Raw genomic sequence first — 47,634 nt, forward strand, 5'->3', positions numbered from 1 at the left:
GACTGAGACCGGGGCCCCGGCCCGGGAGTGCCGGACGCCGGGAGGGGGGACCCGGCGCCCGGGGCACTCACCCGCCGTGCGGCTGCCCCGCCGCACGATCCGGCTGCCCCCGAACCGCCGGCTCACACACCCGGCGGCGGCGTTTTCGCGGTGACCGACCGGGCAGCCGCCCCGTATGACGCGATTCGGCTACACGATGCTGACCGAGCAGGCCGGCCCGAAGGACCTGGTGGCCCATGTGGTCCGGGCGGAGGAGGCCGGTTTTGACTTCTCGGTGATGTCCGACCACTACTTCCCCTGGCTGGACGAGCAGGGCCACGCGCCGTATGCCTGGAGCGTTCTCGGCGCGGCAGCCCAGGCCACCACGCGGATCCCGCTGATGACGTACGTGACCTGCCCGACCATGCGTTACCACCCCGCCGTCGTCGCGCAGAAGGCAGCGACGCTGCAACTGCTGTCCGACGGCCGGTTCCGCCTCGGGCTCGGCTCGGGCGAGAACCTCAACGAGCACGTGGTGGGCGGCGGATGGCCCTCCGTCGATGTACGCCACGAGATGCTCGCCGAGGCTGTCGAGATCATCCGGGCCCTCTTCGAGGGCGGCTACGTCAACCGCCGCGGCGGGCACTTCGGCGTGGAGTCGGCCAAGCTGTGGGATCTGCCCGACCGGCCGCCGCCGATCGGGATCGCGGCGTCCGGTGCGCGGTCCTGCGAACTGGCGGGCCGCCTCGCCGACCTGCTGATCGCCACGGACCCGGACGCCGGCCTGCTGGGCGCCTTCGACGAGCACGGCGGCGCGGGGAAACCCCGGGTCGGGCAGCTGCCCGTCTGCTACGACACCGACCGGGACGCCGCGGTGCGCCGGGCACACGAGCAGTTCCGCTGGTTCGGTGGCGGCTGGAAGGTCAACTCCGAACTGCCCGGGACCGCGGCCTTCGCCGCGGCGAGCGCCCCGGTACGACCCGAGGACGTCGCGCGGGCCATCCCCTGCGGGGACGACCCGGATGCCTTCGTGGCGGCGGTCCGCCCGTACGCGGAAGCGGGTTTCACCGAGATCGCCCTGGTACAGGTCGGCGGCGATACCCAGGCGGCCTTCCTGGACTGGGCCGAGAAGACGCTGCTGCCCGCTCTGCGCGAACTCTGACGCACGGCCCGCACCCGAGGCCAGGCAGGTCCTGGCCCGCTCGGGCGGCGTCCCGCCCGAGCGGCCCGGCGCTACCCACCGTGGTCGACCGCGTCAGGACTTCCCGCGGCCGGTGACGAAGTCGCGGGCCCGGTCCACCAGCCCGGTCCCAGGTGCCAGCAGCTTGTTGAGGGGCGGGGTGTCGGGGGCACCGGGGTGGGGCCGGGTGGGGGCGACCTTCTTCGCCGCGCGCACCTTCTCGCCCAGCTCCAGGAGCCGCTCGGGCGAGCAGGCCTGCGCCAGGGCCGGGAAGAGCTGCTGCTCCTCGTCCCGGACGTGCGCGGTGACGTCCGTGATCAGCTTGCCCACCAGCTGGTCGAAACGGGCGTCGTCGATGGGGACGTCCTCCAGGTCCTTGAGGGCCTGCTCGACCTCGGCGTGCTCCTGGATCTCCTTGTCCGCCAGGGCGTCCCCTCCGGGCAGGTGCTCGCGGACCGCCGGGTAGAGGTACATCTCCTCGGCCACCGCGTGCCGGACCAGTTCGATGGTGACCTCGTCCAGCACGGTCCTGCGTTCCTTGTCGGTCGCGGGCAGTGCCCGCAGGCGTGCGAAGTGCTCCTCCACCTCCCGGTGGTCGGCCGTGAGCTCCGCGATGACATTTCCACCGTGTCCCATAACAGGCCTCCTTCTGTCGCGGTATGTGGTGGACGTCTCCCTTCGAGGCGGCTTCCCCTCACCGCGCGGGACACGCCCCCGGGCCTTCCCGTCGTCCCCCGGCTGCCCCTCGCCTACCCGCCGTCGCGATGGGCATCGCGCTACGCATGAGCCGGTGACACCGGGGCACGCGCCCTCAAGGATGGAAAAAGCATGAAAGATCCGCATCAAAGGGGAAGCACGATGACGAAGAAGCAGCACCCGTCGCACGGCGAGGGTCCCAGCCGGCACAAGGGCGAGGACCAGCACGGCTGGGCCACGGACGTGGACGCCGAGACGCAGCAGGACAACCCCAGCGGCCACCGCTCCTTCCACCCGGACGCCTACGCACCCGGCGGGAAGAACCGCGAGCCGTCCGCCGAGGACATCGAGGCGTCGAAGGCCGGCACACCGGTGCAGGACGTGTCGCGCAGCGGCGAGGAGCGGGCCGGCGCCTCCGGCAAGAGGCAGATCGAGGACACCGGCGAGCGCGGTCCCTCCGGCCGGCCCAGCGGCGCCAAGGACACGTCCGAGTTCAGCGGAGTCGACCCGCAGGAACCGCCGACCGAGCATCGCGGCCGCTGACCCCCGTGGCCGCCCCCGGCGTTTCCCCGAGGAAGGCGCGGGCAGCCGCAGTTCATGGACCATTCGCACGCGCCGGTCCTGGAGGCACTCGCCGCCTACCACGCCACCGGGCAGACACCGTTCACCCCGCCGGGCCACAAACAGGGCCGCGGCGCCGACCCCCGCGTCCTGGAGGCGCTCGGGGAGTCGGTGTTCCGCTCCGACATCCTGGCCACCAGCGGACTGGACGACCGCACGTCCTCGCACGAAGTGCTGGAGAAGGCCCAGGAGCTCATGGCGGACGCCGTGGGAGCGGAGCGCACGTTCTTCTCCACCTGCGGCAGTTCGCTGTCGGTCAAGTCGGCCATGCTCTCGGTCGCGGGGCCGCACGAACAGCTCGTCGTCGGCCGGGACGCCCACAAGTCCGTCATCTCCGGGCTGATCCTTGCGGGGCAGGAGCCGATCTGGGTGCGCCCCCAGTGGGACCCGGACCTCCACCTCGCCCACCCGCCCTCGCCCCGGGCGGTCGCCGCGGCCCTGCGCGCCCACCCCGAAGCCAAGGGCGCCCTGGTCACCAGCCCCACCCCGTACGGCACCTGCGCGGATTTGCACGCGATCACCCAGGAGTGCCACCGGCAGGGCCGACCCCTCGTCGTGGACGAGGCATGGGGAGCGCACCTGCCCTTCCACCCCGCGCTGCCGACCTGGGCCATGGACGCCGGGGCGGACGTGTGCGTCACCTCCGTGCACAAGATGGGCTCCGCGCTCGAACAGACCTCGGTCTTCCACCTCCAGGGCGACCTGGTCGACCCCGCGGTGCTCAAGGCCCGCGAGGACCTGCTGGGCACCACCAGCCCGTCGGTGCTGCTGTACGCGGCGCTGGACGGCTGGCGCCGGCAGATGGTGGAGCAGGGGCATGCGCTGTACGACCGGGCCCTCGCCCTGGCCGCGGATCTGCGCCGCGAGATCGGGCAGCTCGACGGCTACCACGTGCACGGCCGCGACGACTTCTGCGGCCCGAACCGCGCCGCGGACCTGGACCCCCTCCAGGTGATCGTCGACATCACGGCCCTGGGGATCACGGGATACCGCGCCGCGGACTGGCTGCGGGCCCACCACGGTGTGAACCTGCACGTCAGCGACCATCGCCGGATCAGCGCCCAGCTCACCCACGCCGACAACGACGACACCGCCAAGGTGCTCGTCGCCGCCCTGGCCGACCTCGCCGACCACGCCGACGACCTGCGGCCGGCGCCGGCCGTGGACATCCCGAGCCCGCGGGAACTCGTCCTGGAGCAGGTCGTCCTGCCCCGTGACGCCTTCTTCGGCCCGACCGAGCAGGTGCCCTTCGCCGAGGCCGAAGGGAGGGTCGCCGCGGAGATGCTGACGCCGTACCCGCCGGGGATCCCCGCCGCGCTGCCCGGTGAACGCCTCGACCAGGAGGTACTGGACTATCTGCGCACCGGGGTCGAGGCCGGAATGGTCGTTCCCGACGCCACCGACCAGCAGGTGCGCTCCCTACGCGTCGCCATCGAGAAGTGACGGAGGAACAGCTGCCATGACCCCCCGCGACGAGAACCCGGCCACCCGGCACCCGCAGCCGGACTTCCCCGCCCAGGAGCAGCCCCACCCGGGATGGACCGGCCCGATGGACCCGCCGCCCGACCACGGCGAGACCTCGTACGAGGGCACGGGCCAGCTGGCGGGCAGGGCCGCGGTGATCACCGGCGGCGACTCCGGGATCGGCCGCGCCGTCGCGCTCGCCTTCGCCCGCGAGGGCGCGGACGTGCTCATCACCCATCTCCCGGAGGAGCGGGAGGACGCGGACACCACCGTGGGGCTCGTGGTGGACGCCGGACGCAAGGGAGTCGCCCTCTCCTGCGACCTCCGTGAGGAGGACCAGTGCCGCGAGGTGATCGATCTGGCGCTGGCCCAGTTCGGGCGGCTCGACATCCTCGTCAACAACGCCGCGTACCAGATGTCCCAGCCGGACGGGATCGCCGCCGTCACCACGGAGCAGTTCGACCGGGTGCTCAAGACGAACCTGTACGCGATGTTCTGGCTGTCGAAGCTGGCGCTGGAGCACCTGCCGGCCGGCGGCTCCATCATCAACACCAGCTCCGTCCAGGCCTACAAGCCCAGTCCGCACCTGCTGGACTACGCGATGACCAAGGCGGCCATCGTGAACTTCACCCAGTCGCTGGCGCAGATGGTCGCCGCCAAGGGTATCCGCGTCAACGCGGTGGCGCCGGGCCCGGTGTGGACGCCGCTCATCCCCGCGACCATGCCCGACACCACGGAGTTCGGCAAGCAGTCCCCGCTCGGGCGCCCCGCCCAGCCGGCCGAGATGGCCCCGGCCTACGTGTTCCTCGCCTCCCAGCGTGCCAGTTACATCACGGCGGAGGTCGTCAACGCCACGGGCGGCACGCCCCTGCCGTGAGAGGCACTGGGCCCGGCCACAGGGCCGTCGCCAACGGCATATGAGGCGGCGGGCCCGCGGCGCCGGCGTCCGGCGCCAGGCGTCCGGGCCGCTGAGGCCCGCGATGTGAGGCCGGGTACGCGGCCGTCCCCGCTGCCGCGCGGCCCGGGTCCGGGGCGGGCCGGGACGGCACACTGTCCAGCGCCGCCTGGAGCCAGGGCGCGCAGCGAGCGGGGCCGCCGCCGCGCGATTGCCACGGCGGCAGCGCCCGTGGGCACGCAAGAGCGTCGTCAACCCATAGGTTAGGTGTCGTTGTGGTCGACGTAGCGGTCGCTGCCGATCCGGAAGAAACCGAGGTCGAGCAGGCGCACGGCCGTCGCCAGCACACGGTCCCTGGCCGCAGGCAGTCCGGGTGCGTCGATGCCGGCTGTGCCGCGAGGGCGCCACAGGACGGACGCGCCGCCGATGACAGCGCACTCCTCCGGCGGACCGGACCGGGCGGAGGAGTGCCCCGTCGTCGGCGGCGCGTGCCGCCGTCAGTCCTCCGGCGGCGGTAGGAGGCGCAGCCGGCAGCGCACCTTTCCGCCCGGCAACTCCATCAGCATGCTGCTGCCGCTCGCCGCACGGCTCTCGATCCAGGCCCGGACGCGTGAGACCTGCTCCAAAGGCCCGTCCAGGGTCACGTCCACCACGCCGGCGGGCGCCGGCGTGCGGAAGTCCCTGCGCACCCGTCCCGAGGCGGGCTTCGCCGGGCCGCCGTGACCGCAGCGCCATACCGTCGGCCCGGCGCCGCGCCACTCGACGAGGTCGGGATCGGTCACGCTGACCTTGTGAGGGTCGATACCGGCCCGCCGCAGGAACTTGATGAAGTCCCGCATGCCGTAGGCGACGCCGAGGATCTCCCCGTCCACGCGCAGGCGGCGGCCGCCGGTCTGCGTCGGCGGGTAGACGATCACCCGGCAGCCGGCCGGCACGGGACGTTCACTCCCCTGCGGCGCGCTGGGCCCGCGAGCGGGCGAAGTGCAGCAGGTCGGAGACAGTGAGCGCGGTGAGGGTGCCGGCCGCTAGCCGGGTCGCGGCGGGGGCGAAGACCAGCCCCGCCGCGAATCCGGTGGCGAACCACAGGCTCGTGCAGAACGGGCAGGTGAGGAGTTCACCCACCGCCTTGCGGGCACCGCTTCCGCGCACCTCCTCCTCCAGCTCGGCAGGACCCGTCGTGCCTTTGAAGCGGCTGAAGGGCGCGCGCAGCGGGCTGGTGACCGCGTCCTTGGTGACCAGACGCGACAGGCGGTGCGTCGCGCCCGCGCAGAGAGCCACATCCCACGGCGTGGGTTCGGCCACCTTCCTGCCGGTGAGCCGGGCCGCGCCCGCGATGGCGCACACCGCGCCGCCGTAGCCCGCCATCAGCCCGCCGAAGGCGCCGAGCGGCCGGTCGGCGCCACCCGCGTACTCCTGCGCGGTCTCGGTCGCGGCCGTCGTGACCTCCTCGCGAACGGGCATGGTGGCACCTGCCTTCCTCGCGGTGTTCAGCCGCGGTCGAGAGCGCGTTGCAGCTCGGCCTTGTTCATGTGGGAGCGGCCGTCGACGTTGCGGCGCTTGGCCTCGGCGTAGAGCTGGTCGTAGGTGGGGCCTCGGGAGCCCTTTCCGGAGCGCTGGCCGCCCCTCCTGCCCGAGGACATGTCCTCGAGGGAGCTGCGGCTGGCGGTCTTGGACTCGCCCGCGCGGGCGCGTTCCTTGTTGACCGTACGGGCGGCGATCTCCTTGGCCCGCCTCTCGCTCTCGCCCCGGTCCTCGGCGCTCTCCTTGATGTGCTCGTACTGCCGCTCACGCTTGCGGTTCGACCCAGCGGGCACGGTGATCACTCCCTTGAAGTCCTTCGCGTCTGCGCCATCACTCCCCGGGACTGCCGCCACCGACCGCCGTCGCCGCGGAAACTTTCCGGCCGACGACGGCCGGCGGAACTCCCCAGTGGCACCCCACGCCTTGCCCCTCCGGCGGCGGCAAAACATTTCCCCGCCGATCGCGGCCGTTCCAGCGCTCGAACGACATGCGGTCAGTTCTTATCATTTCTTCCAAGTGCCGATGAAGCTCCCAGGAGGCACGACATGGGACAGCCTCAGGAACGCAAGCCCTTCGAAGCGTGTCACCCGGCTTCACATCCCGCGCCGCGGCGGGCGGCGCCGAGAGGGCTGCTCCCGTATGGGGCCGGTGCCATACCGGGGGAAGCGCTCTTCGCGCCGCTGCCGGTCGGCCGTACCTCTCCGTTCGTCCCGCATGTGGTGAGGGATGCGCACCGGCGGTGAGATGGTGCTGAGCGTTTCGCCGTACCTGCCCCGGGCAGGCGCGCCCTGTCCGATCGAGCCACGGCAGCGAGGAGTGGAGCCATGGCCAGGAAGCGGGAGAAGGAAACCGGGGAATCCGCAGCCAAGGCACCGGGCGCGGGAAGCGGCAAGGAGGACCGCGCGCACGAGCGGGTGGTCCGCGGCACCGCCGCGGGAGCCGAAGGCTATTCCGCCGAACACGGCACGCTGGCGGGCAATCCCATCGAGGGACTGGAGACCCACCGACCCGAGCGGCACGAGGACGAGCCCTGACGCGCAGCGGGATGCGGCACCGGCCGCGAACGGTGACGGAGCAGCAGCCGCCCGCGCCCGTGTGCGGGTCGCGTCCCTGGCGCGGCCCCGCCGGGGTCAGGGCGGGAGATGTCGCCCCCTGCCGCCTGACACGGTGAAGGCGCACGGGACTGGAGTCCATGCATCGGGGTAACCGACGCTCAGGAGCCGCCCGGCACCCGTCACCGCACTGATCGGCACGGGCGGGACGCGACACAACGGCACTTCGGGAACGCACGTGCGCCTTCACCACAGCAGGCCCACCGACCCGGGCTACGCCCGCCAACCCCACTGGGATTCCGGTATCTCGACACCCAGGGGACGCCTTTGCGTGACCGTGCGGAACTCGACCGGATCAAGGCACTGGTGATACCGCCCGCCTGGAGCGACGTATGGATCTGCACGCGGGCCAACGGACACCTCCAAGCGGTCGGGACCGACGCCGCGGGCCGCCGTCAGTACCTCTACCCCCCGCAGTTCCGCGCCGAGCAGGAGCAGGCGAAGCACGACCACGTCCTCGACGTCGCGGAGCGCCTCCCCCTGGTCCGGGAAGCCGTGGAAGCCCATCTGTGCGACCGGGGACTCACCAGGGACCGTGTGCTGGCGACGGCCGTGCGCCTGCTCGACCTCGGCTTCTTCCGGATCGGCAGCGACCGCTACGTCGACCTCAACGACACCTATGGGTTGACGACCCTCTTGCGTGCCCACGGGCGCTGCCGCCGTGGCGAAGTGGTGTTCACCTACCCCGCGAAGCATGGCAAGGAGCGGGTCCAGGGGGTGGTGGACTCGCCGACGTACCGCAGCCTGGCCGCGCTCTTGCGACGGCGCGGAGGCGGCGACCGGCTGCTCGCCTACTGGGAGCGTCCCGCGTGGCGGGAGGTGAGCGGCGCGGACGTCAACGCGTACCTGAAGGAGCTGGCGGGGACGGAGGCGACCGCCAAGGACTTCCGCACCTGGCACGCGACCGTCATGGCGGCGGTCGCCCTCGCGGTGTCCCATGGTGTGGTGCGCAGCGAGTCGGGCCGCCGCCGCGCGATAGCCAGGGCGGCCAGAGAGGTGTCCGGATACCTCGGCAACACCCCTGCCGTGTGCCGCGCCTCGTACATCAACCCCCGGGTCGTCGAGCTCTACGAGGAGGGGGTGACCATCGTTTCGGCCCTGCCCGAGCTGGGCGACCAGGGCGTGTACGGGATCCCCGCCACGCACGGACCCGCGGAGCGGGCCGTCCTGCGCATGCTGCGTACCGGACGCCCACCGAACGAATGACCCGGCGCCCGCATGCGCTCGAGTGGGATCCGCCGACTCCCGTCGTCCGCCACCACCCGGCGAAAGGGAGGGGCCGGCGGCGGCCGGTGAACGGACGGTCCGGGGCTGAGGCTGATCGAGGCAGCGAGGTCGCCTTGCCGTCGCTCACCGGCCCTCGGCACCCCCCGCGACAGGAGGGGGCGGGGAGGACATCGCGCCCCCCACCACGACTCGCCCGCACACGGCAGCGCCGCACGCCGCCCGGGGCGGGCCCGGACGGCGTGCGGCGCGGTCAGGGAACCGCCTCGGTCTCAGGAGTGCTTCCCGATCTCCCGGCTGACCTCGGCGGGGGAGTCGAACTCCTGGTCCGGAAGGGTCTCCAGGGCGTCGATGATGTCGCGGTCCGCCTTGTTGCTGCTCGCGCGGTCGATGATGTCCTGCTTCGAGGCGGGGTAGTCCACGCCACCCAGGGCCTTCTGCATCTCGATGGGGTTCACGTTCATGGAACCATGGGTATCCGGGGGCTCCCGGCGGGGCCGTCGCTCGTCGCGGAGTTCATCCCATTGGGCCAACGTAGCGCTTGCCCCGCCCTCCGCGGGCGTGCCGGGGACGCGGGCGGGTACGCGCCCGGACGAGTGAGTCCCGCTCCGCCGCCCCGGTGCGGCGCCGCGGGGGATGCCAGGACGGAGGGCCGTTCATGAACGACGCCGACGTCGCGCCCGAGGCCGCCGCTGACACTGCCGGTCCCGCCGCCGAAGCCGCCGCCATGGAGACGGGGACGACCGGGAGCCGTGCGTCCGCAGGGACGGGGGGCTCGTCGCGCCTGCCCACCGACCACACACAGGCCATCCTGCAGACCACCAAGCGCGTGGCGGCCGTGCTGAAGGCGGCCGGGCTGCCGTTCGCGCTGACCGGAAGCGTCGCCGCCTACGCGCACGGCGTTCCCGGCAGCCTGCAGCACGACACGGACTTCTGCGTCCGCCGTCAAGACGCCGGGGCGGTGCTGCGGGCCCTGGCCGACGACGGCGTCCAGGCCGTTCCGGCACCGGAGGACTGGCTGGTCAAGGCCCGAGCCGACGGTGAGGACATCGACCTGATCTTCGAACTCGGGCGCCGCCCGGTGACCACCGAACTTCTGGCGAACGCACCGGTGCTGGCCGTGGACTCCGTGCGGATGCCCGTGCTCCCGCCGACCGATCTGCTGAGCAGCCTCCTCGGCGCCCTCACCGAGCAGCACTGCGACTTCGCCGCGCTGCTGCCCCTGGCCAGGACGCTGCGCGAGCGCATCGACTGGGACGGCGTCCGCTGCCGGTACCAGACGGAGCCGATGCCTGACGCCTTCCTCTACCTGCTCGAGCGACTCGGCGTCATCGCGCCGCGCGGAGCGCCGTCATGACCGCCGCCGACGACTACCTCGTCGAGCGGCTGCGCCGCCGCCTCGCCGGCGACGAGGTGGCCGAACTCGGTATTCGCGTCGAGGAGCGGGGCGGGGGCGTGGTGCTGTCCGGCGCGGTGCCCGACGCGCCGGCGCGTGACGCCGTCGTGCGGATCGCCGAGGAGGAATCCGGCGGCTCCTTTGTCGTCTGCGACCTGCGGATCACCAGTGCCGCCGCCCCGGACCACGCCGAGGAACTGCCGTGATCCGCGTGGCGGCGGTCGGTGACATCCACCTGGGCCGGGAGAGCGGCGGCACGCTCCGGCCGGCCTTCGACACGCTGCCCGGCTGTGCCGACGTCCTGCTGCTCGCCGGTGACCTCACCCGCCACGGCACCGTGGAGGAGGCCGAGGTCGTCGCGTGCGAGGTCGCAGGGCTGCCCGTGCCCGTGGTGGCCGTGCTGGGCAACCACGACTACCACAGCGGACAGCAGGGCGAGATCGCGGCCGCGTTGGCCGGGGCGGGGGTCACCGTCCTGGAGGGCGAGGGGACCCTCGTCGACTGCGGTGGCGCGCGACTGGCGGTCGCGGGCACCAAGGGCTTCGGCGGTGGCTTCGCCGGGCGGAGCGCCGGTGAGTTCGGGGAACCCGAGATGAAGGCGTTCGTGGCCCTGACGCGCCGCAGCGCGACGGGGCTGCGGGCCGCGCTGGAGCGACTGCCGCGGGACGAGCGCACCGTACGGGTGGCGCTCACGCACTTCTCGCCCGTGGCCGACACCCTCGCCGGGGAACCCCCGGAGATCCATCCGTTCCTCGGCAGCTACCTCCTGGCCGAGGCGATCGACGGCGGCGGAGCCGACCTGGCCGTGCACGGCCACGCGCACCGGGGCGTCGAGCGTGGCATGACGGCGGGCGGCGTACGGGTCCGCAACGTCGCCCAGCCCGTGATCGACCGTGCCTTCGCCGTGTACCGGTTGCACGCCGGGTAGCAGACCCGAGGAGGGACCCCGCGCATCGCGAGAAGGTGACGTGAGATGACCGGAACGACCCGGGAGCGGGACACCGCCAAGGACAAGGCCACGGTCGAGGCCCTGCTCGACCACGAGGGCCGCACCTACGCCGAGGACGCCGGCATCAGGTTGCGGAACACCCCTCAGCCCCTTTACCAGGTGCTGGTCGCGGCGTGCCTGCTCGGCGCCCGCATCAAGGCGTCCGTGGCCACGGCGGCGGCACACGAGTTGTTCGCCGCCGGGATGCGCGACCCCCGCAGGATGCGCGACGCCACCTGGCAGCAGCGGGTCGACGCCCTCGGCAGGGGTCACTACCGGCGCTATGACGAGCGCACGGCGACGCAGCTCGGGGACGGCGCGCAGCTGATCCTGGACCGCTACGGAGGCGACCTGCGCCGCCTGCGCGACCAGGCGGACGGCGACCCGGACGCGATACGCCGCGCCCTGCGCGAGGTGCCCGGACTCGGGCCCGTCGGAGTGGAGATCTTCCTGCGGGAGGTGCAGGCGGTCTGGCCGGAGACGCGTCCGGTCTTCGACGGGAAGGCACTCAAGGGCGCGGAACGGCTCGGGCTGCCGACGCGGCCCGAGGAACTGGCCGACCTGGTGCCGGAGGCCGCCTACGCGGTCCTCGCGGACGCTCTGGTGCGTGCCGCGCTGGACCGCCACGTGGCCGACGAGGTCGCCGGAGCGCGCGCCTGAGGGCATGTGTGCGGGGGGACGGCGGAGCGTGAACCGCGGGGTTCGGCACGTCTGAAGCCCGTGCCTCGTCCAGCGGCCGGATTGTTCAGCTCCATATTTCTGGGAAGCACCTATATGAGGTGAAAAAAATGGCTGAAACTGGTCGTCATTCATCCTCGGCCGTGATGGAAGCCGTGGCGCACCCCCTGGACACGATGAAGTCCACGGCGCAGCGGCTGCCCGGGGCCGGGGTGGTCAAAGAGACGTTCGACAGTGTGCTGGACACGGTGGGCGTGGTCTCGCCGCGCAAGCGGCGGGTGGCAGCCTACGCGGGCGCCGGACTCCTGGGTGCCGCCGGAGTCGTCGAGTGGCCGGTGGCGGCGGCGGGAGCCGCCGCGGTCTGGTTGACGCAGCAGCGGTCCGGTGCGCGGCGCGAGCAGGCGTCGGCCCGGGAAGCGACCGGGGAGAAGCCGGTCCTTGAGGCGCCGGAGGGCGCGGAGAGCGAGGACACGGCGGTCCCGCCGGAGACCCGGATCCCGGCCGCGCCGCACGCGCAGGGGCACATGGCGGCGGCCCCGACCCGGGAGGCGCCCATGGCCGAGAAGGGGCCGGACGCGATGACGAGGCCCGACGAACTGCCGGTTCCCGAGGGCGGACCGAGCAAGGCCAAGATCAAGGCCAAGGAACACAAGAAGGCGAAGGCCTCCGCCACATGAGGCCGGCGCACGGACTGGGGCTGCTGATCGGACTGCCCGCGGCAGGGCTGCGGCTCGCCGCCTCCGCGCCCACCGGCGTGGCGCGGCAGGCGGCGTCCTTGGCGGACGCCGGTGTGCGCGCCGCGGACGCCGGTGCGCGCTCGGCGTGGCGCGGCGCCGCCGCCGCCTCACGAGGGGCGTTGCGGCTGGGTCGGGTCACGCAGCACGCGGTCGGGTCCGGGGCCTGCTGGGTGGGCGGACGCCGCATGCACCTCCCGCTGCGGCCGCGCTCCGGCGCCGCCCTCGACCGGCGCCAGGTGGAGGCAGCCGCCCGCAAGGTGGCCGCGGCACTGACGGAGCACCCCGATGTGCTGGGGGCCTACTGGGACGGCGGCCTGGAGTCATTGGTCGTACAGCTCGCCGAGGACGCGGTGGCCGCCAAGGTGGCGGCGCGGGCGGCCGAGCTTGCCGACCGCCACCGACTCGAGCAGCCGCAGGCCGCGGCGCTGGACCACGACCACCCGGGGCAGGCACCAGGAGCCCGCGTGCACGCCGCGGCCCTGTGCTGCGACGTCGCGGGCATCGCCACCGCGGCGACCGCGCGGATACTGCGGCTGAGAAGCTCCCCGCGCGTGATCACTGCGGCCGTCACCGCGCTGCGGGAGGACTCGCGACCGCGGTCGTGGCTCCGGCGGAGGCTCGGGGAGCCGAACGCCGACGTCGTCCTCTCGGCCGCCTACGCGGCAGCGCACGGATTCGGGCAGTCCCCGACCGCCCTGGTGCTGGACGCGGCACTGCGGACCGCCCAGCTCGTCGAGTCGATCGCCCGCTCCGCACTGTTCGACGAGGTCCACGACCGCCTGTGCGCACCGGACCGGCACAGTCTGCCGACACCCCGGGTGCGCCGCCCCCGCCTGAACGTCAGGCCCGCGGACCAGTACGCCGACCAGGCCGTCACGGGGGGTCTGCTGGGGGCGGTGGCGACCCTGGCCTTCACGCGCGACAGCGCCGAGGCGGCCGAGGCGGTTCTGGCCGCCTCACCGCGTGCCGCCCGCTACGGGCCCACCGCGTTCACCGCCGCCTTGGGCACCGGTCTGGCCCGACGCAGGGTGCTCGTGCGCGACGTGGAACGGATCCGGCAGCTGGAACTCGTCGACAGCGTCGTGCTGCACCACTCGGTGCTCAGCGGACGCAGGCGCACTCTGCTGGAAGCGGTGCCCGGCGCCGACACCTCCTGGGACCACGAGCGGCTCTGGCACGCCGCCGCGGCCACTCTGCGGGCCCAGGACGAGCAGCCGGACCGGCGCGATGGGCCGCCGGACGGCGACGGGGTGCGCCTGCGGCCCGTCGCCGGCAGCGCGCCCGGCACCCGCACCGGGCGGATGACCGTCCTCGACGCGGACAACCACGAGGTGGGCAGCGTCTTCGTGGGCCGGGAGGTCGATCCGCTGGCGGAGGCGGTGCTCGACGCCGCCCGGCGCGCGGGCCTGCACGTGGTCGTCGCCGACGACGGCACCCTGGGCGAGTTCGGGGCGCTCGCCGACCAACTGATCTCCGCCGACGAGTCGTTGACGGATCTCGTGCGCCGACTGCGCGGCTCCGGGCGGACGGTGCTCACCGTCGCACGGCCGGCCGCCGGGACACGACCCGAGGACGACCTGCCGACGGGCCTGATGAGCAGCGACGTGGCCGTGACAGTCGTCGACCCGGGCAGCGCCGTCCTGTGGGCCGCCGACGCCCTGGTCCTGGACGACCTCTCCGGTGTCTGGCGGCTGCTGGCGGCCGTACCCGGCTTCCGAGCCGCCGCCCGGCGCGCCAAGATCCTGGCCGAGGCCGGGGCGGCCCTGTCGGAGCTGATGGTGCTCACCCGCGGCTCGCGGGGGCGGCGCGCCGCCTGGAAGGCGGGGCTGCGACTGAGCCCGGTCAACGCGGCGGCCGCGGCGGCCCTCGTCGACGGCCTCGGCGGCGCCCGGCGCGTACTGCGACGCGACGTGCCCCGGTCGCGCCCGCGGGTGCCCTGGCACGCCCTGGAACCCCATGAGGTCCTCGACCGGCTGCGGAGGGCGGAACGCGACCTCCACGACGAGTCGACCCGCGCGTGGTCGGCGGCCGAGCGCGTGGGCCGGACGATGGCCGCGTCGCCCGCCGCCGCCCCCCTGCGGCTGACGGGGCGGCTTCTGGTCGCCGTCCGGGCCGAACTGGACGACCCCCTCACGCCCGTGCTCGCCGTGGGAGCCACCGCCTCCGCGCTGCTGGGTTCGGCGGTGGACGCCTTCCTGGTCACCGGCGCCATGGGCATCAACGCACTCGTGGGCGGCATCCAGCGCCTGCGTGCCGAACAGGCCCTCGCCTCCCTCGCCGTGAGCCAGCGGCAGCAGGCGCGCCGGGTCGTCGACCCCGACACCGGAGACACCCGCACCGTCGAGGCCGGACGGCTCAGCCCAGGGGAGGTGATCGAGCTGCACACCGGCGACGTCGTCCCGGCCGACGCGCGCCTGCTCGAAGCCGAGGACCTGGAGGTCGACGAGTCCTCCCTGACGGGGGAGTCCCTGCCCACCCTCAAGCAGGTGGAGCCCACGCCCAGGGTGCCGGTCCCCGACCGGCACTGCATGGTCTTCCAGGGCGCCACCGTGGTGGCGGGGCAGGGGCGCGCCGTCGTGGTCGACACGGGTGACGACACCGAGGCGGGCCGTGCGGCCCACCTGGCCGGCCGGATGCCGCCGGCGCCGGGCGTGCAGGCCCGGCTCCGTGAACTGACCTCGTCCGTGCTGCCCCTCACCCTGGCGGGCGGCGCCGCGGTCACCGGTCTGTCGCTGCTGCGCGGCACCCCCGTACGGCAGGCCGTGTCCGGAGGGCTCGCCGTCGCCGTGGCGGCCGTCCCCGAAGGGCTGCCGCTCACCGCGACCGTCGCCCAGCTCGCCGCCGCGCGCAGGCTGACCGACCACGGCGTGCTCGTGCGCACCCCGCGCACCCTGGAGGCACTCGGGCGGATGGACACCGTGTGCTTCGACAAGACCGGCACCCTCACCGCGAACCGGCTGCGTGTGGTCCGCACCGCAGCTCCCGACGGCGGCGTCCACGGGGCCGACTCCCCGCAGGGCCAGGCGATCCTGCGGCAGGCGGCGCGGACCTGCCCCCCGATGGGCGACAACCACGGCGTCCACGCCCACGCCACCGACGGGGCCGTGCTCGACGCGGCGGGCGACGACCCGCACTGGACGCCCGGCGACACCCAGCCCTTCCAGGCCTCCCGCGGCTACGCCGCGGCCACCGGGCACGACGCTGAGGGCAACCCGCTGCTGGTGGTCAAGGGAGCCCCTGAGGTGGTGCTGCCGCTCTGCCACGACGGCGACGGCACCACCAACGAGACGACCCAGGCACTGGCGGCCGAGGGGCTGCGCGTCCTGGCCGTGGCGGAACACCACCTCGACCCGGGGGAGTTCGACGGGGCGCTCGAACAGCCCCTGGATCACTACCGGTTGGAGCTCACCGGCTTCATCGCCCTGGCCGACACGCCCCGTTCCGACGCGGCGCCGCTGATCTCCGGACTGCGGCAGGCGGGTGTGCGGCCGGTGATGCTCACCGGCGACCACCCCGAGACCGCCAGGGCGGTCGCCGTCGCACTCGGCTGGCCCGAGGACGTCTCCGTCGTCACCGGCGACGAGCTCGCCACCCGCGACCGCGCCGGCCGGGCGTCGCTCGTACGCGACTGCGACGTCGTCGCCCGTGTGGCGCCCGAACAGAAACTCCAGGTGATCGAGGCCCTCAGGGAGTCCGGGCGGGTCGTCGGCATGGTGGGTGACGGCTCCAACGACGCGGCCGCCATCAGGGCGGCGGACGTCGGCGTCGGCATCGCCGTCCGGGGCTCGGCCGCCGCGCGCAACGCCGCGGACCTCGTCATCGTCAACGACGAGCTCTCGGCGCTGACGGAAGCGGTCGCCGAGGGACGCGCCCTGTGGCGCAGCGTCGCCGACGCCCTGACCGTCATGATCGGCGGCAATGCCGGCGAGATCGGTTTCTCCCTGCTGGGGACGCTGGTATCCGGTGCGTCACCGCTGTCGACCCGGCAGCTCCTGCTGGTCAACCTGCTCACCGACATGTTCCCCGCGATGGCGGTCGCCGTGACCCCGCAGGGCGGCGACGCCGCGGACGCGGCCGCCGCACAGGGCGAGGGCGGAGCAGAGCGGCAGGGGACGGCCAGGACCGGCACCGCCCCGCTGGGGCTGGGGACCTTGGGCGCGCCGCTGGCCCGGCAGATCCGCCACCGCGGCATCCTCACCGCCTTGGGCGCCACGACCGCCTGGCTGGTCGGCACAGCCACCCCGGGAAGTGCCCGGCGCACCAGCACCATGGCGCTGTGCGGGGTGGTGGGCGCTCAGCTCACCCAGACCGTGACCGGCCGCCGGCACAGCCCTCTGGTCTGGTTCACCGTGCTCGGCTCGGCGGCGGCGCTCATCGCGGTGATCCAGACCCCCGGGGTGAGCCAGTTCTTCGGCTGCACCCCGCTCGGCCCCGTCGCCTGGACCGGAGTGACCGCCGCCGTGGCCGTCGCGGCTCTCGCCCCCCGGGCGGAGTGACACCGACGACGGAGACGACGGACGGGGTGCCGACCGCGACGTGCGGCCGGCACCCCGGCATGGTGCTCCGATACGACCGGCCTCAGGTCACCACCGGTACCAGCGGCGGCGCCCGCCGCCCTCCGCTGCCCGGAACACGAAGCCGAGCAGCCACGCCACCAGCACGATCAGCGCGATCCACCACAGGGCCTTGAGGGCGAAGCCCGCCCCGAAAAGGATCAGGGCCAGCAGCAGGACAAGCAGCAAGGGAACCATTTCTTACCTCCTGACCCCGCGTGTGCCCTGCTGACGCTCCACCATGCCCGGCGGATCGAGGCGGCGGCCCGCCGGTGCGGCGCCCCATGGACGCCCGCGCACGCCGAAGGGCGCCGCCTGCCCGGCGGCGCCCGACCATGCGGTGCCCGTGTGGCCTACGTCGACAGCAGGCGGTTGAAGAAGGACCGGTAGCGCCGGAGAGCCGTGCGCAGGTCCTCGGTGTTCACCTGCTCGCCGCGGGTCCACTGGCCTTCGAGGTCCTGCTTGTGCTGGGCGAAGGTCGACGCCAGTTTCTGCATGACGTCGGCGACCAACTCGTCGGCGGCGTGCACGGCGTCGCGCGGGTCGTCGACGAAATCGCTCTGGATCCGCTGCCAACGGGCCCGGAAGCCCTCCTGGTCCTCGGAACGCAGCAGCTGCGGGGCCTCGTCCGCGGTGGTGTCCCCCGCGGGCTCGGTGGTGTCCCGTGCGGGGGCTTCGGCCGCCGCTTCGTCCGGGGGCGGTTCGCCGCGTGTGCCGGTGCTCTCCCCGGGGAATTCCGGCGGCCTGGAGCCCGTGTCGGGGCGGGCCGTGTCGGTGCGCTCCTGCGGTGCTCCGGTGGGGGCGTGGGTCTCTGCGAGGTCTTCGGTGGCCAGCCCGCTTCCGCGGGAGACACGCTCGCGTTCCATGGTTTCCGCCTTTCCAGGCTGGGTCGATGGGGTGGGCCCGTTGTCAGGCCCGGGCGTGGCGCCGCCCGCCGCCGTCGGTGAGCAGCTCGTCGAACAGGGCGCGGTAATGGACCATCGCGCCGCGCAGTTGCTCGGTCGTGGCCTCGTGCCGGGTGCTGAGGTCGTTGACCTCGTGGGCCGCCCGGTAGTGCTCCAGGGTCTGGCCGTGCTCCACCGACAGGTCCTTGACCTGCTGGTCGAAGTCCTCGGTCGGGTAGCCGCGCTCGCGCATCAGGGAGGCCACCAGGCTGTCGGCGTCGTGAACGGCGTCCTCGGGCCTGTCGACGAACTCCTCCTGGACGCTGTTCCACTCCCGCGCGTAGCGGTCGCGGACGCCGCTCGGCAGCGGCTTGATGTCCAGTGCGTCGTGGCGCTTGGCGCGGGCGGCCAGGTCCTGCTCGGCGTCCTTGCGACTGCCGGCGTCCTCGACGGCACGGTCGTACTCCGGGCCGAACCGCTGCTTCAGGCGCTGGTGGCGTACGAAGAGGGTGGCCGCCACCGCGATCAGGGCGAGGACCACGACTACGGGGATGATGATCGCCAGAAGTGTCCCTGTTGACATGGGGTCGACTCCCTAGCACTCGCGGGAAACCCCCCTCGGCAGGACGCCTGCCCGGGCCCATGGGTCCGAAACGCCGCGATCGCCGGCGTGCGGCGAAGGGCTCGGCGGCCGCGTCAGTTCGGGCCGCGTACCGCGCGCAGGTGCTCGGCGACCGGAGTGAGTGCCCTGCGGATGGCCTTCTGGGCCTCCTCGGGGAGCAGGTCGATGAAGTGCTCGCGGACGGCGGCGACGTGGTGCGGGGCGACCTTGCGCATGGTCTCCCAGCCGTCCTCGGTGAGGACGGCGAACAGCCCGCGCCGGTCGGACTCGCAGTTCTCGCGGCGGACCAGGCCCGCCCTCTCCATGCGGCTGATCTGGTGGGACAGCCGGCTCTTGGACTGCAGGGTGGCGCGGGCCAGGTCGCTCATCCGCATGCGGCGCTCGGGCGACTCCGAGAGGTTCACCAGGATCTCGTAGTCGTTGATGGTCAGGCCGAACGGCTCCAGGTCCCGGCCGAGCCGGCTGAGCACCAGCGTGCCGACGTCCAGGTAGGTGCGCCACGCCCGCTGCTCGTCGGCGGTCAGCCAGTCGTCGCTCTTGCCCTTCTCCATTTCCCCAGCATATCCAGCGCCACGACGCTGCTCGGAAGCTTCACCGGAGCGCCGGTGACCGGCGGGCACGCCGATGACCGAGGCGCGGGACCGCCGGTGCATCGATGAGCGCGGGCGGGGAAGCAGGAGGGTGCCTGGCGTATTGGTGCTGTCACGGTGATCCGGGGTTCCGGCGCGGCGTGTCCCACGCTCCCCGCCGCCCGTGGACTCCACGCGGCCCGTGGAAGGGGAGTGGCGCGATGCGGACGGTGGGTGTGGAGGAGGAGCTCCTGCTGCTGGACGCGGAGTCCGGCAAGCCGCGGGCGCTGTCCGCGGCGGTGCTGGCCGCGGCGCGCTGCGAGGCGGCCGCGAGCGTGGAGGTGTTCGAGGCGGAGCTGCAGAGGGAGCAGCTGGAGTTCGCCACCCGGCCGCAGTCGCGGATGGAGGACCTGGCCGCCGAGGTCGTGCGGTGGCGGGCGGAGGCCGCCCGGCACGCGGAGCGGTCCGGCTGCGCGGTCGCGGCGCTCGCGACCTCGCCGCTGCCGGTGCACCCGTCGCTCAGCACCGGGGAGCGCTACCGGTGGATGCGCGAGCGGTACGGTCTGACCGCGGACGAGCAACTGACCTGCGGCTGCCACGTCCACGTGTCGGTGGAGTCCGACGAGGAGGGCGTGGCGGTCCTCGACCGGATCCGCGGCTGGCTGCCGGTGCTGCTCGCGCTCAGCGGCAACTCCCCCTTCTGGCAGGGCCGGGACAGCGGCTATGCGAGCTACCGCAGCCGGGTGTGGGGCAGATGGCCGTCGGCCGGGCCGGTCGAGCCGTTCGGTTCCGCGGCCCGCTACCACGAACTGGTGCGGTCCATGATCGCCACCGGGGCGCTGCGCGACCCGGGCATGATCTACTTCGACGCCCGCCTCTCGTACACCTATCCCACCGTCGAGATCCGCGTAGCGGACGTGTGCCTGGACGCGTCCAGCACCGCGCTGCTGGCGACGCTGGTACGGGCGCTGGTGGAGACCGCGGCCCGTGCCTGGCGGGACGGCGAGCCGCCGTCCGCTCACAGCGTGGCCCTGCTGCGGCTGGCGACCTGGCGTGCCGCCCGTGAGGGCGTCGACGGCCGCCTGGTGCACCCCTTCACCATGGAACCCGCTCCTGCCGAGGCCGTGGTGCGGGCCCTGTTCGACCACGTACGCGACGCCCTGGAGGACAACGGCGACCTGCTCCCCGCTCAGGACGCGCTCGCAGGACTCCTGAAGACCGGCAACGGCGCCCAGATCCAGCGGGATCTGCTGCGCCGCAGCGGTGACCTGAGCGAGGTCGTCGCGGCGTGTGTGCGCCGCACCCAGAACTGAGCGCGGCGGACGTGGGCTCCGCGGTGGGGGCCCCGCCGCCCGTGGACCCGGCCGCTCAGCCGCGCCTGCCGAGGCGGTTGCGGCGGGCGAGGGCACGTTGTGCGCCGCTCAGCAGCCGGCTGGGGGAGCGGGAGCGCAGCGCGGCGTGGGCGGCGTTGGCGCCCGGTGCCCCGTGGACCCCGCCGCCGGGATGAGCTCCGGCCGACGCCAGGAACAGGCCGGCGATCGGCGTCTCGGGGCGTCCGGTGCCCGGCAGTGGACGGAACACCAACTGCTGGTGCATGGCCGTCGTTCCGCCGTTGATGGCGCCGCCGTGGAGATTGGCGTTGTGCTCCTCCAACCGGGACGGGGCGAGGACGCGGCGGGCGGCGATGAGCGAACGGAACCCGGGGGCGTACCGCTCGACCTGTGCTTCCACCCGGTCGGCCATCAGCTGCTGGTCTGTGCGATCCCAGGTGCCGACGATCCCCGAACCGCCCGCGTCGCCGCGGATCCGTTGGGGAAGGTGGGTGTACGCCCAGGCCGACTGCGTCCCGTCGGGCGAACGGGAGGCGTCGGCCGTCGTCATCTGCCCGAACACGAGGAAGGGCCGTTCGGGCACCTGCTCCATGGCGATCTGCGCGGCGAACCGGGTCAGGTCGTCGACCCCTTCGGCCACATGCACCGTGCCGGCCCGCGCGGCCGCGGGCGCCGACCACGGCACCGGGCCGTCAAGGGCCCAGTCGACCTTGAAGGTCGCGAAGTCCCACTGGAAGCGGCGCAGGTCCTCCAGGACCCGCGCCGGGAGGTCGTCGCGGCTCAGGAGCTCGCCGTACAGGGCGGGCACCGACACGTCGGCCAGCACGGCGCGGCGGGCCGGCACCGCGTCGCCGTCGGCCGTGCGGACCCCCGCCGCCCGCCCGGAGCGCACGACGACCGAGGTCACCCGTGCCCCGCAGCGGAGCGTGCCGCCGCGCCGGCGCAGCCGGGCGACGAGGGCGGCGGTGAGCGACCCGGCGCCGCCGACCGGCACGGGGAAGCCGTGGGTCTGCCCCAGCATGGCCATCAGCCAGCCGAACCCGCCGCTGCCCGCGGCCTCCGGCGCCAGGTCGGCGTGGAGCGCGTTGCCGGCCAGCAGCAGGGCGCCCAGCTCGCCCCCGAACTCCTCCTCGCCGAGCCGCCGCACCGGCAGCACGAGCGTGCGGGCCATCCGCAGTCCGCCGCCCGCGCGCAGCCGCGCCGCGAGCCGCAGCCCCGGGCGCACCGGGGGGAAGGGGGTGAACAGCGCGTCGACGAGGTCGTCCCCGAGGCGGTCCCAGACCGTGCAGAGCCGCAACCAGGCCGCGCCGTCGCCGCGGGTGTCCGCGTCGAGGACCGCGGCGGTGTCGACGGCCCGCCGGTGCAGCACCGCGCAGCGCCCGTCCAGCAGCGGATGCGCCACCACGGCCGGGGCGTGGCTCCACCGCAGCCCCTCGCGGTGCAGCCCGAGTCCCCGGATGACGGGTGAGGCGGCCGCCAGGGGATAGAAGGAGCTGAACAAGTCGTGCACGTACTCCGGATGGACGTCCCGTGCTGAGCGGACACCGCCACCGGGCTCGTCCTGCGCCTCGAGGACCTCGACGCTCCATCCCGCGTCGGCGAGCAGGTTCGCGGCGACCAGGCCGTTGGGGCCGGCGCCGATCACCACCGCGTCCGCCATGGCGTGCCTCCCGTCGTCGGCTCCCCGTTCAGCCGTCCTCGCCTCCGTGTGCGGCCTGCGTCTCCACGGCTTCGGCCAGCCGGCCGAGCATGCGGCGGTGCCGCAGTTGGAGCAGGGCGTCCAGTCCGGCGTTGTGCAGCAGGCCGCCGGGGCCGCGCAGCGGGTGCTCGTCCACGACGACCAGCGTGTCGCGGCCCCAGGAGCGCAGTTCGAAGGCGATCCGCGCGGAGCCCAGCCATCCGCTGAGGGCCTCCAGCTCCAACTTCTCCGGGGGCCGGCAGATCCGGACGACCGTCTTGCCGGTGAGTTTCGCCGGGCCCAGCGGCACGGTGTACTCGATGCTGGACCCTTCGGCGGGCCACTTCCCGTCGTCGTGCCGTGACGAGGACGGTCCCACGACCCATTTCCCGTACTGGGTGGGATCCGCGAGTACGGCCCACACGTCCTTCGGCTCTCCGCGCACAAGTCGGTGTCGTACTGCCATGAGACCCTCCGGCGGAACCTCGTGCTTCCCGGCCGCTGGGTCTTCTGCCCTCGGTTACGGTCGTTATAGGCACCTTCGCGAAGTTTCTTCACCGACGGCGGTCGCGGACCGCGGGAATCGGAGGCCGCAGGTGGCACGCTCCTCGGCGCTGGCGGGACGCACGGCCGTGGTCACCGGCGCCGCCCGGGGCATCGGGCGGGAGACGGCACACCTCCTCGCGGCGCGCGGGGCCCGGGTCGCCCTCCTCGGTCTGGAACCCGAGGAGCTGGAGGCGGCCGCGGCCGCCGCGCCCGGCATCGCGCGGGCCTGGTGCGTCGACGTCACGGACGAGGCCGCGCTGCGCCGCGCCGCCGACGGGGTGGCGGAACGGCTGGGCCAGGCCTCCGTGGTCGTGGCCAACGCCGGGATCGCGGCCGGCGGCCCCCTCGTGGACTCCTCCATGGCGACCTGGCGCAGGATCGTCGAGGTCAACCTCGTCGGAAGCGCGCTGACCGCCCGTGCCTTCCTGCCGCACCTGCTGGGCGCCCGCGGCTACTACCTGCAGGTGTCGTCGCTCGCCGCCATGGGCGCGGCCCCGCTGATGTCCGCCTACTGCGCCTCCAAGTCGGGGGTCGAGGCGTTCGCGCACTCCCTGCGCGCGGAGGTGGCCCACCGCGGGGTCGGCGTCGGCGTCGCGTACCTGAGCTGGACGGACACCGAGATGATCCGCGACGCCGAACGCCACACGACGATGCGCGAACTGCGCGCCCTGATGCCGTGGCCGGCGAGCCGCACCTACTCCGCCGAGGCCACGGCGGAGCGGCTCGTGCGGGGTGTCGAGCGCCGGGCGCCCGCCGTCTACGTACAGTCCTGGCTGCGCGGCGTCCAGGCGGCGCGCGTGCTCCTGCCGGGCCTGGTCACCTGGCGGGCCCGGCGCACCCTGGGCGACCTGGAGGAGCGCGCCGACATCACCGACACGGGCCTGCTCGGGGAGGGCGGCCGCGCCGACGAGAGCGCGGAACGCGACCCGGCGCCGCGCTGAGCCCGCCGGCATCCCGTCGCCCGCGGGGCGGTCAGCGCAGGCTGGCCAAGTCCGCCTCCCGGCGACAGCCGAGCGCTCATCGGCTACCCGGGGCTCCTGGGGCTCATCGATCCGGCGGTGCGAGGCGCAGCCCGGCCCCGCACCGGCTGTCCGGCTCGCACCTGGTGCGGCTGCGGCGTGCGCTGCCGACGATGTGCGCTTGAGCTCGGCCTTGGACGCCGCCGGGAGATTGACATCCGCACCGGCCACCCACCATGCTTGAATTAATGCATTAACACAAGCATGGTGGAGCCGAGGAAGGCGACGTGATCGACTACCGGATCGACCGCGGCAGTGGCGTACCGGCCTATGTGCAGATCGTCGAGCAGACCGAACGGGCGCTCCGGATGGGCACGCTGCAGGTCGGGGACAAGCTGCCCACGGCGAGGGAGGTGGTGGCGGCGACCGCCATCAACCCCAACACCGTGCTGCGGGCCTACCGCGACATGGAGCAGGCCGGTCTGGTCGAACTGCGCCGTGGCCTCGGCACCTTCGTGACGCGGTCGCTCGCCCGGCCGGGCGCGGAGGACGACTCCCCGGTGCGCCAGGAGCTCACCGGCTGGCTGGCCCGCGCCCGGGCCGCGGGGCTGGAGCGGGCCGATGTCCTGGCCATGGTCACAGCCGCCCTGGACGCCCACGACAACGAGCACGACGGCACGACCCCGGGCCACCGGGACGAACGGAGGAGGAACGCATGACCTGGGCTGACGCGTCGGCCGCACTGTGCGCCACAGGACTGGGGTTCCGGTACCGGCGGCGGGGCGGCTGGGTCCTGCGGGACTGCGAGTTCACCGTGCCCGGCGGTCGCATCGTCGCACTCGTCGGACGCAACGGCGTCGGCAAGAGCACGCTGCTGCAACTGGCCAGCGGCCTGCTGCGGCCCGGGTCCGGGCACATGCGGGTGGCCGGCGCCGTCCCCGGCACGGCCGAGGCCCGCACCCGTGTCGCGCTGCTCACCCAGGACAAGCCGCTCTACCCGCGGGCCACCGTGGCGGACACCCTGCTGATGGGAGAGAAGCTGAACGGCTCGTGGGACCGGACCACCGCCGAGCGGGTCGTGCGCGAGGGCGGCATTCCCCCGCACGCGCGTGTCGGCGAGCTGTCCCCCGGGCGGCGCACTCGCGTGGCGCTCGCCCTGGCACTCGGCAAGCGGCCCGACCTCCTGCTGCTCGACGAGCCGTTGGCCGACCTCGACCCCGTGGCGCGACGCCAGATCATGACGGAGCTCATGGCCGAGGCCGCGGAGCGCGGCATGAGCATCGTGCTGGCCTCCCATGTCCTGCCCGAACTCGAGGAGACCTGCGACTGGGTACTGGCCCTGCGGGACGGCCGCGTCGAGCTGAGCGAGGACGCCGAGGCACTGCGTGAGAGCCACGCCGTACTGATCGGGCCCGCCGGGCAGGCCGACACCCTGGCCGGAGCGCACACCGTCGTGCAGCGCCGCACCGCCGGCAGGCAGCTGACCGCCCTCATACGGCAGCGGGGACCGCTGCCCGGCGACTGGCACGTGGAACGGCCCCGACTGGAGGACGTCCTCATCGGCTACCTCGGGGCCGACGAGCCCGGGCACCCCGCCACCGATCCCGCCGGGCGGACGGAGGCCGCGGCGTGAAGGGCTCCCTCTGGCTCGCATGGCGCCAGCAGCGCGTGTCGGTCGGCATCGCCACGGCCGTCGTGCTCGTCGCCGCGGCGATCGCCGCATACCACCGCTCGGGCATGCTGGACGCCCTGCACAGCGGGCTGTTCGACCACTGCGGCCGAGGGCCGCTGAAGTGCACACGATCCGCCACCGGCCAGCCCCTGCTCCTCGACGTCGAGCCGCTGAAGTACCTCGGCGCGCTGAACATCGCCCTGCCCGTCGTGATCGGCGTCTTCTGGGGCGCCCCTCTGCTGGGCCGCGACCGCGAACTGGGCACCCACCGCATGGTCCTCTCCCAGGGCGTGAGCCGAGGCCAGTGGTTCGCCTCCCGGTTCGCCCTGGCCGCGGTGGCCACGGTCGCCCTCTCCGGACTGCTCGCCGGAGTGTTCTCCTGGTGGTGGCGACCTGCCGCCGACCGGAGCTACGGCCTGTTCTGGTACGACGTCACGGCCCTGAGCGGCTCGGGCCCCCGTGTCGTCGCGGCCGCCCTGTTCGGCCTGGCGGCCGGCACCCTGCTGGGCCTGCTGGCCCGCCAGGTCCTGGCGGCGATGGGCCTGACCTTGCTGGTGACGGGGTCGACGACGCTCCTGATGGAGTGGACGCACCATGCCCGGCTGCTGGTCCCGCCGCACACCTACGTCAGCGCCGGCATCGTCCCCAAACCGCTCATGGGGGATAGGTGGTCGACCGGTGTCTACGGCCTGATCACCGCCTCCGGCCGCCACGACGACATCACGAACTGCCCCTTCCCGTCAGGCGCCGAGCTCAAGGACTGCATGGCGGCGCACGGGTACGCGGCCCGCTTCTACGAGGCCAACCCGGCCGGTGACTACTGGACCTTCCAGTGGATCGACACCGCCGTCCTCGGTGGCCTCGCGGTGCTGCTCACGGTCGTCGCCGTGCTGCTCCTGCGACGCCGCGTCTGACCGCGGCGGCCGAATCGGCGCCGTCCGCTCCACCGCGTCATCTCCCTCTTCCCCCTCACCCGCACCCCTGTTGTACGGAGGCCGCTTCGCCATGCCCGCCGACGCCACGTCACCGAAGAAGCTGAGGAACAACCGCTCCGCCCTCACCCACAAGGCCGGCTACGCCCTGCGCCACCCCGGGCGCATCGTCCCGTACCTGCGCCGAGCCGGCCGGGACGCGTGGCTGCACCTCAAGAACCCCGACCACGTCGGCTACTACCGCGCGGTCATGGCCTCGGACACCCGCCGCAACCCGGAGGCCGCCGTCGGCAGCCAGACCCACGACCGCTGGCTGGCGCTCGGGCGGATGCAGTTCGACTACCTCGTCGAACACGGGCTGCGCCCCGGCCACCGCATGCTCGACATCGGCTGCGGCAACCTGCGCGGCGGGTGGCGCTTCATCAGCCACCTCGACCCCGGCGACTACTACGGCATCGACATCTCGCCCGACATCCTGATAGCCGCCAAGAAGACCCTCGTCGAGCGCCGGATCCAGGACAAGCTGCCGCATCTGACCATCACCGGCGACCTCACCCTGGACTTCCTGCCCGACGACCACTTCGACGTCGTCCACGCGCACAGCGTCTTCTCCCACTCGCCTCTGGAGGTCATCGACCAGTGCCTGGCGCACGTCGGCCGTGTGCTGACCGACACCGGGTTCTTCGACTTCACCTTCGACCGCACCGAGGGCACCGAACACCAGGTGCTGCGCGAGGACTTCTACTACCGCACCGAGACCCTCTTGGAACTGGCGCGGGAGCACGGTCTGCACGCGCGGTTCATGGAGGACTGGGAGGCGCGCCCGCACGGCCAGTCGAAGATACGCGTCAGCCGCTCCCCCCTGCCCACCGCCTGAGATGGCCTCCGACACGCCTCCCGGTCCCCGGAGCGGACCGGCGCGCCTGGCCGCGATCGACGGGCTGCGCCTGGTGGCCGCGCTGATGGTGGCCGCGTACCACTTCGTCGGGACACCCACCCCGCACTTCTGGGGGAAGACCGAACTCCGGGATCTCGCGCCCTTCCTGCACGAGATCAGCCGCTACGGCTGGCTCGGCGTCGAGTTCTTCTTCGTCATCAGCGGATTCGTCATCTGCATGAGCTGCTGGGGGCGGACTCCCGCACAGTTCACCGTCTCCCGCGTCACCCGGCTCTTCCCTGCCTACTGGTGCGCCGTACTCCTCGTCGTCGCGCTCGTCCTCGTCTCGCGGATGGGCCACTGGGCCGCCGCCACCCGCGTCGACCCGCGGACCGTCCTGGGCAACCTCACGATGGCTCCGGGGCCGCTCGGACTCGACCTGGTCGACGGAGTCGCCTGGACGCTCTGGGTGGAGGCCCGCTTCTACCTGCTGATGGCCGTGCTGCTCGTCTTCGGGCTGTCGTACCGGCGGGTCGTGGTCTTCTGCGGAGGCTGGCTCCTGGCCGGCGTCATCGCCCTCGAACTCCACTCGCCCCTGATCGACGAATTCGTCCAGCCCCGCTACACCGGCCTCTTCGTCGCCGGAATCGTGCTGTACCTCATGCACAGGTTCGGGCAGAGCCTCCTGCTGTGGCTGCTGCTGGGCTTCGCCTGGTCCTACGAACTCACCGTGCTCGAACTCCGGGTGGCCGACCACGCCACCGTTCCCCCCGGCGAGAGCCGGCCCTCCTGGGCCGTCTGCGCGGCCGTGGTCACACTGTGCCTCGCGCTGGTGGCGCTGGCCGGTGTCGGACCGCTGACCAGGCTGCGATGGCGTTGGCTGGTCAGCGCCGGAGTACTCACCTACCCCTTCTACCTCGTCCACCAGAGCATCGGGATTCCCGTGGCCAAGGGGCTGCTCCGGGCCTTTCCCGGGCTGGGGCCGCTGCCGTCGATGGCGGTGTCCGTCCTCTGCATGCTGGGGCTGTCGATGCTCATCCACACGACGGTGGAGCGTCGGCTCGGGCGCCTGCTGAGGCGGCACCTGGCACTCGACATCCAGCGTCAGGCCCGCGCCGCGAAGCCGACTCCCACCCGTGCGGAAGTCACGGGCTGAACTCGAGCCCTGGCGGCGGGGCTCCCCCGAAGGCCGGCGCACGGCGCGGCAGGCCACCGCCCGATCGGGATCAGACGAGTTCCAGCCCGCCGTCGACCGTGACGACCTGGCCGGTCATGTGCGTCCGTACGGGCTCGGCGACCCGCAGGATCCACTCGGCGACATCCCTGGGTTCGGCGAGGCGGCCCATCGGGATACGGTCGCGTTCCTGGCCGATCATCGACTCGATCTCCTCGGGGGAGAGCCCCGCGGCCACCATGACGTCCGTGTCGGTCGGGCCGGGGGCTACCGCGTTCACCCGGACGCCTTCCGGCGCCAGCTCGAGGGCCCAGGTGCGGGTCAGCTGCTCCAGCGCGCTCTTGGTCGCGGCGTAGTGGCCGCCGCCGGGCAGCGGACGGTGGCCGTAGGTGCTGGACACGTTGACGATGGAGCCCGAGGTCTTCCGCAGGTGGGGAAGGGCCGTGTGGGCGAGCAGGCTCGGCGCGGTCACATTGAGCGCGAAAAGCCGGTCGATCACCGCGCGGTCGGTGTCCGCCAGGGGCATGACGGCCGTGGCGCCGGCGTTGTTCACCAGGACGTCGAGGCGCCCCCACCGCTCCACGGCGGCGTCGACGGCCGTGGCGGGGGCGCCGTCCGCGCAGATGTCGAGCGGCAGCACCTCGATGCCGCCGTGCTGCCGGGCGGTCTCCTCCAGAGCGTCCCTGCGCCGGCCCACGCCGAGGACCTTCGCCCCCGCCTCCGCGAGGGCGAGGGCGGTGGCCCGGCCGATTCCCGAGCCGGCGCCGGTGACGATCGCGGTGCGCCCCGAGAAGCGCTGGTCGGCAGAACTGGTCATGTCGGTTCCCTGATCCTTTGACGTTCGATGTTCGTCGTACATCGAACAATCTAACCCAGGAACGGTGCGTCCGGAGATCGGACGCGAGGGATGAACATCACATATCTACAGATATCGACTCCCGTTTCGTGTCACACGGTATGCCGGGAACGCTGTGTCGGTGTGCGCCCCGGTGGCGCCGAGGCCTCCGGCGGCAGGCCAGGCGCGCTGTCTGCCGCAAAGGTACGTTAAGCACGTAGATGCATTCACCGGTCATAGGCATCTGAAGATGGGCAAAGCCATGAAAATCGCAGTCATCGGCGGGACCGGGCTCATCGGCTCGCAGGTCGTCAAGGACCTTCAGAAGGCCGGGCACGAGGCCGTGCCGCACTCCCTGTCCACCGGAGTGGACCTCCTGAGCGGAGAGGGCGTCGTGGAGGCCGTCGCGGGCGCCGACGTCGTGGTCAACCTCACGAACTCGCCGACCTTCGACGAGGCCTCGCCCGCCTTCTTCCAGACGTCCATGGACAACCTGGTCGCCGCGAGCGAGAAGGGCGGCGTCGGGCACCTGGTCGTCCTCTCGATCGTGGGCGTCGACCAGGTGCCGGAGCTGGACTACTACCGGGCCAAGGTGCTCCAGGAGGACATCCTCAAGGCGAGTGCGATCCCCTACTCCATCGTCCGCGCCACGCAGTTCATGGAGTTCATGGAAGCGACGATGTCCTGGACCACCGACGGCGACACCGTACGGCTGCCGCGGACGCCGCTCCGGCCGATCGCCGCCGCCGACGTCGCGCGGATGGTCGCCGAGGTCGCCTCGGGCCCTCCGCTCAACGGGACCGTGAACATCGCCGGGCCGGAGATCTTCCCCCTCGACGAGATCGGCCGGATCACCATCGCGGCCAAGGGCGACGGACGCACCGTCGTCGTCGACGACTCCGCCGGCATGTTCGCCGTGCCCCGGGGCGACGTCCTCACCGGCGGCAGCGACGTCCGCGTCGCCCCGACCCACTACCGGGACTGGCTGTCCTGAGCGACCGGTGCGCCCCGGACGCCGGCCGCGCCGACCGAGGACGAAGCAGTGGATGACGTCGAGGACCTCCAGGAGGCGCAGGAGGAGTTCCAGGCCGCCCGCGGCAGCCTGTTCGGCATCGCCTACCGGATGCTCGGCAGCGTGAGCGAGGCCGAGGACGTCCTGCAGGACGCCTGGATCCGCTGGCAGACCTACGACCGGGCCAAGGTGGAGAATCCCCGGGCGTTCCTCGCGACGACGGTCACCAGGCTCGCGATCAACGTCCTGCAGTCGGCCAGGTCCCGCCGTGAGACCTACGTCGGGCCCTGGCTGCCGGAGCCGGTGGACACCGAGAGCGATCCCGCGCTGGGCGCCGTCAACGGGGAGGCCCTCGAGGTCGCCGTGCTGATGCTGCTGGAGAAGCTCACACCCGCCGAACGCGCGGCCTACGTCCTTCGGGAGGCGTTCGACTACCCGTACGCGCAGATCGCCGAGGTCCTCGGCCAGTCCCATGCCAATGCCCGCCAACTGGTGAGCCGGGCCCGCAAGCACCTGGCCGCGGAGAAGCGGTCGAGCATCGTGGCCGCAGACCACCAGCGGTTCCTGACGGCGTTCGTGGCGGCGGCCAGGGCGGGGGACGTGGGTGTGCTGGAGGAGATGTTCGCGGAGGACGTCGTGTCGTACTCCGACGGGGGCGGCGAGGTGCGGGCGTCGAAGTTCCCCGTGGTCGGCCGTCAGCGCGTGGCCAGGTACATCCACGCCTTCGCCGACCGCTTCTGGGCCGGCGTCGTCCTCGAGCCGCTGCAGGTGAACGGCCGGCCGGCCATGAGGCTGTCCCGCGACGGCGCCGTCGTCGCCGTCGTCACGGTGAGCGTGACACCGGAGGGCATCGACCGGGTGATGTGGATGATGAATCCGAGGAAACTCGCCGTTCTGCAGGCGTGAGCTTCGGCCCCGGCGCCCCGTCCGCGAGCGGGACCGGGGCGCCGCAGGCCGTTGCCGTCAGTCGACGAAGTACGAGTCGTGCTTGTCCAGGAAGGCGGCGCGTTCCTCCGGCGAGGCGTCCGCCAACTGGGACAGCTTCTCGAAGTACTCCTCGCGCGGCGCGCCGGGTGTGAAGAGCAGCAGCATCTCGGCCGGGGCGTCGGAGTCGTTGCGGAAGGCGTGCAGCCCGCCCTGCGGCACGTGCAGGAAGTCGCCCTCCTGCGCGTCGACCCACTCCTCGCCGTCGTAGAGGCGCACGGTGCCGTCGAGGATGAAGAAGGACTCCGAGATGGTGCGGTGGAAGTGCGTCCTCGGCCCACCCGCGTTCGGCCTCATCATGACGCGGTAGAGCCCGAACTCGCCCCGCGTCATGTCCGACGTCGCCAGGTAGTGGATGCCGTCTCCGGCCTTGCCGACGTCCGGCGCGGTGCCCGCCGGGCGGAAGTTCGCGTTGATCTCGCCGGTGTCCCCGAAGTACACCTGCTGTGGGTACGACATGCCTACCATCCCTTGCTCGCGCCGGGTGCGCCGCGGCGCACCCGCAGGGGCGGGTGCCGGCCACTGCGGCCGTCGGCGGCCACGCCCCTGCGTAAGGAGACCGGAGCCCCCGCGCCGGTGTGACAGCGGGTGCGGCGGCCCGGATGCCGGGCCCTGCCTTGGGCGCGGCGCGGCGGACGTGCAGGCCCGGAAGGTGCGGGGGACCGTGCGGTGCCGGGCGCCCGGCCCGAAGCCGCTGACGGCGACGAGCCCGACGACGTCGGGTCGCCGAGCCCGCATCGACGTCTCGCCGCGGCCGCACCGACGTCTCGCCGCTGCTCTCCAGCCTAACGGCGCGGGATGTCGGGCGCGTCCCGCTGAGCTCGTCGGACCGGTGGAAGCGCACGCCGGCGACGACGGTCCCCCGTCGGCCGTCACACCGAAGGGGGCTGACCGGTCTTCTCTGTGACGCAGAGAAACAGAGGGAACCATGCGCGAGATCCTGATCGTCGGCGGCGGCTACGCGGGCTTCTACACGGCCTGGGGTCTGGAGAAGAAGCTCCGGCCCGGGGAAGCACGGGTCACCGTCGTCGACCCGCGTCCCTACATGACCTACCAGCCCTTCCTGCCCGAAGTGACCGCCGGTTCAGTGGAGGCACGCCACGCCGCCGTATCGCTGCGGCGCCACCTGCGCACGTCGCGCCTGATCGCGGGGAGCGTGACCGGCATTCGGCACGCCGACCGGAAGGTGACCGTGCGGCCGGTGAAGGGCGAGGAGTACGAACTCCGCTACGACACACTGGTCGTCACCGCCGGCGCCGTGACCCGCACCTTCCCCGTCCCGGGCCTGGCCGAGAACGCCATCGGCCTCAAGCACGTCGAGGAGGCGGTCGCCATCCGCGACCGGCTGCTGACGGCGTTCGACCAGGCGGCCTCGCTGCCGCCCGGTCCCGAGCGGCGCAAGCTGCTCACCGTCACCTTCGTGGGCGGCGGCTTCTCCGGCGTCGAGGGCTTCGGCGAGCTGCTGTCGCTGGCGACCGCGATGCTCCGGTCGTACCCCGAACTGAGCCTGGGGGAGCTGTCGTTCCACCTGGTCGAGGCCCGGGGCAGGATCCTGCCCGAGGTGAGCGACGAGCCCGGCGCCTGGGTCGTGCGCCACCTGGAGCGCCGCGGCGCCCATGTGCACCTGAACACCCGGCTGCTCTCCGCCGAGGACGGACATGTCGTGCTCTCCAGCGGGGAGGAGTACGACTCGGAGCTCATCGTCTGGACCGCGGGCAACGCATCGAACCCCGTGGTGCACAACCACACCGACCTCCCGGTCGACGAGCGCGGGCTGCTCGTCGTGCGACCCGACCTGCGGGTGGGCACGGACGCCGAGGCGGTGCCGGACGTGTGGGCGGCCGGGGACGACGCGGCGGTGCCCGACCTCGCGTCGCCCGTGCCGGGAGCGCACACGGTGCCCAACGCCCAGCACGCCGTGCGGCAGGGCAGGCGGCTGGCCGGGAACATCGTCGCGAGCCTGCGCGGCGGCGCCGTCCGCGACTACCGCCACAGCAGCCTGGGCGTGGTCGCCACGCTGGGCCTGGGGCGCGGCATCTTCCAGTACAAGGGCATCGTCATCAAGGGCTTTGCGGCCTGGCTGATGCACCGCGGCTACCACGTACTCGCCGTGCCGACATGGGAGCGGAAGGTCAGGGTGCTCACCGTGTGGCTCACCGCCGCCATGTTCGGCCGGGACCTCGTCTCGCTCGCCTCGGTGCAGCACCCGCGGGACGCCTTCGTCACCAGCGCCGCCCCCGAGAGGCCCCTGCGGCGGACGGACGACCGCGCGACCGCCTGACGGCGCGTCCGTCGCCTCCAGGGGCTTGGCGAGCTCCTGGAGGCGACGCGTGTCCGGACGCGCACCCTCCGACCGTCGCCGTGTCACCCTCCGTGATCCCGGCGTTCGCGCACACGGACAGGGGGCGGGAGTGAACACCGTGTCACGCGTCGCGATAGAGCATGGGGAATTAAGCGTGCGCTGCCCCGTCAGGTGCCGAAAGTCGTTGGTGGTATGCGGCTTACACCCGGTATGCGATATGTAGAGGCGGTGGGTTCCGGGCTCCTGAGTGCCTGTGTGAAGCCGACCGGTTTCGTTGTTTCCGTTGTCGTTGACGCTCTTCTCCTTCCTTTCTGTCACATGACCGGGCTCCAGGCGGTCTATTCAGTGGATGTGATGGGAGAAATAGTGACGTTCAGTGACCGGAGCCCGGTGCAGTGGCCAACCCTGTGAAACAACGTGTGACATCTTCTCGTCGCACGGCCGGGGGCTGCCCGACCATGGCCTCTGATCGGATGGGTGACGTGTGCGCGTGCCCACCGCCCGGCAGCGGAGAGGCCCTGCCGGGGGACGGCAGCCCCGACACGGCGGACGGCGAGCCACCCGCGTCACCCCAGGGTCTCGACGAGGCCGCAGGCGTCTTCATGGGACTCCAGCCCCGTCTGTTCGGCATCGCGTACCGCGTGCTCGGCAGTGCGGTCGAGGCCGAGGACGTGGTGCAGGAGGTCTGGCTGCGCTGGCAGAGGACCGACCGCTCCGCCGTGCTCAACCCGGCCGCCTTCCTCTCCACCACGACGACCCGCCTCGCCATCAACGTCGCCCAGTCGGCCCGGGTGCGGCGGGAGACCTACGTAGGGCCCTGGCTACCCGAGCCCGTCGACACGAGTGCGGACCCCGAGGTGGGCGCTCAGCGGGCCGAGGCAGTGGAACTCGCCCTGCTGCTGGTGCTGGAACGGCTGACCCCCGCCGAACGCGCCGCCTATGTGCTGCGGGAGGCCTTCGACTACGAATATCCGGAGATCGCCGACATACTGCAGGTCAGTCTCGTCAATGTGCGCAAGATCGTCAGCCGGGCCCGCAGGCATGTGACGGGAGAGCCGAGGGCCGATGTGGACGCCGCCGAGCACCGACGTCTGCTGCGGGTCTTCGTCTCCGCGGCCAGGACCGGGGACGTCGCGCCCCTGGAGGCCCTGCTCGCGCCGACCGCCGGGGGCCGGCGACGAGAGTGCGACGGCCTGGCCGGTGCGGGACCGGCCCTGGTGGCCGCAGGCGGGGTCAGGAGCCGGTGACGAGGCCCACCGGGCGAGCCGGGGGGTTCCAAGGCCGGAGCTTGTCGGGGTTCAGCACGACCCAGACCACGGTTCTCCGCCATGACCGCGCAGGCGGCGCACGTCACAACACGGCCGCCCGACCGGTCGTATGCGCGGAAGGCGCACAAAGAGTGCCGTTTTGCGATCCGCCGTAGGTGAATCATGAATGGTGACACGAACATCGGAAGCGGTAGCCGTCCCGCCGGGCCGCATCAGGGGGCAGGGGCACGGGGGCGAAGGCCGCGGCCTGGTTCCGCGGGCGTCTGGGCGCCGAGACCGACCCCCGATCGTCCGTCAGGCAGAAGGTGCTTCCCAGTCACTGGTCCTTCATGCTGGGGGAGATATCCCTCTACAGCTTCTTCGTCCTCGTCCTGACGGGCGTCTACCTCTCTCTGTACTTCCACCCGTCCATGACGCCGGTGGAATACCACGGCAGTTATGCGCCGCTGCGGGGCCGGACGGTGTCCGAGGCCTTCGACTCCACGATGCGCATCTCCTTCGACGTGCGCGGGGGCCTGCTCATACGCCAGGCCCACCACTGGGCGGCGCTGATCTTCGTCGCCAGCATGCTCGCCCACATGCTGCGGGTCTTCTTCACCGGCGCGTTCCGCAAGCCGCGCGAACTCACCTGGGTGCTCGGCTTCTCGCTGCTCGTCCTCGGCATGTTCGAGGGCCTGACCGGCTACGACCTCCCCGACGACCTGCTGTCCGGGACCGGGCTCATGGTCGTGAACGGGACCACCCTCTCCGTCCCCGTCGTCGGCACCTACCTGTCGATGTTCCTCTTCGGCGGCGCGTACCCGGGCACGGAGCTGATCGCGCGCTTCAACACGCTGCACGTCGTGGTGATACCCGCCCTCATGGTCGCGCTCCTCGTCGCCCACCTGGTGCTGGCGCGTCGCCACCGGCACACCCAGTACCCCGGTCCCGGCCGTACGGAGCGGAACGTCGTCGGTCTGCCCTGGCGTGTGTACGCGGTGAAGTCGGGAGCGTACTTCCTGCTCGTCGCCGGCGTCATCCTCATCATCGCCTCGAGCGCCCAGATCAACCCCGTCTGGCTGTACGGCCCGTACCGGCCCGACCAGGTCACCGCGGGCTCGCAACCCGACTGGTACATGGGGGTCCTCGACGGACTGCTGCGCGTGATGCCCGGCTGGGAGCCCGCCTTCTGGGGCCACACCTGGGCCCTGGACAACCTCGTTCCCCTCCTCGCCGGCGCCGGGCTCTTCCTCGCCCTGGGCGCCTACCCGTTCGTCGAGGCCTGGGTCACCGGGGACGGCGGGTGCGACCACCATCTGCTCGACCGGCCGCGCAACCGGCCGGTGCGCACCGCCCTGGGGGCGGCCTGGGTCAGCGTGTACGCGGTGGCCCTGCTCGGAGCCGCCAACGACCTGATCGCCGTCCGGCTGCACCTGTCGGTCAACGCCGTGACCTGGGCCGTCAGGATCGGCCTGTTCGCGGTGCCGTTCGCCGTCTACGTCGTGACGAAGCGCTGGGCGCTCGCCCTCCAACGCGCGGACCGTGACCAGGTGCTGCACGGACGCGAGACCGGGACCATCAAGCGGATGCCGTACGGCGCGTATGTGGAGGTGCACCAGCCGCTCGGCCGGGACAAGCTCCACACCCTCACCCAGCACGAGCAGTACGCTCCCGTCCGCCTCTCCCCGGACGGCGATCACGGTCGGGTCGAGCGGCTGCGGGCGCTGCTCAGCAGGGGGCTCTACGGACCGGGCACGCAGATTCCCAGGCCGACCGTGCGGGAGTACGAGGAGTCCGTCCATCACGGTGGCGGTGACGGCGACGGCGACGGCGGAGTTTCGCGGTGATCTGTGACGTTTTCGCGTGTTCTCCTGTCCTTCAGGGTGAAGAAAAACGCACGAAAGTGTCGACTTTGGGAGTTCGCAGATGAGCAAGCCCGTTCTCGAGCCCGCGGCCCAGGCCGTGGCGGACGCCACGGCGAAGCCGCCTTTCCTCCACGAACTCGGTCCGGAGCGCGCCCGCAGGGTGCTCGACGACCTCCAGGCGGCACCGGTCGAGAAGTACGAGGTCCAGGAGAAGTGGCTCACGGTGCCGGCCCAGGTGGGTGACGTCCGGGTGCGCGTCGTCAAGCCCGTGGGCGCGGACGAGGTCCTGCCGGTCGTGCTGTATGTGCACGGCGGAGGCTGGGTGCTCGGCAACGCCGGGACCCACGACCGTCTCGTGCGGGAGATCGCCGTCCTGGCGCGCGCCGCGGTGGCGTTCGTGGAGTACGACCGCTCCCCAGAGGCCCGCTACCCGGTCGCGATCGAGCAGGCGTACGCGACGGCCCGCTGGGTCATCTCCGAGGGCGCGGACGAGGGCCTGGACGCCTCCCGTATGGCCGTCGCCGGCGACTTTGTCGGCGGCAACATGGCCGCCGCCCTGGCCATCATGGCCAAACAGCGCGGCGACGTGTCCCTCGTCCACCAGTCGCTCTACTACCCGGTGACCGACGCGGCCCAGGCACCGACAGCTACCGGGAGTTCGCGCACGGCCCGCATCTGACCGCCAAGGCCATGGCCTGGTTCTGGGACTGCTACACCACCGACCCGGCGGAGCGGGCACAGATCACCGCCTCGCCGCTGCGGGCGAGCCTGGCGGACCTCGAGGGGCTGCCGCCCGCGCTGGTCATCACCGACGAGAACGACGTCCTGCGCGACGAGGGCGAGGCATACGCCCGCAAACTGACCCTGGCCGGCGTCCCCACGGTCAGCGTCCGCTACAACGGCACGCTGCACGACTTCATGATGCTCAATCCCGTCCGTTCCACGCAGGCGACCGCCGCCGCGGTGGCGCAGGCGACCCGCACGCTGCACGCCGCGCTGCACACGGACTGACCACCACCGGATAGCGGAGCCGGGCCGCGCCGTCCCGGAGGCCGGCGGGGAGTAACCCCCGCTCCGGGCCGCCCCCACCGCGGCCCGGCGGGAGGCGCCGCCCGCCGGTATCTCAAGCGGCCCGGAACCGCACGTCCCCTCCGGCGGCCGCGAGCCACTCCACCCGTAACGGCGGTCACCGCCGTGTCCACCACCGGCCTTTGTCCCCAGGCCGGATGACACCTTTGTCCCCTGCCTCGAAAGGGCCGATCCTGTGAACCGTCATGCCTGTTACCGGACCATCCGGACCCCGTTCACCGTGCTGGCGACGGTGACCGTCGCCGCCGGTCTCCTCAGCGCTGTCGTGGCGCCCGCCGGCGCCGCCAAGGGCCGCGCCCATGCCCCCACGCAGCACCGCAAGCCGACCGTCGTCCTCGTCCACGGCGCGTTCGCCGACTCCTCGAGCTGGAACGGCGTCGTCAAGAGGCTGAAGCACGCCGGCTACCCCGTGGTGGCCGCGGCCAACCCGCTGCGCGGGCTGAGCAGCGACGCCGCCTACGTCAGGGAACTCGTGGACAGCGTCGAGGGCCCCGTGGTGCTCGCCGGCCACTCCTACGGCGGCGCCGTGATCTCCAACGCCGCCTACGGCTCGGACAAGGTCAAGGCCCTCGTCTACCTCGCCGCCTTCCAGCCCGACAAGGGCGAGGACGCCTTCACCCTGTCGCTGAAGTTCGACGGCAGCACGCTGGGCGGCGCGCTCAAGCAGACGCCGGTCACCATGCCGGACGGCTCCAAGGGCGTGGACCTCTCCATCGACCAGGCCGCGTTCCACGAGTAGTTCGCCGCGGACGTCCCTGCGCCCACCGCGCAGATCATGGCCGCCACGCAGCGCCCTGTGTCCGGTACCGCGCTGAACGAGCCCTCCGGTGAGCCCGCGTGGAAGACCATCCCGTCCTGGGCCCTCGTGGCCTCCGCCGACCGGAACATCCCCCGCAACCTCCAGGTCTTCATGGCCGAGCGCGCCGAGTCCCACGTCGAGGAGGTCCGGTCCTCCCATGCGGTGAGCGTGTCACACCCGAAGGAGTCGGCCCGCATCATCGAGGAAGCCGCGCGGTCGGTCCGCTGACGGCGGCCCGGTGGCCGCGCCTGCGGAGCGGCGCATCAGGCACCGACGCAGGCCGCGCCCAGGCCGCGCCCAGGCGGCGCGGCAGCGCGTGGAGCTCACCCGCGCATGGCCGGGACGCCGGCCGCCCGCTCCGCGCGCTCGGTCAGCGCGAGGAGGCCGACCGCGGGCTTCGACGCGAGCGCGTCAGCCGCGAGCGCACCCGCGTCGACCGCCTCGGCGGGCCGGTCCGCCGACCGCGCGAACCCTGTGACCACCCAGCGGCCGCCGGCGGGCGATGCCGAGTCCTCACGCCACGCCCAGCGCGCTCCGTGCGCGCTGACCAGGAACTCTCCGACGCAGGCGGTCAGCAGCCCGTGCAGCCGCGTCCAGTCCTCCCCGTCGAGGAGAGCGGGTATCTCGCGGGCCAGGATCTCGTCGAGTACCCGGACCGCCCCGACGGGATCGGTCCGCAGCATCCCGGGAGCGTGCCCGTGACCGGCCAGGAGGTCGCGGACCCGGCCATGGCATGCGGCGGCCCACTCGGCGACGTCCAGGGCGGCGGTATCGGCACTCATACCCGCAGGGATATCAGAGCCGGTCCGACCGGCCGCGCGCAGCCCCCCACGTCGCCAAGCGATATTGCGTTGTCGGGCCCCGAGGCTCCACGAGAGCATCCGAGGATGGACGCACCCGCCGAGATCCTCAGCTCCGAACGAGTCCACCTGCGCCGCTGGCACGCCGGCGACCTCGACGCCCTGGACCGCGCCATCAGCGAGTCCCTGCACCACCTGATTCCCTGGATGCCCTGGGCCGCCGCCCACGGGAGGGACGACACCGCCGCGTACCTGGCCCGCAGCGACGAGGAGTGGGCGGCCGGCGAGGGCTTCGCCTACGCCATCACGTCGCAGGGCGCCGTGATCGGCAGCTGCGGCCTCCACCGCCGCATCGGCGCAGGCGGTCTGGAGATCGGGTACTGGCTCCACCCCGCGTGGACCGGGCGCGGCCTCGCCACACAGGCCGCCGCTGCCCTCGTCGGCCAGGGCTTCGCGCTGCCCGGCATCGACCGGCTGGAGATCTGCCACGACGCCGCCAACACGGCCAGTGGTGCTGTCGCCCGGCGCCTCGACTTCACCGAGGCCGCGCGCTTCCCCGTGCCGCAGGGGCCCGCCACTCCAGGGGAGTCCGGGGTCGACGTCGTGTGGCGGATGACGGCCGACCAGTGGCGTCCGCCCGTGCCGGACCCCGCTCCATAGCGGCGGCGCGGATCGGTCAGGAATGGAGAAGCCCCCCGGAGCGGGCCGCGGCTAGCGTGATGGCCATGGACATCACCATTCACTGGACGTTCCTCCCGCACACCGACCCCGAGGCCACGCTGGCCTTCTACCGGGACCTCCTCGGCTTCAAGGTCCGCAGTGACGTCGGCTACGGCGACATGCGCTGGATCACCGTCGGCCCCGCCGACCAGCCCGGTACGTCGATCGTCCTCGAGCCGCCCGCCGCCGATCCGGGCATCACCGAGGACGAGCGCCGCACCATCACCGGGATGATGGCCAAGGGCACCTACGCCCGTGTCGTTCTGGCCACACCCGACCTCGACGGGGTCTTCGAGCAGCTGGTCGCCGGCGGCGCCGAGGTCGTCCAGGAGCCGACGGAGCAGCCGTACGGGGTCCGCGACGCGGCGTTCCGCGACCCGGCGGGCAACATGATCCGCTTCAACGAGGTCCGCTGACCGGTCTGTGAGGCCCCGCTCCCGGTGCCGTGCCGGCAGTGCCCGCGGTTCCCTCCCGGGAACCCGCCCGCCGCGCGTTCCGTTCGACGGAGACCCGGGACGGGACCGCGACGGAGATCCGGGACGGGACCGCGACGGGGACGGGCCGGGCCGGCCGGGACCGCGACGCGGACACAACGGGAGCGGAGCGGCCCGGCGGACGGCTACCGTGGCCGCGACCGCCCGACGCGCGACCGCAGGGCGCGCACCGCCCGCGGCGGGCCGGAGACGGCCCGCGACATCCACGGGGACCGCGTGGCGGCGCCCCGCGCACACGAGACAGATGGAGAGACGACCAGCATGGCCGAGAAGGCGGACGCGCAGTCGCCTGCGCCGCACGTTGCCGACAGCCACGATCTGATCCGCGTGTACGGCGCGCGTGAGAACAACCTCAAGGACGTCAGCGTCGAGATCCCCAAGCGCCGGCTGACGGTGTTCACCGGTGTCTCCGGCTCCGGCAAGAGCTCGCTCGTCTTCAACACGATCGCCGCGGAGTCCCAGCGGCTGATCAACGAGACCTACAGCGCCTTCGTGCAGGGCTTCATGCCGACGCTGGCGCGGCCCGAGGTGGACGTCCTCGACGGGCTGACGACCGCGATCACCGTCGACCAGCAGCGGCTGGGCGCCGACCCCCGCTCCACGGTCGGCACCGTCACCGACGCCAACGCCATGCTGCGCATCCTCTTCAGCCGGTTGGGCACCCCGCACATCGGCCCGCCCAGCGCCTACGCCTTCAACGTCCCCTCCGTCCACGCCAGCGGCGCGATCACCGTCGAGCGCGGCGCGAGCAGGGCCGAGAAGGTCGTCTTCACCCGCACCGGCGGCATGTGTCCGCGCTGCGAGGGCCGGGGCACGGTCTCCGACATCGACCTCGGCCAGCTCTACGACGCCGCCAAGTCGCTCAACGAGGGCGCCATCACCGTGCCCGGCTACAAGGGCGGCGGCTGGAACTCCCGGCTCTACGCGGAGTCCGGCTTCTTCGACCCGGACAAGCCGATCAGCGAGTTCACCCAGCGCGAGCTGCACGACTTCCTGCACCGCGAGCCGACCCGGATGAAGATCGCCGGGATCAACATGACCTACGAGGGGCTGATCCCGCGGGTCCAGAAGTCGATGCTCTCCAAGGACAGGGAGGCGATGCAGCCCCACGTCCGCGAGTTCGTGGACCGCGCAGTCGCCTTCACCACCTGCCCCGACTGCGACGGCACGCGGCTCAGCGAGGGCGCCCGGGAGTCGAGGATCGCCGGGACCAGCATCGCCGACGCCTGCGCGATGCAGATCAGCGACCTTGTCGAGTGGGTGCGGGGCCTGGACGAGCCCTCGGTCGCCCCGCTGCTCACCAAGCTGCAGCACACCCTCGAGTCGTTCGTGGAGATCGGCCTCGGCTACCTCTCGCTCGAGCGGCCCTCGGGCACGCTCTCGGGCGGCGAGGCGCAGCGCGTCAAGATGATCCGCCACCTCGGCTCCTCCCTCACCGACACCACCTACGTCTTCGACGAGCCCACCACCGGACTGCACCCGCACGACATCCAGCGGATGAACGGCCTGCTGCTGCGCCTGCGCGACAAGGGCAACACCGTGCTCGTCGTGGAGCACAAGCCGGAGACGATCGCCATCGCCGACCACGTCGTCGACCTCGGCCCCGGCGCCGGAACCGCCGGCGGCACCGTCTGCTTCGAGGGCGACGTCGACGGGCTGCGCGCCAGCGGCACCATCACCGGCCGCCACTTCGACGACCGCGCCTCGCTGAAGGAGACGGTGCGCAAGCCCACCGGGCACCTGGAGGTCAGGGGCGCCGCGGCGCACAATCTGCGCGACGTCGACGTCGACGTCCCGCTCGGGGTGCTCACCGTCATCACGGGTGTGGCCGGCTCCGGCAAGAGCTCGCTGGTGCACGGGTCCATCCCCGCCGGCGCCGGTGTCGTGTCCGTCGACCAGAGCCCCATCCGCGGGTCGCGGCGCAGCAACCCGGCGACCTACACCGGGCTGCTCGACCCGATTCGCAAGGCGTTCGCCAAGGCCAACGACGTCAAGCCCGCGCTGTTCAGCGCCAACTCCGAAGGCGCCTGCCCCACCTGCAACGGCGCCGGCGTGGTCTACACGGACCTGGCGATGATGGCCGGCGTCGCCAGCACCTGCGAGGAGTGCGAGGGCAAGCGCTTCCAGGCGTCCGTGCTGGAGTACCACCTCGGAGGGCGTGACATCAGCGAGGTGCTCGCCATGTCGGTCACCGACGCCGAGCGGTTCTTCGGCGCCGGCGAGGCCCACACCCCCGCGGCGCACCGCATCCTCGGCCGACTGGCCGACGTCGGACTCGGCTACCTCAGCCTGGGCCAGCCCCTCACCACGCTGTCCGGCGGTGAGCGGCAGCGCCTGAAGCTGGCCACGCACATGGCCGACAAGGGCGGCGTCTACGTCCTCGACGAACCCACCGCCGGTCTGCACCTCGCCGATGTGGAGCAGCTGCTCGGCCTGCTGGACCGCCTCGTCGACTCCGGCAAGTCCGTCATCGTCGTCGAGCACCACCAGGCGGTCATGGCGCACGCCGACTGGATCATCGACCTCGGCCCCGGGGCGGGCCACGACGGCGGCCGGATCGTCTTCGAGGGCACCCCGGCGGAGCTCGTCGCCGCCCGCTCCACCCTCACCGGCCGCCATCTCGCGGCCTACGTCGGCGCCTGAGGCGCGAGGCAAGGGCGCGACAGCGCGGGGCCGGGGCGAGCGAGCCCCGGCCCTCAGCGCATGGGCGATCGGCGGCGCCGGGCCGCCCGCCCATCGTCCCGGCAGGATGGTGACCCTGGTCGGGAACGCCGAGGGCGGCGGGGTGGCACGCCAGCGACCAGGTCGCGGCGACGAGGTCAGCGTGTTCCGTGCGGTTCGTCTCCGTAGACCTGGGTCACCTCTACGTCCAGAACGGTCGCGATGCGACCGAACGACCAGTAGTAGCCGGTGACCTGCAGGATTTCGACGATCTCGCGATCGCTGAAGTGCCGACGAGCCAGCTCGAAGACTTCGTCGCTCACGCGAGGCTGCTGGACGACCTCCCTCGTCAGGCGAAGGAGGGCCCGTTCTGCCGGAGAGAAGCCCGGGGTTTCGAAATCCCGCTCGCGAATGCTTCGCTGAAGTTCGGGGCCGACTTCGGCCGACACCGCTATCGGGCGGTGCTGGGCAGCGATGAAATCGCACTCAACATATTCCGCCACGGCGAGGATGACGAGCTCGCGGTGGCGTGCTGAGAGCTGAAGCCTGGTGAATTGCGCGCGTGCCAGTTCCACGAAAGGCTTCACGGTCCCGGTCGACAGCGACATCATCTTGACCATCGGGTCCGGTGGCAGTGAGGTCAGGAAGTCACGGACGTCGTCGGGGAAGGAAGCTGTGTCCGGGTCGGGCAGTCGAGGCATGGTGACCATCCAATCGGTTGAGTGGAGCTTTCGGTCGGTGATGGGAAATCCGGCTTCGTTCAGCGTCGCGAATCGGCCGTCGGGAGCGTAGGTTCCCACGATGTAGATTTCGGCCCGTTCGCGCGACCCGTCGTGCTTGACGACGTCGAGCGTGTGACGCTCCGCGTAGCTGGTTCCGCTGCGCAACTCATCGAGCACGACGACCGTTCCCTCTGCGATCTCCGAACGCGCCATGCGTGCCATCTCGGCGAATTCCTCCCGGACGCGGACGTTGCCGCTGTTGCGATGCACATAGCCGGAAGCGAAGTACTTGTCCAGGACGAGATCGACGTCCTGTGTCTGGTCGAAGACCAGCTCCTGGAGGGCGTCGCTGATGCGGGCGTAATTCATGGTGCGTTCCTTTTGTCGAGTGCGGTCACCTCCAGGCCGTCGGCTCCGCGGCGACCAGAAAGACGGGCGACACGACAACCGGACTGAAGGGTCCACTTATAACCGTACTCGATGGTCCGGTTGACTCTCCCGCCTGCCGGATGTGAGTCGAGTCACGGCCGCCACTCGAGCTCTGCGTCGTGGGTCGGCCAGATGGCGTCGAAGATGTGCAGGCTGGTGATCAGGTAGACGCGCACGATGGTCGGTTTCCCGGTGCTCAAGTCGCGTCGCCGCCGTCCGACGTGGCTGAACACATACAGTGCGCCCGCGGCCAGGATGCCTGCCTGCCTGCCTGCCGCATCCGCCGCCGAGCGCCTTGCGCCAGTGCGGCGACCTGACGGATCGCGTCGCGGTGGTGTGGTCGCAAGTGCGGTGCCCGAGCGGGATGTCCCGCCAGGGCAGCTTCCTGACCTGGGCGTACAGGCCCGTGGGGGAGGCAGCCGCGAGGCGGTGCCCTCAGTGGGGTCGTTTCCGCGCCGCTGCTCCCTGAACCGGCCGTGCGCGTTTCCCCGCATCCGGCTCTGAGCTCCGCGGGCAGCCGGGGCCAGACACCGGCTCCATCCAGTCCCGCAGTCGGCGCCAGGCGGTCACGCCCGAGCAGCCCACCCCACCGGCGGCGCGTCGTGTCAGGCCGCGGCTGCGCGATTGACGGCTCCCATGTCAGAGCCCTTATAGGGGGAGCTTGTCGGGCCTTCGCCGGTCGACCGGGCCCCGCCCCGGCTCCAAGCACCACCTGATCGTCGGCCGCCGTGATAGCCCGCTCGCCGTGTCCCTGGCCGGCGGGAACCGGCATGATGTCACGCAACTGATGCCGCTGCTGGACGCGATCCCCCGAATGCGAGCCCTTCGAGGCCGCCCACGCGGCAAGCCCAAGCGACTGTCTGCCGACCGCGGCTACGACCATGGGCGCCGACGTGGTACGGGCGACACAGGAGACGGCCGGCGTCGGCCGATTCGGCCGGGTCACCGGCCCCGAGGGCGACCGGGTGGAACTGTGGCAGCCGGCCTGACAGCGCCCCTGCCCGGGTCCTGACCGCGCCTCACCGCGCGTACTGGCAGGGCGTCAGCCGAAGTCCTGACGGAAGATCAGCCCGAATCCTGACCTGGGCGCTCCTCGCCCGTGGCCGGGTCGGGGAGGAGGCCGGAGGCGCGCAGTCCGGCCAGGGCCGCGGCGACGGCGGCCATGCGCGCGGTGACCTCCGCGAGTTCGCGGCGGAGCTCGATGACGCGCCGCTCCAGTGCGACGGCCTGGGCGGAGAGGGCCGCGACGGTGGCCGACGGGTCGGGGTGGTTGCGCGGGGAGTGGGACGTCATCGGGCCTCCGGGCCAAGTCGTAGTGCGCACAAGCGGAGTTCGAGCCGTATCTCGTCGCCGGGCGGGATGCCGCGGACCGCCGGGGGCACGCTTCCGGCAAGGCCCCAGTCGCGGCGCCGGATCGTGGCCGATCCCTCGAAACCGATCCGCCGCCGGCCGCCGGCGTCGTGGGCGACGCCGAGGTAGCCGAGGTCGAGGCGCAGCGGCAGCTCCACGTCCTTGATCCTCACGGGCCCCGTCACGCGGAAGCGGTCTGCGCCGGAGGGGGCGACCGCGGTCGAGCGGAAGACCATGAGGGGGAAGGCCGCGGAGTCCAGGAAACGGGGGCCCGCGATGCGCGCGTCCCGCGCCGCGAGGCCCGTGTCGAGGCTGCCGGACTGCACGCTCACATGGGCCTCGGAGCGGCCCGGCCGCCGCGCGTCGATCCGCAGGAACCCTTCGAAGTCCCTGAATCCGCCCCGCACATCGGGCCCCGCGGCGTGCCGGAAGGAGAAGCCGACCGCGCTGTCGACCGGGTCGAAGACATACGCACCGGACAGATCCGCGAGGGGAGGGCGGCTGCCGTGGAGCGCATAGCGCGCGCAGTTTCCGGGCATGGCGCATCGACCTCTTCGTACGGGGGACTCGGGAGGCGGCGGTGGCCCCTGCGGCGGGCGGGGGCCACCGGCAAGGTCACCGCTGCCGCTCGAACCAGTCGGAGAAGCGGGTCGCGGCGAGTTGCGCGCCGGGACCCGGGACGAGGGAGTCGTCTCGCAGCTCGGACCCGTAGTACCGGGCGTGCGGGTCCGCGACGACCGTGCGGGGGTCGTCCTGGGCGGCCAGTACCTCACGGACCAGCTCGTCGAACCGGAACACGTCCGGGCCGGCGATCTCCACCACGCCGCCCAGGGGCGTGCCGACCGCGGTGCGGGTGACGGCCGCGGCCACGTCGTCGGAGGCGATGGGCTGGAACTTCACGGGCGCGATGCGCACCGTGTCGCCCTCGGTCCCCGCGTCCGCGATGCCGTTGACGAACTCGAAGAACTGGGTGGCGTGGACGATGGAATAGGGGATGCCCGACGCCTTGATCAGCTCTTCCTGGGCCAGCTTGGCGCGGAAGTAGCCGTTGTCCGGGAGCCGGTCGGTGCCGACGATGGAGAGCGCGACGTAGTGGGTGACACCGGCCTCGGCGTTCGCCTTCACGAGGTTGCCGGTGCAGGTGCGGAAGAAGTGCATCACGGCCTCGTCGTCCCACGCGGGCGCGTTGGAGACGTCGACCACGACCTGTGCCCCCTGCAGGACCTCGGCCAGGCCCTCACCGGTCAGGGCGTTGACGCCGGTGTTGGGGGAGGCCGCGACGGCCTCGTGCCCCTGCTCCTGGAGCGTGCCGACGACCTTCGAGCCGATCAGCCCGGTTCCGCCGATGACTACGACCTTCATGATGGAGTGTCCTCTCGGATGTTCTCGTGCGCGGGGCTCCGTGCGGGGCGACCGTGCGGTGAGCGGCCCACCGGCACCGGCCGGTACGTGTCCGCAGGTGAGACCGGGTGGCGTAGCGATCTGTGACAGGGGCCCGGCGTCGGCGGGCCCCCGGTGCCTCACAAAGCGGGACCGGCGCCGCTACTCGACGAGCTTGCCCTCGGTGGAGACCTCCTGCATCAGGGCGGCGATCTCCTCGGGGACGGCCGGGATGCTCTCGCGGGTGACGCCCGTGGTGGGCGACCAGACCAGGTTGACCCGCAGCGCGGGGTCCGTCTCCGGGTAGTCGCTGCGGTTGTGGCAGCCGCGGGTCTCGCGCCGCTCCAGCGCCGACTCCAGCGTGGCGCGCGCCGCCAGGGCGGCGGACTCGGTTGTCGTTGAGAGGCCGCGCGGAGAGGCGGGGCGGCGTCGCGGGTCGACGGCTCTCGCCGGGCGGCGTGTCGTCGGTCGCCGCAGCTTTGCCGCGTCTGCCTTCTCCGCCTCGCCGGACGCGGCTCCCGCCCCGCTGTGTGGCTCACCCCACCTGTCCGCACGGCCTCTCAGTGACGACCGGGCGGCCGGGCCGTCTGTGACACCGCGGAGCGGCGGGGGAGGCGCGGAAAGCAGGTGTGGGGGGGGTGGGGGGGTATCACAACC

Annotated in this window: 43 protein-coding genes and 7 pseudogenes; 30 read left to right on the forward strand and 20 right to left on the reverse strand. The window is 72.6% G+C overall.

The genetic code is table 11. The features are described 5' to 3' along the window. The first annotated feature begins 175 nt into the window (after nt 1-175). Nucleotides 176-1,141, forward strand: coding sequence for an LLM class F420-dependent oxidoreductase (locus ACRWND_RS19530; RefSeq protein WP_431951079.1), 966 nt, complete (start codon nt 176-178; stop codon nt 1,139-1,141). Between the two features lie 93 nt (nt 1,142-1,234). Here the strand turns inward: ACRWND_RS19530 and ACRWND_RS19535 are convergent, their stop codons facing one another. After that, the gene (locus ACRWND_RS19535; RefSeq protein ID WP_431951081.1) at nt 1,235-1,795 is read right to left on the reverse strand and encodes a hemerythrin domain-containing protein; all 561 of its coding nucleotides are present in this window, start codon (nt 1,793-1,795) and stop codon (nt 1,235-1,237) included. A 222-nt stretch (nt 1,796-2,017) separates the two neighbouring features. Here ACRWND_RS19535 and ACRWND_RS19540 point away from each other — a divergent pair, with 222 nt between their 5' ends. The 3 genes from ACRWND_RS19540 to ACRWND_RS19550 are packed head-to-tail and all read left to right on the forward strand — an operon-like array spanning nt 2,018 to nt 4,817. Beyond that, complete coding sequence (locus ACRWND_RS19540; RefSeq protein ID WP_431951083.1) at nt 2,018-2,398, forward strand: hypothetical protein; 381 nt, start codon at nt 2,018-2,020, stop codon at nt 2,396-2,398. Between the two features lie 54 nt (nt 2,399-2,452). Next, nucleotides 2,453-3,919 carry an aminotransferase class I/II-fold pyridoxal phosphate-dependent enzyme gene (locus ACRWND_RS19545; protein WP_431951085.1) on the forward strand — a complete coding sequence of 489 codons (1,467 nt, stop codon included), beginning with the start codon at nt 2,453-2,455 and terminating at the stop codon, nt 3,917-3,919. A 16-nt stretch (nt 3,920-3,935) separates the two neighbouring features. Beyond that, a complete protein-coding gene (locus ACRWND_RS19550; protein WP_431951087.1) occupies nt 3,936-4,817 on the forward strand; it encodes an SDR family oxidoreductase in 882 nt (293 codons plus the stop codon). 515 nt (nt 4,818-5,332) lie between these two features. Here ACRWND_RS19550 and ACRWND_RS19555 read toward each other — a convergent pair. From ACRWND_RS19555 to ACRWND_RS19565, 3 genes are read right to left on the reverse strand one after another with little or no spacing between them, the layout of a single operon-like run. Then, a complete protein-coding gene (locus tag ACRWND_RS19555) occupies nt 5,333-5,770 on the reverse strand; it encodes a hypothetical protein (RefSeq protein ID WP_431951089.1) in 438 nt (145 codons plus the stop codon). Nucleotides 5,771-5,777: 7 nt separating this feature from the next. Continuing rightward, a complete protein-coding gene (locus tag ACRWND_RS19560) occupies nt 5,778-6,296 on the reverse strand; it encodes a DUF1360 domain-containing protein (RefSeq protein ID WP_431951091.1) in 519 nt (172 codons plus the stop codon). Between the two features lie 26 nt (nt 6,297-6,322). Next, a complete protein-coding gene (locus ACRWND_RS19565) occupies nt 6,323-6,649 on the reverse strand; it encodes a plasmid stabilization protein (protein ID WP_431951093.1) in 327 nt (108 codons plus the stop codon). Between the two features lie 531 nt (nt 6,650-7,180). Here ACRWND_RS19565 and ACRWND_RS19570 point away from each other — a divergent pair. Together ACRWND_RS19570 and ACRWND_RS19575 are read left to right on the forward strand one after the other, a co-directional pair. Further along, nucleotides 7,181-7,390 (forward strand): hypothetical protein, encoded by a 210-nt coding sequence (locus ACRWND_RS19570; protein ID WP_431951095.1) that lies wholly within the window; start codon nt 7,181-7,183, stop codon nt 7,388-7,390. Between the two features lie 256 nt (nt 7,391-7,646). Next, a pseudogene (locus tag ACRWND_RS19575) lies at nt 7,647-8,674 on the forward strand (DNA topoisomerase IB). Nucleotides 8,675-8,964: 290 nt separating this feature from the next. Here ACRWND_RS19575 and ACRWND_RS19580 read toward each other — a convergent pair. Then, on the reverse strand, nt 8,965-9,156 hold the full coding sequence (locus tag ACRWND_RS19580; RefSeq protein WP_431951097.1) for a DUF2795 domain-containing protein: 192 nt from the start codon (nt 9,154-9,156) through the stop codon (nt 8,965-8,967). Nucleotides 9,157-9,350: 194 nt separating this feature from the next. On the opposite strand from ACRWND_RS19580, the gene ACRWND_RS19585 reads away from it, so the two are divergent. The 6 genes from ACRWND_RS19585 (at nt 9,351) to ACRWND_RS19610 (ending at nt 16,987) form a co-directional block, all read left to right on the forward strand. Then, nucleotides 9,351-10,049, forward strand: coding sequence for a hypothetical protein (locus ACRWND_RS19585; protein ID WP_431951099.1), 699 nt, complete (start codon nt 9,351-9,353; stop codon nt 10,047-10,049). After that, nucleotides 10,046-10,294 carry a BON domain-containing protein gene (locus tag ACRWND_RS19590; protein WP_431951101.1) on the forward strand — a complete coding sequence of 83 codons (249 nt, stop codon included), beginning with the start codon at nt 10,046-10,048 and terminating at the stop codon, nt 10,292-10,294. The genes ACRWND_RS19585 and ACRWND_RS19590 overlap by 4 nt, the downstream gene beginning before the upstream one ends. Continuing rightward, entirely contained in the window at nt 10,291-11,016 is a 726-nt protein-coding gene (locus ACRWND_RS19595; protein WP_431951103.1) for a metallophosphoesterase family protein, read from the forward strand. Before ACRWND_RS19590 ends, ACRWND_RS19595 begins: the two co-directional genes overlap by 4 nt. 45 nt (nt 11,017-11,061) lie before the next feature. After that, nucleotides 11,062-11,736, forward strand: coding sequence for an endonuclease (locus tag ACRWND_RS19600; RefSeq protein ID WP_431951105.1), 675 nt, complete (start codon nt 11,062-11,064; stop codon nt 11,734-11,736). A gap of 128 nt (nt 11,737-11,864) precedes the next feature. Further along, complete coding sequence (locus ACRWND_RS19605) at nt 11,865-12,431, forward strand: hypothetical protein (protein WP_431951107.1); 567 nt, start codon at nt 11,865-11,867, stop codon at nt 12,429-12,431. Continuing rightward, entirely contained in the window at nt 12,428-16,987 is a 4,560-nt protein-coding gene (locus ACRWND_RS19610) for an HAD-IC family P-type ATPase (protein ID WP_431951109.1), read from the forward strand. The genes ACRWND_RS19605 and ACRWND_RS19610 overlap by 4 nt, the downstream gene beginning before the upstream one ends. 87 nt (nt 16,988-17,074) lie before the next feature. Here the strand turns inward: ACRWND_RS19610 and ACRWND_RS19615 are convergent, their stop codons facing one another. From ACRWND_RS19615 to ACRWND_RS19630, 4 genes are all read right to left on the reverse strand, one after another. Then, the gene (locus ACRWND_RS19615) at nt 17,075-17,242 is read right to left on the reverse strand and encodes a hydrophobic protein (protein WP_431951111.1); all 168 of its coding nucleotides are present in this window, start codon (nt 17,240-17,242) and stop codon (nt 17,075-17,077) included. A 155-nt stretch (nt 17,243-17,397) separates the two neighbouring features. Then, nucleotides 17,398-17,910: a hypothetical protein gene (locus tag ACRWND_RS19620; protein WP_431951113.1), complete on the reverse strand. Its 513-nt coding sequence runs from the start codon at nt 17,908-17,910 to the stop codon at nt 17,398-17,400. 43 nt (nt 17,911-17,953) lie between these two features. Further along, complete coding sequence (locus tag ACRWND_RS19625) at nt 17,954-18,511, reverse strand: hypothetical protein (RefSeq protein WP_431951115.1); 558 nt, start codon at nt 18,509-18,511, stop codon at nt 17,954-17,956. A gap of 113 nt (nt 18,512-18,624) precedes the next feature. Next, entirely contained in the window at nt 18,625-19,101 is a 477-nt protein-coding gene (locus ACRWND_RS19630; RefSeq protein WP_431951117.1) for a MarR family winged helix-turn-helix transcriptional regulator, read from the reverse strand. A 239-nt stretch (nt 19,102-19,340) separates the two neighbouring features. Here ACRWND_RS19630 and ACRWND_RS19635 point away from each other — a divergent pair, with 239 nt between their 5' ends. Next, nucleotides 19,341-20,432 carry a glutamate--cysteine ligase gene (locus ACRWND_RS19635; RefSeq protein WP_431951119.1) on the forward strand — a complete coding sequence of 364 codons (1,092 nt, stop codon included), beginning with the start codon at nt 19,341-19,343 and terminating at the stop codon, nt 20,430-20,432. 55 nt (nt 20,433-20,487) lie between these two features. Here ACRWND_RS19635 and ACRWND_RS19640 read toward each other — a convergent pair whose 3' ends face one another. Both ACRWND_RS19640 and ACRWND_RS19645 read right to left on the reverse strand, forming a co-directional pair. After that, on the reverse strand, nt 20,488-22,110 hold the full coding sequence (locus tag ACRWND_RS19640; RefSeq protein ID WP_431951121.1) for a phytoene desaturase family protein: 1,623 nt from the start codon (nt 22,108-22,110) through the stop codon (nt 20,488-20,490). Between the two features lie 28 nt (nt 22,111-22,138). Beyond that, nucleotides 22,139-22,594: an SRPBCC family protein gene (locus tag ACRWND_RS19645; RefSeq protein ID WP_431951123.1), complete on the reverse strand. Its 456-nt coding sequence runs from the start codon at nt 22,592-22,594 to the stop codon at nt 22,139-22,141. Between the two features lie 130 nt (nt 22,595-22,724). Between ACRWND_RS19645 and ACRWND_RS19650 the strand changes: the two genes are divergently transcribed. The 6 genes from ACRWND_RS19650 (at nt 22,725) to ACRWND_RS19675 (ending at nt 28,270) form a co-directional block, all read left to right on the forward strand. Continuing rightward, a complete protein-coding gene (locus ACRWND_RS19650; RefSeq protein ID WP_431951125.1) occupies nt 22,725-23,615 on the forward strand; it encodes an SDR family oxidoreductase in 891 nt (296 codons plus the stop codon). Between the two features lie 305 nt (nt 23,616-23,920). Further along, on the forward strand, nt 23,921-24,352 hold the full coding sequence (locus ACRWND_RS19655; RefSeq protein WP_431951127.1) for a GntR family transcriptional regulator: 432 nt from the start codon (nt 23,921-23,923) through the stop codon (nt 24,350-24,352). Next, nucleotides 24,349-25,266 (forward strand): ATP-binding cassette domain-containing protein, encoded by a 918-nt coding sequence (locus ACRWND_RS19660; RefSeq protein WP_431951129.1) that lies wholly within the window; start codon nt 24,349-24,351, stop codon nt 25,264-25,266. Before ACRWND_RS19655 ends, ACRWND_RS19660 begins: the two co-directional genes overlap by 4 nt. Further along, nucleotides 25,263-26,219 (forward strand): transporter, encoded by a 957-nt coding sequence (locus tag ACRWND_RS19665; protein WP_431951131.1) that lies wholly within the window; start codon nt 25,263-25,265, stop codon nt 26,217-26,219. Before ACRWND_RS19660 ends, ACRWND_RS19665 begins: the two co-directional genes overlap by 4 nt. Before the next feature lie 91 nt (nt 26,220-26,310). Next, nucleotides 26,311-27,114, forward strand: a complete 804-nt coding sequence (locus ACRWND_RS19670) for a class I SAM-dependent methyltransferase (RefSeq protein WP_431951133.1) — start codon at nt 26,311-26,313, stop codon at nt 27,112-27,114. 1 nt (nt 27,115) lies between these two features. Continuing rightward, nucleotides 27,116-28,270 (forward strand): acyltransferase family protein, encoded by a 1,155-nt coding sequence (locus tag ACRWND_RS19675; protein ID WP_431951135.1) that lies wholly within the window; start codon nt 27,116-27,118, stop codon nt 28,268-28,270. 70 nt (nt 28,271-28,340) lie between these two features. Here the strand turns inward: ACRWND_RS19675 and ACRWND_RS19680 are convergent, their stop codons facing one another. Then, a complete protein-coding gene (locus tag ACRWND_RS19680; protein WP_431951137.1) occupies nt 28,341-29,105 on the reverse strand; it encodes an SDR family NAD(P)-dependent oxidoreductase in 765 nt (254 codons plus the stop codon). Nucleotides 29,106-29,385: 280 nt separating this feature from the next. Here ACRWND_RS19680 and ACRWND_RS19685 point away from each other — a divergent pair, with 280 nt between their 5' ends. Both ACRWND_RS19685 and ACRWND_RS19690 read left to right on the forward strand, forming a co-directional pair. After that, on the forward strand, nt 29,386-30,117 hold the full coding sequence (locus ACRWND_RS19685; protein ID WP_431951139.1) for an SDR family oxidoreductase: 732 nt from the start codon (nt 29,386-29,388) through the stop codon (nt 30,115-30,117). Nucleotides 30,118-30,165: 48 nt separating this feature from the next. Then, nucleotides 30,166-31,041, forward strand: a complete 876-nt coding sequence (locus ACRWND_RS19690; RefSeq protein ID WP_431951141.1) for an RNA polymerase sigma-70 factor — start codon at nt 30,166-30,168, stop codon at nt 31,039-31,041. A 57-nt stretch (nt 31,042-31,098) separates the two neighbouring features. Here the strand turns inward: ACRWND_RS19690 and ACRWND_RS19695 are convergent, their stop codons facing one another. Beyond that, the gene (locus ACRWND_RS19695; protein WP_431951143.1) at nt 31,099-31,578 is read right to left on the reverse strand and encodes a cupin domain-containing protein; all 480 of its coding nucleotides are present in this window, start codon (nt 31,576-31,578) and stop codon (nt 31,099-31,101) included. A 469-nt stretch (nt 31,579-32,047) separates the two neighbouring features. Between ACRWND_RS19695 and ACRWND_RS19700 the strand changes: the two genes are divergently transcribed. From ACRWND_RS19700 to ACRWND_RS19720, 5 genes and pseudogenes are all read left to right on the forward strand, one after another. Next, nucleotides 32,048-33,400, forward strand: a complete 1,353-nt coding sequence (locus tag ACRWND_RS19700; RefSeq protein ID WP_431951145.1) for an NAD(P)/FAD-dependent oxidoreductase — start codon at nt 32,048-32,050, stop codon at nt 33,398-33,400. Nucleotides 33,401-34,023: 623 nt separating this feature from the next. Beyond that, nucleotides 34,024-34,587 (forward strand): annotated as a pseudogene (locus tag ACRWND_RS19705) (sigma-70 family RNA polymerase sigma factor); the annotation flags it as partial. Nucleotides 34,588-34,952: 365 nt separating this feature from the next. After that, nucleotides 34,953-36,515 carry a cytochrome bc1 complex cytochrome b subunit gene (qcrB, locus tag ACRWND_RS19710; protein ID WP_431951163.1) on the forward strand — a complete coding sequence of 521 codons (1,563 nt, stop codon included), beginning with the start codon at nt 34,953-34,955 and terminating at the stop codon, nt 36,513-36,515. A gap of 340 nt (nt 36,516-36,855) precedes the next feature. Then, nucleotides 36,856-37,544, forward strand: a pseudogene (locus tag ACRWND_RS19715) (alpha/beta hydrolase). A 253-nt stretch (nt 37,545-37,797) separates the two neighbouring features. Then, a pseudogene (locus ACRWND_RS19720) lies at nt 37,798-38,649 on the forward strand (alpha/beta fold hydrolase). Nucleotides 38,650-38,744: 95 nt separating this feature from the next. On the opposite strand, the gene ACRWND_RS19725 reads toward ACRWND_RS19720, so the two are convergent. Then, complete coding sequence (locus tag ACRWND_RS19725; protein ID WP_431951147.1) at nt 38,745-39,203, reverse strand: hypothetical protein; 459 nt, start codon at nt 39,201-39,203, stop codon at nt 38,745-38,747. Between the two features lie 105 nt (nt 39,204-39,308). Here ACRWND_RS19725 and ACRWND_RS19730 point away from each other — a divergent pair, with 105 nt between their 5' ends. The 3 genes from ACRWND_RS19730 (at nt 39,309) to ACRWND_RS19740 (ending at nt 43,078) form a co-directional block, all read left to right on the forward strand. Then, on the forward strand, nt 39,309-39,881 hold the full coding sequence (locus ACRWND_RS19730) for a GNAT family N-acetyltransferase (protein ID WP_431951149.1): 573 nt from the start codon (nt 39,309-39,311) through the stop codon (nt 39,879-39,881). A 65-nt stretch (nt 39,882-39,946) separates the two neighbouring features. Continuing rightward, nucleotides 39,947-40,357: a VOC family protein gene (locus ACRWND_RS19735; RefSeq protein ID WP_431951151.1), complete on the forward strand. Its 411-nt coding sequence runs from the start codon at nt 39,947-39,949 to the stop codon at nt 40,355-40,357. A gap of 339 nt (nt 40,358-40,696) precedes the next feature. Then, a complete protein-coding gene (locus tag ACRWND_RS19740; protein ID WP_431951153.1) occupies nt 40,697-43,078 on the forward strand; it encodes an ATP-binding cassette domain-containing protein in 2,382 nt (793 codons plus the stop codon). Between the two features lie 176 nt (nt 43,079-43,254). Here ACRWND_RS19740 and ACRWND_RS19745 read toward each other — a convergent pair whose 3' ends face one another. Continuing rightward, nucleotides 43,255-44,187: a carboxymuconolactone decarboxylase family protein gene (locus ACRWND_RS19745; protein ID WP_431951155.1), complete on the reverse strand. Its 933-nt coding sequence runs from the start codon at nt 44,185-44,187 to the stop codon at nt 43,255-43,257. 561 nt (nt 44,188-44,748) lie between these two features. Further along, nucleotides 44,749-44,832, reverse strand: a pseudogene (locus ACRWND_RS19750) (IS5/IS1182 family transposase); the annotation flags it as partial. A 32-nt stretch (nt 44,833-44,864) separates the two neighbouring features. Here ACRWND_RS19750 and ACRWND_RS19755 point away from each other — a divergent pair. Then, nucleotides 44,865-45,190, forward strand: a pseudogene (locus tag ACRWND_RS19755) (transposase); the annotation flags it as partial. Nucleotides 45,191-45,312: 122 nt separating this feature from the next. Here the strand turns inward: ACRWND_RS19755 and ACRWND_RS19760 are convergent. From ACRWND_RS19760 to ACRWND_RS19775, 4 genes and pseudogenes are all read right to left on the reverse strand, one after another. Beyond that, the gene (locus ACRWND_RS19760; protein ID WP_431951157.1) at nt 45,313-45,540 is read right to left on the reverse strand and encodes a hypothetical protein; all 228 of its coding nucleotides are present in this window, start codon (nt 45,538-45,540) and stop codon (nt 45,313-45,315) included. Next, nucleotides 45,537-46,136 carry a YceI family protein gene (locus ACRWND_RS19765; protein WP_431951159.1) on the reverse strand — a complete coding sequence of 200 codons (600 nt, stop codon included), beginning with the start codon at nt 46,134-46,136 and terminating at the stop codon, nt 45,537-45,539. The genes ACRWND_RS19760 and ACRWND_RS19765 overlap by 4 nt, the downstream gene beginning before the upstream one ends. Nucleotides 46,137-46,212: 76 nt before the next feature. After that, nucleotides 46,213-46,959, reverse strand: a complete 747-nt coding sequence (locus ACRWND_RS19770) for an SDR family oxidoreductase (RefSeq protein ID WP_431951161.1) — start codon at nt 46,957-46,959, stop codon at nt 46,213-46,215. Between the two features lie 180 nt (nt 46,960-47,139). Further along, nucleotides 47,140-47,634: pseudogene (locus tag ACRWND_RS19775) on the reverse strand (hypothetical protein); the annotation flags it as partial.

The organism is Actinacidiphila sp. bgisy167, assembly GCF_965342175.1.
Lineage (GTDB): Bacteria > Actinomycetota > Actinomycetes > Streptomycetales > Streptomycetaceae > Actinacidiphila.

Excerpts from the sequence above, each read along its gene's own strand:
- ACRWND_RS19530 (WP_431951079.1), top strand. The coding sequence starts at position 176 with ATGACGCGATTCGGCTACACGATGCTGACCGAGCAGGCCGGCCCGAAG.
- ACRWND_RS19535 (WP_431951081.1), bottom strand. The coding sequence starts at position 1,795 with ATGGGACACGGTGGAAATGTCATCGCGGAGCTCACGGCCGACCACCGG.
- ACRWND_RS19540 (WP_431951083.1), top strand. The coding sequence starts at position 2,018 with ATGACGAAGAAGCAGCACCCGTCGCACGGCGAGGGTCCCAGCCGGCAC.
- ACRWND_RS19545 (WP_431951085.1), top strand. The coding sequence starts at position 2,453 with ATGGACCATTCGCACGCGCCGGTCCTGGAGGCACTCGCCGCCTACCAC.
- ACRWND_RS19550 (WP_431951087.1), top strand. The coding sequence starts at position 3,936 with ATGACCCCCCGCGACGAGAACCCGGCCACCCGGCACCCGCAGCCGGAC.
- ACRWND_RS19560 (WP_431951091.1), bottom strand. The coding sequence starts at position 6,296 with ATGCCCGTTCGCGAGGAGGTCACGACGGCCGCGACCGAGACCGCGCAG.
- ACRWND_RS19570 (WP_431951095.1), top strand. The coding sequence starts at position 7,181 with ATGGCCAGGAAGCGGGAGAAGGAAACCGGGGAATCCGCAGCCAAGGCA.
- ACRWND_RS19580 (WP_431951097.1), bottom strand. The coding sequence starts at position 9,156 with ATGAACGTGAACCCCATCGAGATGCAGAAGGCCCTGGGTGGCGTGGAC.
- ACRWND_RS19585 (WP_431951099.1), top strand. The coding sequence starts at position 9,351 with ATGAACGACGCCGACGTCGCGCCCGAGGCCGCCGCTGACACTGCCGGT.
- ACRWND_RS19590 (WP_431951101.1), top strand. The coding sequence starts at position 10,046 with ATGACCGCCGCCGACGACTACCTCGTCGAGCGGCTGCGCCGCCGCCTC.
- ACRWND_RS19600 (WP_431951105.1), top strand. The coding sequence starts at position 11,062 with ATGACCGGAACGACCCGGGAGCGGGACACCGCCAAGGACAAGGCCACG.
- ACRWND_RS19605 (WP_431951107.1), top strand. The coding sequence starts at position 11,865 with ATGGCTGAAACTGGTCGTCATTCATCCTCGGCCGTGATGGAAGCCGTG.
- ACRWND_RS19610 (WP_431951109.1), top strand. The coding sequence starts at position 12,428 with ATGAGGCCGGCGCACGGACTGGGGCTGCTGATCGGACTGCCCGCGGCA.
- ACRWND_RS19615 (WP_431951111.1), bottom strand. The coding sequence starts at position 17,242 with ATGGTTCCCTTGCTGCTTGTCCTGCTGCTGGCCCTGATCCTTTTCGGG.
- ACRWND_RS19620 (WP_431951113.1), bottom strand. The coding sequence starts at position 17,910 with ATGGAACGCGAGCGTGTCTCCCGCGGAAGCGGGCTGGCCACCGAAGAC.
- ACRWND_RS19625 (WP_431951115.1), bottom strand. The coding sequence starts at position 18,511 with ATGTCAACAGGGACACTTCTGGCGATCATCATCCCCGTAGTCGTGGTC.
- ACRWND_RS19630 (WP_431951117.1), bottom strand. The coding sequence starts at position 19,101 with ATGGAGAAGGGCAAGAGCGACGACTGGCTGACCGCCGACGAGCAGCGG.
- ACRWND_RS19635 (WP_431951119.1), top strand. The coding sequence starts at position 19,341 with ATGCGGACGGTGGGTGTGGAGGAGGAGCTCCTGCTGCTGGACGCGGAG.
- ACRWND_RS19640 (WP_431951121.1), bottom strand. The coding sequence starts at position 22,110 with ATGGCGGACGCGGTGGTGATCGGCGCCGGCCCCAACGGCCTGGTCGCC.
- ACRWND_RS19645 (WP_431951123.1), bottom strand. The coding sequence starts at position 22,594 with ATGGCAGTACGACACCGACTTGTGCGCGGAGAGCCGAAGGACGTGTGG.
- ACRWND_RS19660 (WP_431951129.1), top strand. The coding sequence starts at position 24,349 with ATGACCTGGGCTGACGCGTCGGCCGCACTGTGCGCCACAGGACTGGGG.
- ACRWND_RS19670 (WP_431951133.1), top strand. The coding sequence starts at position 26,311 with ATGCCCGCCGACGCCACGTCACCGAAGAAGCTGAGGAACAACCGCTCC.
- ACRWND_RS19675 (WP_431951135.1), top strand. The coding sequence starts at position 27,116 with ATGGCCTCCGACACGCCTCCCGGTCCCCGGAGCGGACCGGCGCGCCTG.
- ACRWND_RS19680 (WP_431951137.1), bottom strand. The coding sequence starts at position 29,105 with ATGACCAGTTCTGCCGACCAGCGCTTCTCGGGGCGCACCGCGATCGTC.
- ACRWND_RS19685 (WP_431951139.1), top strand. The coding sequence starts at position 29,386 with ATGAAAATCGCAGTCATCGGCGGGACCGGGCTCATCGGCTCGCAGGTC.
- ACRWND_RS19695 (WP_431951143.1), bottom strand. The coding sequence starts at position 31,578 with ATGTCGTACCCACAGCAGGTGTACTTCGGGGACACCGGCGAGATCAAC.
- ACRWND_RS19700 (WP_431951145.1), top strand. The coding sequence starts at position 32,048 with ATGCGCGAGATCCTGATCGTCGGCGGCGGCTACGCGGGCTTCTACACG.
- ACRWND_RS19725 (WP_431951147.1), bottom strand. The coding sequence starts at position 39,203 with ATGAGTGCCGATACCGCCGCCCTGGACGTCGCCGAGTGGGCCGCCGCA.
- ACRWND_RS19730 (WP_431951149.1), top strand. The coding sequence starts at position 39,309 with ATGGACGCACCCGCCGAGATCCTCAGCTCCGAACGAGTCCACCTGCGC.
- ACRWND_RS19735 (WP_431951151.1), top strand. The coding sequence starts at position 39,947 with ATGGACATCACCATTCACTGGACGTTCCTCCCGCACACCGACCCCGAG.
- ACRWND_RS19740 (WP_431951153.1), top strand. The coding sequence starts at position 40,697 with ATGGCCGAGAAGGCGGACGCGCAGTCGCCTGCGCCGCACGTTGCCGAC.
- ACRWND_RS19745 (WP_431951155.1), bottom strand. The coding sequence starts at position 44,187 with ATGAATTACGCCCGCATCAGCGACGCCCTCCAGGAGCTGGTCTTCGAC.
- ACRWND_RS19760 (WP_431951157.1), bottom strand. The coding sequence starts at position 45,540 with ATGACGTCCCACTCCCCGCGCAACCACCCCGACCCGTCGGCCACCGTC.
- ACRWND_RS19765 (WP_431951159.1), bottom strand. The coding sequence starts at position 46,136 with ATGCCCGGAAACTGCGCGCGCTATGCGCTCCACGGCAGCCGCCCTCCC.
- ACRWND_RS19770 (WP_431951161.1), bottom strand. The coding sequence starts at position 46,959 with ATGAAGGTCGTAGTCATCGGCGGAACCGGGCTGATCGGCTCGAAGGTC.